Source organism: Paraburkholderia ginsengisoli NBRC 100965, assembly GCF_000739735.1.
Taxonomy (GTDB): domain Bacteria; phylum Pseudomonadota; class Gammaproteobacteria; order Burkholderiales; family Burkholderiaceae; genus Paraburkholderia; species Paraburkholderia ginsengisoli.
The window spans coordinates 57,672-115,164 of sequence record NZ_BBJF01000022.1 but is presented as its reverse complement, the minus strand read 5'-3'; the positions used below and the strand labels follow the sequence as shown (position 1 = coordinate 115,164).

At 65.1% G+C, this 57,493-nt stretch carries 47 protein-coding genes (2 of these 47 only partly in view); 17 read left to right on the top strand and 30 right to left on the bottom strand.

Annotated elements, in window-relative coordinates; genetic code table 11:
* The 8 genes from treY to BGI01S_RS25435 form a co-directional block, all read right to left on the bottom strand.
* A protein-coding gene (treY, locus tag BGI01S_RS25470) for a malto-oligosyltrehalose synthase (protein WP_042328986.1) crosses the window boundary here: on the bottom strand, window positions 1-788 show its 5' end (the start). Its footprint begins 2,071 nt before the window's first position; the window shows 788 of its 2,859 coding nt (coding positions 1-788); it begins with the start codon at window positions 786-788; its stop codon lies off the left edge, out of view.
* The gene (gene malQ / locus BGI01S_RS25465) at window positions 785-3,007 is read right to left on the bottom strand and encodes a 4-alpha-glucanotransferase (RefSeq protein WP_042328984.1); all 2,223 of its coding nucleotides are present in this window, start codon (window positions 3,005-3,007) and stop codon (window positions 785-787) included. Before malQ ends, treY begins: the two co-directional genes overlap by 4 nt.
* Window positions 3,004-4,938 carry a malto-oligosyltrehalose trehalohydrolase gene (treZ, locus tag BGI01S_RS25460; protein WP_042328983.1) on the bottom strand — a complete coding sequence of 645 codons (1,935 nt, stop codon included), beginning with the start codon at window positions 4,936-4,938 and terminating at the stop codon, window positions 3,004-3,006. Before treZ ends, malQ begins: the two co-directional genes overlap by 4 nt.
* Window positions 4,939-5,094: 156 nt before the next feature.
* Window positions 5,095-7,314 (bottom strand): glycogen debranching protein GlgX, encoded by a 2,220-nt coding sequence (gene glgX / locus BGI01S_RS25455; protein ID WP_042328981.1) that lies wholly within the window; start codon window positions 7,312-7,314, stop codon window positions 5,095-5,097.
* Between the two features lie 107 nt (window positions 7,315-7,421).
* Window positions 7,422-9,632 (bottom strand): 1,4-alpha-glucan branching protein GlgB, encoded by a 2,211-nt coding sequence (gene glgB / locus BGI01S_RS25450; protein ID WP_042328979.1) that lies wholly within the window; start codon window positions 9,630-9,632, stop codon window positions 7,422-7,424.
* On the bottom strand, window positions 9,625-13,092 hold the full coding sequence (gene treS, locus BGI01S_RS25445; protein WP_042328977.1) for a maltose alpha-D-glucosyltransferase: 3,468 nt from the start codon (window positions 13,090-13,092) through the stop codon (window positions 9,625-9,627). Before treS ends, glgB begins: the two co-directional genes overlap by 8 nt.
* Window positions 13,089-16,541, bottom strand: coding sequence for a maltotransferase domain-containing protein (locus BGI01S_RS25440; protein ID WP_084585495.1), 3,453 nt, complete (start codon window positions 16,539-16,541; stop codon window positions 13,089-13,091). The genes treS and BGI01S_RS25440 overlap by 4 nt, the downstream gene beginning before the upstream one ends.
* Window positions 16,542-17,005: 464 nt before the next feature.
* Window positions 17,006-17,668 (bottom strand): DUF1345 domain-containing protein, encoded by a 663-nt coding sequence (locus tag BGI01S_RS25435; protein ID WP_042328975.1) that lies wholly within the window; start codon window positions 17,666-17,668, stop codon window positions 17,006-17,008.
* A gap of 180 nt (window positions 17,669-17,848) precedes the next feature.
* Between BGI01S_RS25435 and BGI01S_RS25430 the strand changes: the two genes are divergently transcribed.
* From BGI01S_RS25430 to BGI01S_RS25415, 4 genes are all read left to right on the top strand, one after another.
* Window positions 17,849-18,490, top strand: coding sequence for a sugar dehydrogenase complex small subunit (locus BGI01S_RS25430; RefSeq protein ID WP_042328973.1), 642 nt, complete (start codon window positions 17,849-17,851; stop codon window positions 18,488-18,490).
* 156 nt (window positions 18,491-18,646) lie between these two features.
* Window positions 18,647-20,248 (top strand): GMC family oxidoreductase, encoded by a 1,602-nt coding sequence (locus BGI01S_RS25425; protein ID WP_042328972.1) that lies wholly within the window; start codon window positions 18,647-18,649, stop codon window positions 20,246-20,248.
* A 19-nt stretch (window positions 20,249-20,267) separates the two neighbouring features.
* Window positions 20,268-21,701: a cytochrome c gene (locus tag BGI01S_RS25420; protein WP_042328971.1), complete on the top strand. Its 1,434-nt coding sequence runs from the start codon at window positions 20,268-20,270 to the stop codon at window positions 21,699-21,701.
* A gap of 180 nt (window positions 21,702-21,881) precedes the next feature.
* The gene (locus tag BGI01S_RS25415) at window positions 21,882-22,619 is read left to right on the top strand and encodes a metallophosphoesterase (RefSeq protein ID WP_232624430.1); all 738 of its coding nucleotides are present in this window, start codon (window positions 21,882-21,884) and stop codon (window positions 22,617-22,619) included.
* A gap of 68 nt (window positions 22,620-22,687) precedes the next feature.
* Here the strand turns inward: BGI01S_RS25415 and BGI01S_RS25410 are convergent, their stop codons facing one another.
* Window positions 22,688-23,389, bottom strand: a complete 702-nt coding sequence (locus tag BGI01S_RS25410) for an RES family NAD+ phosphorylase (RefSeq protein WP_042329035.1) — start codon at window positions 23,387-23,389, stop codon at window positions 22,688-22,690.
* On the bottom strand, window positions 23,386-23,748 hold the full coding sequence (locus BGI01S_RS25405) for an antitoxin Xre/MbcA/ParS toxin-binding domain-containing protein (protein WP_084585494.1): 363 nt from the start codon (window positions 23,746-23,748) through the stop codon (window positions 23,386-23,388). Before BGI01S_RS25405 ends, BGI01S_RS25410 begins: the two co-directional genes overlap by 4 nt.
* A 187-nt stretch (window positions 23,749-23,935) precedes the next feature.
* On the opposite strand from BGI01S_RS25405, the gene BGI01S_RS25400 reads away from it, so the two are divergent.
* Window positions 23,936-24,574, top strand: a complete 639-nt coding sequence (locus BGI01S_RS25400) for a hypothetical protein (protein ID WP_042328966.1) — start codon at window positions 23,936-23,938, stop codon at window positions 24,572-24,574.
* A 7-nt stretch (window positions 24,575-24,581) separates the two neighbouring features.
* Here BGI01S_RS25400 and BGI01S_RS25395 read toward each other — a convergent pair whose 3' ends face one another.
* Both BGI01S_RS25395 and BGI01S_RS25390 read right to left on the bottom strand, forming a co-directional pair.
* Complete coding sequence (locus BGI01S_RS25395; protein WP_232624431.1) at window positions 24,582-25,520, bottom strand: HTH-type transcriptional regulator ArgP; 939 nt, start codon at window positions 25,518-25,520, stop codon at window positions 24,582-24,584.
* Between the two features lie 70 nt (window positions 25,521-25,590).
* On the bottom strand, window positions 25,591-26,442 hold the full coding sequence (locus BGI01S_RS25390) for a LysR family transcriptional regulator (protein WP_042328961.1): 852 nt from the start codon (window positions 26,440-26,442) through the stop codon (window positions 25,591-25,593).
* Between the two features lie 98 nt (window positions 26,443-26,540).
* Here BGI01S_RS25390 and BGI01S_RS25385 point away from each other — a divergent pair, with 98 nt between their 5' ends.
* The gene (locus BGI01S_RS25385; protein WP_042328960.1) at window positions 26,541-26,924 is read left to right on the top strand and encodes a tautomerase family protein; all 384 of its coding nucleotides are present in this window, start codon (window positions 26,541-26,543) and stop codon (window positions 26,922-26,924) included.
* A gap of 99 nt (window positions 26,925-27,023) precedes the next feature.
* Here BGI01S_RS25385 and BGI01S_RS25380 read toward each other — a convergent pair whose 3' ends face one another.
* Both BGI01S_RS25380 and BGI01S_RS25375 read right to left on the bottom strand, forming a co-directional pair.
* Window positions 27,024-28,721 carry a methyl-accepting chemotaxis protein gene (locus BGI01S_RS25380; protein WP_042328958.1) on the bottom strand — a complete coding sequence of 566 codons (1,698 nt, stop codon included), beginning with the start codon at window positions 28,719-28,721 and terminating at the stop codon, window positions 27,024-27,026.
* Between the two features lie 198 nt (window positions 28,722-28,919).
* Entirely contained in the window at window positions 28,920-29,714 is a 795-nt protein-coding gene (locus BGI01S_RS25375; protein WP_042328956.1) for an SDR family NAD(P)-dependent oxidoreductase, read from the bottom strand.
* Between the two features lie 217 nt (window positions 29,715-29,931).
* On the opposite strand from BGI01S_RS25375, the gene BGI01S_RS25370 reads away from it, so the two are divergent.
* Window positions 29,932-30,768: a TOBE domain-containing protein gene (locus BGI01S_RS25370; RefSeq protein ID WP_042329033.1), complete on the top strand. Its 837-nt coding sequence runs from the start codon at window positions 29,932-29,934 to the stop codon at window positions 30,766-30,768.
* Window positions 30,769-30,855: 87 nt separating this feature from the next.
* On the opposite strand, the gene BGI01S_RS25365 is transcribed toward BGI01S_RS25370, so the two are convergent.
* The 4 genes from BGI01S_RS25365 to BGI01S_RS25350 all read right to left on the bottom strand — a co-directional run bounded on the left by BGI01S_RS25365 (window position 30,856) and on the right by BGI01S_RS25350 (window position 33,863).
* The gene (locus BGI01S_RS25365) at window positions 30,856-31,557 is read right to left on the bottom strand and encodes a sulfate/molybdate ABC transporter ATP-binding protein (protein ID WP_042328954.1); all 702 of its coding nucleotides are present in this window, start codon (window positions 31,555-31,557) and stop codon (window positions 30,856-30,858) included.
* Between the two features lies 1 nt (window position 31,558).
* Complete coding sequence (gene modB, locus BGI01S_RS25360; RefSeq protein ID WP_042328952.1) at window positions 31,559-32,233, bottom strand: molybdate ABC transporter permease subunit; 675 nt, start codon at window positions 32,231-32,233, stop codon at window positions 31,559-31,561.
* Between the two features lie 21 nt (window positions 32,234-32,254).
* The gene (gene modA / locus BGI01S_RS25355; protein WP_042328950.1) at window positions 32,255-33,028 is read right to left on the bottom strand and encodes a molybdate ABC transporter substrate-binding protein; all 774 of its coding nucleotides are present in this window, start codon (window positions 33,026-33,028) and stop codon (window positions 32,255-32,257) included.
* 133 nt (window positions 33,029-33,161) lie between these two features.
* Entirely contained in the window at window positions 33,162-33,863 is a 702-nt protein-coding gene (locus tag BGI01S_RS25350; RefSeq protein ID WP_042328948.1) for a phosphatase PAP2 family protein, read from the bottom strand.
* Window positions 33,864-34,229: 366 nt separating this feature from the next.
* Here BGI01S_RS25350 and BGI01S_RS25345 point away from each other — a divergent pair, with 366 nt between their 5' ends.
* Both BGI01S_RS25345 and BGI01S_RS29820 read left to right on the top strand, forming a co-directional pair.
* Window positions 34,230-35,426 carry an extracellular catalytic domain type 1 short-chain-length polyhydroxyalkanoate depolymerase gene (locus tag BGI01S_RS25345; RefSeq protein ID WP_042328947.1) on the top strand — a complete coding sequence of 399 codons (1,197 nt, stop codon included), beginning with the start codon at window positions 34,230-34,232 and terminating at the stop codon, window positions 35,424-35,426.
* 108 nt (window positions 35,427-35,534) lie between these two features.
* Entirely contained in the window at window positions 35,535-35,711 is a 177-nt protein-coding gene (locus BGI01S_RS29820) for a DUF3563 family protein (RefSeq protein ID WP_074766744.1), read from the top strand.
* Window positions 35,712-35,811: 100 nt separating this feature from the next.
* On the opposite strand, the gene BGI01S_RS25340 is transcribed toward BGI01S_RS29820, so the two are convergent.
* From BGI01S_RS25340 to BGI01S_RS25310, 7 genes are all read right to left on the bottom strand, one after another.
* The gene (locus tag BGI01S_RS25340) at window positions 35,812-36,270 is read right to left on the bottom strand and encodes a TspO/MBR family protein (RefSeq protein ID WP_042328945.1); all 459 of its coding nucleotides are present in this window, start codon (window positions 36,268-36,270) and stop codon (window positions 35,812-35,814) included.
* A 46-nt stretch (window positions 36,271-36,316) separates the two neighbouring features.
* Window positions 36,317-37,813 (bottom strand): cryptochrome/photolyase family protein, encoded by a 1,497-nt coding sequence (locus BGI01S_RS25335; RefSeq protein WP_042328944.1) that lies wholly within the window; start codon window positions 37,811-37,813, stop codon window positions 36,317-36,319.
* A 221-nt stretch (window positions 37,814-38,034) separates the two neighbouring features.
* Window positions 38,035-38,454 carry an organic hydroperoxide resistance protein gene (locus tag BGI01S_RS25330; protein WP_042328943.1) on the bottom strand — a complete coding sequence of 140 codons (420 nt, stop codon included), beginning with the start codon at window positions 38,452-38,454 and terminating at the stop codon, window positions 38,035-38,037.
* Window positions 38,455-38,632: 178 nt separating this feature from the next.
* On the bottom strand, window positions 38,633-39,085 hold the full coding sequence (locus tag BGI01S_RS25325) for a MarR family winged helix-turn-helix transcriptional regulator (RefSeq protein ID WP_042328941.1): 453 nt from the start codon (window positions 39,083-39,085) through the stop codon (window positions 38,633-38,635).
* Window positions 39,086-39,269: 184 nt separating this feature from the next.
* Complete coding sequence (locus BGI01S_RS25320; RefSeq protein ID WP_042328940.1) at window positions 39,270-40,076, bottom strand: BPSS1780 family membrane protein; 807 nt, start codon at window positions 40,074-40,076, stop codon at window positions 39,270-39,272.
* Window positions 40,067-41,062 carry a homoserine kinase gene (locus tag BGI01S_RS25315; RefSeq protein ID WP_042328939.1) on the bottom strand — a complete coding sequence of 332 codons (996 nt, stop codon included), beginning with the start codon at window positions 41,060-41,062 and terminating at the stop codon, window positions 40,067-40,069. The genes BGI01S_RS25320 and BGI01S_RS25315 overlap by 10 nt, the downstream gene beginning before the upstream one ends.
* Window positions 41,063-41,291: 229 nt before the next feature.
* Window positions 41,292-41,687 carry a hypothetical protein gene (locus tag BGI01S_RS25310; protein ID WP_042328938.1) on the bottom strand — a complete coding sequence of 132 codons (396 nt, stop codon included), beginning with the start codon at window positions 41,685-41,687 and terminating at the stop codon, window positions 41,292-41,294.
* 199 nt (window positions 41,688-41,886) lie between these two features.
* Here BGI01S_RS25310 and BGI01S_RS25305 point away from each other — a divergent pair, with 199 nt between their 5' ends.
* Window positions 41,887-43,413, top strand: coding sequence for an AMP nucleosidase (locus tag BGI01S_RS25305; RefSeq protein WP_042328936.1), 1,527 nt, complete (start codon window positions 41,887-41,889; stop codon window positions 43,411-43,413).
* 116 nt (window positions 43,414-43,529) lie between these two features.
* Here BGI01S_RS25305 and BGI01S_RS25300 read toward each other — a convergent pair whose 3' ends face one another.
* The 3 genes from BGI01S_RS25300 to BGI01S_RS25290 all read right to left on the bottom strand — a co-directional run bounded on the left by BGI01S_RS25300 (window position 43,530) and on the right by BGI01S_RS25290 (window position 45,642).
* Complete coding sequence (locus BGI01S_RS25300) at window positions 43,530-44,060, bottom strand: chromate transporter (RefSeq protein ID WP_042328934.1); 531 nt, start codon at window positions 44,058-44,060, stop codon at window positions 43,530-43,532.
* Window positions 44,057-44,638: a chromate transporter gene (locus BGI01S_RS25295; RefSeq protein ID WP_042328933.1), complete on the bottom strand. Its 582-nt coding sequence runs from the start codon at window positions 44,636-44,638 to the stop codon at window positions 44,057-44,059. The genes BGI01S_RS25300 and BGI01S_RS25295 overlap by 4 nt, the downstream gene beginning before the upstream one ends.
* Window positions 44,639-44,898: 260 nt before the next feature.
* Window positions 44,899-45,642: an LOG family protein gene (locus BGI01S_RS25290; RefSeq protein WP_042328930.1), complete on the bottom strand. Its 744-nt coding sequence runs from the start codon at window positions 45,640-45,642 to the stop codon at window positions 44,899-44,901.
* Window position 45,643: 1 nt separating this feature from the next.
* Between BGI01S_RS25290 and polA the strand changes: the two genes are divergently transcribed.
* The 3 genes from polA to BGI01S_RS25275 all read left to right on the top strand — a co-directional run bounded on the left by polA (window position 45,644) and on the right by BGI01S_RS25275 (window position 50,849).
* Window positions 45,644-48,385 carry a DNA polymerase I gene (gene polA, locus BGI01S_RS25285; RefSeq protein ID WP_042328928.1) on the top strand — a complete coding sequence of 914 codons (2,742 nt, stop codon included), beginning with the start codon at window positions 45,644-45,646 and terminating at the stop codon, window positions 48,383-48,385.
* 156 nt (window positions 48,386-48,541) lie between these two features.
* A complete protein-coding gene (locus tag BGI01S_RS25280; protein ID WP_042328927.1) occupies window positions 48,542-49,894 on the top strand; it encodes an NAD(P)/FAD-dependent oxidoreductase in 1,353 nt (450 codons plus the stop codon).
* 82 nt (window positions 49,895-49,976) lie between these two features.
* Window positions 49,977-50,849, top strand: a complete 873-nt coding sequence (locus BGI01S_RS25275; protein ID WP_042328926.1) for a dienelactone hydrolase family protein — start codon at window positions 49,977-49,979, stop codon at window positions 50,847-50,849.
* Window positions 50,850-50,952: 103 nt separating this feature from the next.
* On the opposite strand, the gene BGI01S_RS25270 is transcribed toward BGI01S_RS25275, so the two are convergent.
* Both BGI01S_RS25270 and BGI01S_RS25265 read right to left on the bottom strand, forming a co-directional pair.
* The gene (locus BGI01S_RS25270; protein ID WP_042328925.1) at window positions 50,953-51,822 is read right to left on the bottom strand and encodes a sulfurtransferase; all 870 of its coding nucleotides are present in this window, start codon (window positions 51,820-51,822) and stop codon (window positions 50,953-50,955) included.
* 191 nt (window positions 51,823-52,013) lie between these two features.
* A complete protein-coding gene (locus BGI01S_RS25265) occupies window positions 52,014-53,120 on the bottom strand; it encodes an aromatic ring-hydroxylating oxygenase subunit alpha (protein WP_042328924.1) in 1,107 nt (368 codons plus the stop codon).
* A gap of 287 nt (window positions 53,121-53,407) precedes the next feature.
* Here BGI01S_RS25265 and BGI01S_RS25260 point away from each other — a divergent pair, with 287 nt between their 5' ends.
* From BGI01S_RS25260 to folE2, 4 genes are all read left to right on the top strand, one after another.
* Window positions 53,408-53,716 (top strand): exodeoxyribonuclease VII small subunit, encoded by a 309-nt coding sequence (locus BGI01S_RS25260; protein WP_042328923.1) that lies wholly within the window; start codon window positions 53,408-53,410, stop codon window positions 53,714-53,716.
* Window positions 53,713-54,594, top strand: coding sequence for a polyprenyl synthetase family protein (locus BGI01S_RS25255; protein ID WP_042328922.1), 882 nt, complete (start codon window positions 53,713-53,715; stop codon window positions 54,592-54,594). Before BGI01S_RS25260 ends, BGI01S_RS25255 begins: the two co-directional genes overlap by 4 nt.
* An 87-nt stretch (window positions 54,595-54,681) precedes the next feature.
* Entirely contained in the window at window positions 54,682-56,589 is a 1,908-nt protein-coding gene (gene dxs, locus BGI01S_RS25250) for a 1-deoxy-D-xylulose-5-phosphate synthase (RefSeq protein ID WP_042328921.1), read from the top strand.
* A 254-nt stretch (window positions 56,590-56,843) separates the two neighbouring features.
* On the top strand, window positions 56,844-57,493 hold the 5' portion of the coding sequence (gene folE2, locus BGI01S_RS25240) for a GTP cyclohydrolase FolE2 (RefSeq protein ID WP_042328919.1). It continues 157 nt past the right edge of the window; the window shows 650 of its 807 coding nt (coding positions 1-650); its start codon is at window positions 56,844-56,846; the stop codon falls past the right edge of the window.

The following is a 57,493-nucleotide window of genomic DNA, read 5'->3' as shown; positions in this document are numbered from 1 at the left end:
CGCCACCACGCGAGGCGAAAGTGTTGCCGCTCGATCAGCCGATGCAAACGGTCGCGCGTCACCGGATCGTCAGGCGCGTACGCCTGCAGCACGATCTCGATGGCGGACTCGCCGTTCTGCGCGACGAACTCGCGCAGCTCGTCGCGTCCTTCGGCGGCGCGCGGCTGATCGGTGGGCTGCGTCGTCAGTCCGTGAAAGCGCTCGGCGAGCGCGCTGAGATCGGCGCGGTCCGCGCTTTGCAGGATCGACGCGTAGTCGATCGGGCATACCGGGAAAACGTGCGGGCCGTAGCCGATGTAAAAGCGCCCGCTGTCGGCCGCGAAATGCAGCGCGATGCGGCCCGCCGCGAGTTCGTCGCCGTAAGGCGCGCCGAGCGTGGGCAGCAGCACCTTGCCGCGCAAAGCCGGATCGGGCGAATGCCAGTCGACGTCGAAGTGTCTCGCATAGGCGCTATGGCGGCCCCATTCGAGAATGTCGAGCCACCAGGCGTTGCTCGATCCGCCGACGCCCATATGGTTCGGCACCATGTCGACGATCAGCCCCATGTCGTGTGCGCGCAGTTTGTCGACGAGGCGTTTCAGGGCCGCCTCGCCGCCGCATTCGGCGTTGACCTGGGTGTAGTCGACGGTATCGTAGCCGTGCGTCGAGCCCGGCTCGGCCGTCGTGATCGGCGACGCGTACAGGTGGCTGATACCGAGCGCGGCGAAGTAGTCGACGTGCTGCGCGGCGTCGTCGAACGTGAAGCCTCGATGGAACTGGAGGCGCAGCGTGGAGCGCGGGGCGGTCATGGCGTATCAGGGTCCGGGGAAGCGGTGGAGGGAGCAGAAGAAGGCGTAGCAGAAACGGACGCGGCGGCGCGGCGCGCGCGATCGACCGCCAGCAGGCGATCGTTGAGCGTGCCGTCGTCGAACATCTCGTCGATCGGCACACTCATGCGACGGCGCCAGTTCGGGTGTTCGTCGATCGAGCCGGGCAGGTTCGGCTGATCGACCAGCGCGAGCAGATCTTCGAGCGGGAACGTGACGAGCGGTCCGGGCGTCGCCGCGACGAAGGCCAGCGCTTCGTCGACCGGCGCGCTGTCGGGCGGCGGCGCGGCGACGTGCGGCGCGGCCACGCCGGCTTGCTGGAACGCGCGCCACAACGCGGCGCGGTCGTTCGCGCGTTCCTCCTGCGCGGCTTCCTCGGGGTCGCGGCCGTCGGCGCGCGCCATCGTCTGCCCGATCCGGTTGCGCCACGTGATGTCGCTGCCGCGCCACCAGCCGGCCACGGTCGGCAGATCGTGCGTGGTGGTCGTGCCCACCGCATTGCGGTCCCACTCGCGCGGTGGCTTGAAACCCTTGCCGTCGGTCGCGCCTTCGAACCACAGCACGCGAATCCCGGCGATGCCGTGCTCGTCGAGCCGCTCGCGAAAACCCGGTGGCACGGTGCCGAGATCCTCGCCGATCACGATCGCGCGATGCCGCCACGATTCGAGCGCGATCAGACGCAGCAGGTCTTCGAGCGGATAGCGCAGATACGCGCCGTTGCGCGCGCTCTCGCCTTCGGGCACGAGCCACAGACGCCGCAAGCCGAGAATGTGATCGATGCGGATGCCGCCCGCGTGCGCGAACGCGGCGCGCAGCATGTCGATAAACGCGGAGAAGCCCTGCGTGCGCATCGCGCGCGGCGAGAAAGTGGTCAAGCCCCACGCCTGGCCGGCCTGGTTGAACAGGTCCGGCGGCGCGCCGACCGACACGCCTTGCAGCATGTCGTCGCGATACGACCAGGCGTGACTGCCGGCGCTGTCGCAACCCACGGCCAGATCGGCAATGAGGCCGACGGCCATGCCCGCTTCGTTCGCCACATGTTGCGCGTGCGACAAGCCCTTCGCGGCGAGCCATTGCAGAAACAGATGGAAGTCGACTTCGTCGCGATGCGCTTCGGCGAAAGCCTCCACTTCCGGGCTGCGCGGATCGCGCAACGCATCGGGCCAGTTGCGCCAGTGCCCGTCGCCGCCCTGCGCGAGTTGCGCCGCTTGCAGCGCTTCGAAACGCGCGTGATCTTCGAGCGCGCGTCCGGCGCGCTCGCAGAAGCCGTGAAATTCCAGCGCGCGCGGCGTGTCGTGCGCCCGATCATGCGCGCGGAAATGCTCGTACAGTGCGCGCAACACCTTCAGCTTCAACGCGACGGCGTTCGGCCAGTCGATCAGCGACAGGTCTTCGAGCGCCGACCATGCGTCCGCGCCTTTTACCGATTCGAGTGCGGCGCGCGCGGCTTCCGCGCCGAACACCGCGGCGGGATCGATATGCGTGACGTTCAGCCACAAACGCGAGGACGGCGAATACGGGCTGAAGCGATGCGGCTCCGCGCTGAACATTGCGTGCGTCGGACTGACGGCGAGCGCATGTGCGCCACGCTGCGCGCTTTCTACGGCGATCCGCGCGAGCGCCGAGTAATCGCCAATGCCGCCGTCGCCGCTGCGCCGCAAGCCGTACAGTTGCGCGGCGACGCCCCACAGCGGGGGCGTTCGCGCGGCGGCGCTCGCGTCGTCGCGATGCAGCGTGCGCCACGCGTCGTCGACGGTGTAGCAGCGCGACGGCGCGACGGCCAGCGTCACGCGTTGCTCGTTGATGACGAGCGTGTGATAGCCGGGTTCGTCAATCGGCGCGAGCAACGCCTCCTCGCCTTTGGGCGACGTAAAGCGGCCGTCGATGATCGAGCCGCTTTCGAGTTCGATCCGGTAGTGGCTGCCCGATTTCACCGCGGCAAGCGGCAGCGCAATGCCGCGCCCGACTTCGGCGGTCATCAGCGGCAGCATTTTGCGGCCCGATGTTTCGGCGTCCAAAGCAGCGATGCTGTGGCGGATTTGCGTAGCGTTAGCGCACTGCAAGCCCATCCGTTCGAGCAGCACCGCGAGCGTCTTCTCGGGCACATGCTGGGTCGTATGGTGCGCGTCCTGCCACTCCACTTCGAAGCCGGCGCGGGTGGCGAGCGTGGCGATCGTGTCGCCGGGGCGTCGGGTAGTCACGCGTTGCGCTCCTGTTGGCCCGCGATGCGGGCATCGTGGCCGATCGCGTAGTCGCTGACATCGCCGCTTAGCCACGCGACGAACGTGTTCGCCGGCAACACGCCGGTGTCGATCTGCTCGCGCACGCGCGGCGGCGTTTCGAAAACGATCTTGCCGGCGGGCACATCGTCGAACGCGACGCTCTCCTTCGACAGATTCAGCGCGACCGACAACGTCTCGCCGTCGCCGAGTTTCCAGCGCGCGACCAGCGCGTTCGCATCGCCGCCGTTCGCCGCGCCCAGCACACTCGCGCCGAGCGCCTTGCTGTGCTTCAGACGCGGTGTGATCAGCTTGGCCCGTACCGCGAGCGCTGACTTGTAGAAGTGCATCCAGTCGAGACGGTCTTTCGCGTCCGCATCGTTTTGCGCAGCCGCCTCGGCGGCTTCCAACGCCGATGCCGATGGCGACGACGCGGCGAACGTTTTCACGTCGTTCGGATCGGGAATCTGCGCGCGCTTCTTCTCATCGGTGAACGACGAAAAGCGCGCGAATTCGCGACGCCGTCCTTCGCGCACGGCGTCGGCGAGTTCGCCGGTGTAGTCGGTGAAGAACAGGAATGGCTGCGTTGAGCCGTATTCCTCGTCCATGAACAGCAGCGGGATTTGCGGCGACAGCAACAGCAGACCGGTGGCGGCGCGCAACGCGTCGTCCGAGGTCAGCTTGCGCAGCCGCTCGCCGAATGCTCGGTTGCCGACCTGATCGTGGTTCTGCAAAAACATCACGAACGACGTGGGCGGCAAATGCCCGCTCGGTTCGCCACGCGGTTTGCCGTCGTGAATCGGCGACGGGTCGCCCTGATACGCGAAGCCTTCCGACAGCACGCGCGCGAGACGCCGGATCGGTTGCTCTTCGTACGCGTGGTAATAGCCTTCCGTTTCGCCGGTCAGCAGAACGTGCAGCGTGTTGTGCGCGTCGTCGTTCCATTGCGCGTCGAAATGCGATTCCAGCAGACTCGCGCTGTTGTGCTCGTTTTCCAGCACCAGATGCACATGCCGCCCATGCTGAACCTTCGCGCGAATATGCTCGGACAGGTCGCGCAGCCACGCGTGGTTGTCGATCGCATGCACCGCGTCGAAACGCAGCCCGTCGATCCGGTATTCGTTGATCCAGTACACCGCGTTGTCCGTGAAGAAGTCGCTCACTTCACTGCGGTCGAAATCGATCGCCGGGCCCCACGGCGTATGCGTGCCTTCGCGGAAAAACGAGCGTGCGTATGCATGCAGATAATTGCCGTCCGGACCGAAGTGGTTGTAGACCACGTCGAGAAACACCATCAGGCCGTGACCGTGCGCGGCGTCGATCAGCGCCTTCAGTTCTTCGGGACGGCCGTATGCGGAGTCGGGTGCGTACGGCAGCACGCCGTCATAGCCCCAGTTGTGTTTGCCGGGGAAATCGTTCAGCGGCATCAATTCGATTGCGGTGACGCCGAGCGCGGCGAGCGCCGGCAAGCGTTTTTGCACGCCTGCGTAGCCGCCCATTGCGCCCACGTGCAGTTCGTACAGCACGGTTTCTTCCCACGGCCGGCCGTGCCAGTTCGTATGTTCCCAACGGTACGCGCGGGGATCGATGACTTCGCTGGGTCCATGCACGTCCTGCGGCTGAAAACGTGACGCCGGATCGGGCACCGCCTGCTCGCCGTCGAGTCGGAAGCGGTACAGCGTGCCCGCGCCGCTGTCGACGGTGGCTTCGAACCAGCCGTTGCCGGCGGGCGTCATTTCGTGGACGCCCTGCGCCGGGCCGTTTTCGATCGCGACTTGCACACTCTTGCACGACGGCGCCCAGAAACGGAACCGCGTGCGCGGCTTCGCGCCCGCGGCGCCGAGCAATTGCGCGCTGAAGGGCAGGCAATGCGCGTGATGATGCGCATGGGGATCAATCGGGCATTCGGACATAATTCTTCATCCTTCGGATCTACTGTCGAGCTACGCCTTGCGTCTGGCGTGTTGCGCGCGGAGCGCGTTTGCAACGCGGTACGCGTAACGCCGTGCCGCATTGCCTGCTGTTCGTGTCGCGAGGCGCTTGCCATCGCGCTGCTTCAAGTGCCGCCATCAAGTGCTCGGCGACGTATCGTCGCTGGGCGGATGCGCACCGGGATCGGGCGGCAGCGCCGTCAGAAGTCGCGGCCCATGCTGCGGGCCGGCCTTCCAGCCCGCTTGCCAGTCCGCTTCGCCGACCGGTCGCGCGGCCAGCATCACGAGGCCGTGCGCGGCCACCTCGACTTCGCCGGCCGCCAACCGGTGCGGTGCGCTATCCGGCTTGGCAGTGTCTAACAGCACGTGCCATTCCAGGTGGGGGGCGGGCGGCAGAAATCGCAGCGTTTCCTCGTTGGCGTTAAGCATCATCAACAATACTTCGGTTTCGCCATTCAAACCTGGGCCCGCGCGTCGCAGCGTGAACGCGCGCCCTTCGGGGTCTTGCCATGCTTCGATCGTGAGCGGATCGCCGTGCTCGTCGAACCAGCCGACATCGAACAGACCCGGCAACACTTCGCGGTCGCCGAACAGAAAACGCGTTTCGCGTAGCAGGGGATGATGTTTGCGCAGCGCGATCACCCGCGCGACGAATTCGGTCATCTGGCGGCCGTCCGCCGACGCCGCGCGTTCCCAGTCAAGCCACGATATTTCGTTGTCCTGGCAGTACGCGTTGTTGTTGCCGTTCTGCGTGCGCAGCGATTCGTCGCCGGCCAGCATCATCGGCGTGCCGAGCGCCATCAGCAGCGTGGCGATCAGCGAGCGCGCCACGCGTTTGCGCGTGTCGAGAATCGCGGGATCGTCGGTCGGACCTTCGGCGCCCCAGTTGCGGCTGCAATTCTCGTTGTGGCCGTCGTTATTGTCTTCGCGATTCGCTTCGTTGTGCTTGTGTTCGTAGGCGGTGACGTCGGCCAAAGTGAAGCCGTCATGCGACGTGACGAAATTGATCGACGCCCACGGTTTTCTGAAGCGCCGGTTGAAGAGGTCGGCCGAACCGGTCAGGCGCGCGGCGAGATCGGGCCGCAAGCCGGCATCGCCGCGCCAGAAACGGCGCACGGTGTCGCGAAAACGATCGTTCCATTCGCCGAAACCCGGCGGATGATTGCCGAGCTGATAGCCGCCGGGGCCGATGTCCCACGGCTCGGAAATCAGCTTGCGTTGCGACAGGATCGGGTCCTGGCGCAACGCGTCGAAAAAGCCGGAGCCGGGATCGAAGCCGTGTTGCTCCCGTCCGAGCGTCACGCCGAGATCGAAACGGAAGCCGTCGATATTGAACGCCGTCGACCAGTAGCGCAGCGAATCCATCACCATCTGCAGCACGCGCGGATGCGTGATGTTCAGCGTGTTGCCGCAGCCGGTGTCGTTGATATGGTGCCGCTCGTCGCCGGGAATCAGGCGGTAGTAGCTGGCGTTGTCGAGGCCGCGCCACGACACGGTCGGGCCCATCTCGTTGCCTTCGCAGGTGTGGTTGTAGACCACGTCGAGAATCACCTCGATGCCCGCCGCGTGCAACTGACGCACGGCAATGCGCATTTCGTCGAGCCGGTGCGTGCTCAGATACGACGGCTCCGGCGCGAAGAACGCCGCGCTGTTGTAGCCCCAGTAGTTGCGCAGGCCGCGCTCCACCAGGAAGCGATCGTTGAGAAACGCGTGGACCGGCAGCAACTCGACCGCGGTCACACCGAGCTTCAACAGATGCTCGATGAACTCCGGCGACGCCAGCGCCGCGAACGTGCCGCGTTCGTGCTGCCGCAGGTCGGCGCGCAACATCGACGCGCCGCGTACATGCGTTTCGTAGACGATGGTCTCGCCCCACGGCACGTTCGGGCGCTTGTCGTGCGACCAGTCGAACGCCTCGTCGATCACCACGCACTTCGGCATGGCGGGCGCCGAATCGCGCCGATCGATCGACAGGTCCGCGCGATTCGAATGCACGCGATAACCGAACAGCGCATCCGACCAGCGAAACTGTCCGACCAGTTTGCGCGCGTAGGGATCGAGCAGCAGCTTGTGCGGATTGAAGCGATGCCCCTGCTGCGGCTGATACGGGCCATGCGCGCGAAAGCCGTAAGCGGTGCCCGGATGCGCGTTCGGCAGATAGCCGTGCCAGACTTCGTCGGTGCATTCGGGCAGCGTGTAGCGACGGATTTCCTTGCGGCCGGTGGGATCGAACAGGCAGAGCTCGATTTTTTGCGCATTGGCCGAGAACACTGCAAAGTTGACACCGAGGCCATCCCAACTCGCACCGAGCGGATACGGCGAGCCGGGCAGAAGCCGGTCGGGCATTGCATGCGACATGATTCCCCTTCTCTGTTCTGATTTATGAACGCCAGCTTGGGTCTTCATGCAACGAGCGCGCGGCGCAAAAAATCTGCACGCCGCGCGCCCGGGTTACGGCAAGTCGATCACTCCGCGCGCAAGACGATCGTCGCGAGCGGCGGCAACACCAGTGAAGCGGAATGCGGCCAGCCGTGGCTGGGGATGGCGTCGGTATGAATCAGCCCGCCGTTGCCCATGTTCGAGCCGCCATACACGCTGGCATCCGTGTTCAGCACTTCCGCCCAGCGTCCGTCGCGCGGCAGGCCGATCCGATAGCCGACGCGCGGCACCGGCGTCATGTTGCAGACCACCACCAGTTCCTGGCCGGCGCCGTCGGTGCGTCGATAGGCGAACACGCTGTTGCCGTTATCGTCGCCGATCAGCCAGCCGAAGCCGCCCGGCTCGCTGTCCAGCAGATGCAGCGCGGGCTCGTTGCGGTACAGATGGTTCAGATCGCGCACCAGCATTTGCACGCCGTGGTGGTTCGGATCGTCGAGCAGATGCCAATGCGGCGACGTGTCGTGATCGAACTCGGCGAGCTGGCCGAACTCGCCGCCCATGAACAGCAGCTTCTTGCCAGGATGTGTCCACATGAAGCCGAAGTACGCGCGCAGGTTGGCGAACTTCTGCCAGCGGTCGCCCGGCATCTTGCCGAGCAGCGACCCTTTGCCGTGCACCACTTCGTCGTGCGAGAGCGGCAGCACGAAGCGCTCCGAGTACGCGTACACCATCCCGAACGTCATGTTGTGATGATGGTATTGGCGATAGACCGGGTCTTCCTCCATGTAGTGCAGCGAGTCGTGCATCCAGCCCATGTTCCACTTGAACTGGAAGCCGAGGCCGCCGTCCGCGACGGGCGCGGTCACGCCAGGCCACGCGGTCGATTCCTCGGCGATCGTGATCGCGCCCGGCACGCCCGGCACATAGCCGACTTCGTGATTGAGGCGCTTCAGGAACGCAATCGATTCGAGGTTCTCGCGCCCGCCGTAGATATTCGGCACCCACTCGCCGGCCGCGCGCGAATAGTCGCGATACAGCATCGACGCGACCGCGTCGACGCGCAGCCCGTCGACGTGATAGCGCTTCAACCACGCGAGCCCGGACGCGACCAGGAACGCGCTCACCTCGTTGCGGCCGAGGTTGTAGATCATCGTGTTCCAGTCCTGGTGATAGCCTTCGCGCGGATCGGCGTGCTCGTAGAGCGGCGTGCCGTCGAAGTCGATGAGACCGTGCGCGTCGTTCGGAAAATGCGCGGGCACCCAGTCGAGTATCACGCCGAGTCCCATTTCGTGCGCGCGGTCGACGAAGCGCGCGAACTGCTCCGGCTTGCCGAAGCGCGCGGACGGCGCGAACTGGCCGAGCGGCTGATAGCCCCACGAACCGCCGAACGGATGCTCCGCGATCGGCATGAACTCCAGATGCGTGAAGCCCATGCTCTTCACGTACGGCAGCAGCCGCTCCGCGAGCTCGTCCCAGTCGAGGCCGCGTTGGCCTTCCTCGGCGACGCGCAGCCACGATTCCGCGTGCACTTCGTAGATCGTGATCGGCGCGCGCGCAGTCTGCCTGTCGGCGCGCGACTGAATCCACGCGTGATCGGTCCACGGAAACTGCTCGACCTCGTCGACGTGCGCCACCACCGACGCGGTGCCCGGCGGCTTCTCCGTCTGCATCGCGCACGGATCGGCTTTCAGCGGCAGCGGATGGCCGTCGCGCGACAGCAGCTCGTATTTGTAGCGCGTGCCGGCGCCGACGCGCGGCACGAACAGCTCCCACACGCCGGCCTGATGACGCAGCCGCATCGGATGACGGCGGCCGTCCCACGCGTTGAAGTCGCCGACCACCGACACGCGCCGCGCATTCGGCGCCCACACGGCGAAGCGCACGCCGGGCACGCCGTCCACTTCCATCGGCCGCGCGCCGAGACATTCGAGCACCGCGTACGGATCGCCGTGGGCGAGGCGGCCCAACGGCTCGTCGCCGAGCACGGGGCCGAACGAATAGGTGTCCTCGATTTCCTGCACCACGCCATGCCAGTCGATCCGCAAGCGATACGGCGCCGCCGACGTGACGCGACCCGCGAACAGCCCCGGACGCAATTGTTCGAGTTCGCCGAGCATTGCGCCGTCGGCGCGCGCAATCACGGTGACGTGCGCGGCATTCGGCAACAGCGCGCGCACGACGGGACCCGCATCCGTGTGATGCAGCCCGAGCTGCGAGAACGGGTCGGGGTGACGCGCTTCGACGAGCGCGTCGATGTCGACGGGTTGGAGGCCAGCGGCCGGATCATGCTCACTCATAGTCGCCCTCGGCCGGATTAGGCGGTGTGGCGGCGCCTGGCGCCTGGGTGGATGGATCGTGATGAACGGGTGTGCCGGTGTCGCCCAGCAAACGGCTGGTGAGCGCGGCGAGGCCGCGTACCGGCAGGCTCAGCCACGTCGGACGGTTGGCCGCCTCGTAGCGGATTTCATACGCCGCCTTTTCGATCAGGAACAGATCGAGCAACGCCTGTTCGGCCTCGGGCGCGACCAGCGGCGTCGCCGCGTCCGCGACCGCCGCGCGATATTCGGCGAGGAAGGTCGAGGTGGCATGCGCGCGGAAACGGTCGAACAATGCGCGCTTGCGATCGGCGGTCTGCTGCGGCGCGCTTTCCATCGTGGACTGCGCGGCCGCGCTCGCATACGACAACGAGCGCATCAAACCGGCCACGTCGCGCAACGGGCTCGACTTCTGCCGACGCTCTTCGAGCGAACGCGCGGGCTCGCCTTCGAAGTCGATCAGATACGCGTCGCCCTGCGCGACCAGCACCTGGCCCAGATGGAAGTCGCCGTGAATGCGGATGCGCAATGCGCCCGCATCGGCGGAGACCAGCTTGCCGACTGCTTCGACGAGCGCGGCGCGGCGGTCGATCAGGCTCTGCGCGAGCGCCTTGGTTTCCGGATCGCTCATCTGTTCGATGCGCGGCGCGAGCAGATCGAGCGCGCCGGCGAGCATCGACTGCGTGCCGTCGACCCAGGCCTTCACCTGCGCGGCGTCGGCCGGCTCCGGCGCGAACGCCGGGTCGTCGGTCGGCGACGCGAGCGCCACGTGCAACTCGCCCAGCCGCCTGCCGATGATGCCGGCCAGCTCGCTGTAGCCTTCCACCAGGATCGCTTCGTTGGCGCGGTCCGGCCCGGACGGCGCTTCCGTATCGACGGCAATCGCCAGTTCGTCGACCGAGCGGCGCAGATAGTCGAGCGACCAGTTCCACGCATCGCCCTGGTTGTCGATGAAGCCCTGCAGGATGCACAACGTATGCGGCACGCCTTCGGGATCGACACGCACCACTTCGCCATACAGCGGCGCGGTGTTCGCGTAGCCGAGCTGGGTCAGATAGCGGCTGATTTCCGCTTCCGGATGAATGCCGCTGACGAGCCGGCGCACCAGCTTCAACACGGCCGCATCCGCGATGATCAGCGAACTGTTGCTCTGCTCGGCCGCGAGCCAGCGAATCTCCGGCCGATCGCCGAGATTGTCCAGTTCGGCGAAACGTTCGGTGGGCAGGAACTTGATCTCGCTCTTCTGCACGGTCGGCACCACCGCGCGTTCGCGCAGCTTGCGCATCACGTTGTGCGCGAAGATCGGCAGCGAGAACGCGTCCGTCAGATGGCCGACGTTGCGGCCGCGCCGCACGCGCGCCAGCGCGAGCTGCATGAACAGCGGCGTGGTGGTTTCGCCGCCCCACGTGATCGCGATCGGCACCACGTAGCGTTCGGTGTGGTTGCCCACGTCCACTTCGATTTCGGTGAACGCGAAGCCACCGTTCGGGATCGTGGTCAACGCGGCGAGCCGCACCGCATGCATCTTCTGATCCTTCGACGCGAACCAGCGGCGCCGGGAGAGCCACGAAGGCAACACTTCCGATTCGAGCAGGCGCACGTTCTCCGGCGTCGGACCCGCTTGTCCTTCGCGGATCACGATCGTGACGAATTCCGGCAGCGGCTCCGAATGCGCCTGCGCCCACGTCGGACGCTGGCCGCCCGCACACAGCATGAACCACAGGAAGCCGTAGGGCGGGAATGTCAGCAGATAGGTCAGTTGGCCGATTGCGGGGAACACGGAATCGGCGGTCATTTCGATCGGCACCGCGCCGTTGAATTCGGACAGGTCGAGTTCGACGGCTTGCGGCGCGCGCGACAGATTCGCGACGCACAGGATCGGCGGCTCGCCGGGCATCTCGCGCAGATACGCGAGAATCTTGCGATTTTCCGGCTTCAGGAAGCGGATCGTGCCGCGCCCGAAGGTCTGCTTCGCGCGCCGCGTGGCGAGCATGCGGCGGGTCCAGTTCAGCAGCGAATGCGGATCGCGGCTTTGCGCTTCGACGTTGACCGCGTCGAAGCCGTACAGTGAACCCATCACCGGCGGCAGCACCAGTTGCTCGGGATCCGCGCGTGAGAAACCGCCGTTGCGGTCCGACGACCACTGCATCGGTGTGCGCACGCCATCACGGTCGCCCAGGTGGATGTTGTCGCCCATGCCGAGTTCGTCGCCGTAATAGATCACGGGCGTGCCGGGCATCGACAGCAGCAGCGAATTGATCAACTCGATGCGGCGGCGGTCGCGCTCCATCAACGGTGCGAGACGGCGGCGAATGCCGAGGTTCAAACGAGCGCGACGGTCGCTCGCATAGGTGTTCCACAGATAATCGCGCTCGGAGTCGGTGACCATTTCGAGCGTCAGTTCATCGTGATTGCGCAGGAAGATCGCCCACTGATTCGACTCGGCGAGGTCCGGCGTTTGCCGCATGATGTCGGTGATCGGGAAGCGGTCCTCGCTCGCAATCGACATGTAGATGCGCGGCATCAGCGGGAAGTGGAACGCCATGTGGCATTCGTCTTCGTCGCCAAAATACTCCTTCACGTCTTCCGGCCACTGGTTCGCTTCGGCGAGCAGCATCCGGTTCGGATACTCGGCGTCGATCGTTGCGCGGATCTTCTTGAGCACCGCGTGCGTTTCCGGCAGGTTCTCGTTGTTGGTGCCTTCGCGTTCGACCAGATACGGCACCGCGTCCAGCCGCAACCCGTCGATGCCCATGTCGAGCCAGAAGCGCATCACCTGCAATACCTCTTTCAACACCGCCGGATTGTCGAAGTTCAGATCGGGCTGGTGCGAATAGAAGCGGTGCCAGTAGTACGCGCCCGCAACAGGATCATGAGTCCAGTTGGAAGGCTCCGAGTCGATGAAGATGATCCGCGTTTCCTGGTACTTCTGATCGGTATCGGACCACACGTAGAAGTTGCGATGATTGGAGCCCGGCTTCGCGCGGCGCGCGCGCTGAAACCATGGGTGCTGATCCGACGTGTGGTTGATCACCAGTTCGGTAATCACGCGGATGCCGCGTGCGTGCGCTTCCTGAATGAAGCGCTTCACGTCCGAAAGCTGGCCGTAGTCCGGGTGCACGTTGCGGTAGTCGGCGATGTCGTAGCCATCGTCGCGCCGGGGCGACGGATAGAACGGCAGCAGCCAGATCGCGTTCACACCGAGTTCGGCGATGTAGTCGAGCTTCGCGATCAGGCCTGGGAAGTCGCCGACGCCGTCGTTGTTCGCATCGAAGAACGACTTGATGTGCACCTGATAGATGATCGCGTCCTTGTACCAGAGCGGATCGTTGCTCAGGGCCGCGGGTTTGCCGCGCCGATTCGAGCGCGGCCTCGCCGTGTTGCCCGAGGCTGTGCCGACGGGCGCCTGCACCGTGGATTGGGCTGAGTCGTCACGCTTCATATCGCACCTTCCGTTGGGGTTGGGTTGCCTGCGTCTGCGTGATAGGCGCTATCAGAGTCGCTGTCGGCTTCATCGGGGCGTTCGGCGGGCAGCCCGCCGAGCGGCGCGATGTGCCAGATCGAGAACGGCTGGCCCGAGCCGAGTTGCACGTGCTGCCAGCGGCCATGCCATTCGAAACGGGCGCCGGTCATCTGGTCGGTCACTTCGAGCGGGCCGTGATCGTGCAGATGCCAGCGTTGGAACGTGTCCCACGACAGTTCGATATCCGCGCCCTGTTCGTTGAACGGATCGAGATTGATCGCGACGACGATCACGTTGTCGCGCGCCTCGGTCGCTTTTTCGAACAGCAGGATGTGGTCATTGTGCGCGGTGAGGAACGTGAGGCCGAGATGCGTTTGCAGCGCCGGGTTCGCGCGGCGAATCCGGTTCAACGCAGTGATCTCGCCGGTGATGTTGCCCGGCCGGTTCCAGTCCCACGCGCGCAACTGGTACTTCTCGGAGTCGAGATACTCTTCGCTGTTGGGCAGCGCGGCGGCCTCGCACAACTCGAAGCCGCTGTACACGCCCCACAGACCCGAGAGCGTCGCCGCGAGCGCCGCGCGAATCAGAAAGCCCGAGCGTCCCTGCGATTGCAGATGGCGCGGGTTGATGTCCGGCGTATTGACGAAGAAGTTCGGCCGGTAGAAATCGCGCTGCGCGGTTTGCGTCAGCTCGGTCATGTACTCGATGAAATCGCGCTTCGACTCGCGCCACGTGAAGTACGTGTACGACTGCGAGAAGCCGATCTTGCCGAGCCGGCTCATCATGCGCGGCCGCGTGAACGCTTCGGCGAGGAAGATCGTGTCGGGATAGCGCGCGCGCACGTCGCCGATCATCCATTCCCAGAACGGCAGCGGCTTGGTGTGCGGATTGTCGACGCGGAAAATCTTCACGCCCGCTTCGATCCAGAACAGGATCACGTCGCGCAGCGCGAGCCACAACGCGGGCTTTGCATCGTGCGCATAGAAGTCGGGATTGACGATGTCCTGGTACTTTTTCGGCGGATTTTCCGCGTAGCGCAAGGTGCCGTCCGGACGCCATGCGAACCACGTCGGATGCTCCTTGAGCCACGGATGATCCGGCGAGCACTGAATCGCGAAGTCGAGCGCGATTTCGAGGCCGTGCGCATGCGCGGCGGCGAGCATCGCCTTGAAGTCGTCGAGCGTGCCGAGTTGCGGATGCACGGCGGTGTGGCCGCCTTCGGCCGCGCCGATCGCATATGGACTGCCGACGTCGCCGGGTTGCGCGGTCAGCGTGTTGTTGCGACCTTTGCGATTGGCGAGGCCGATCGGATGGATCGGCGGGAAATACAGCACGTCGAAACCCATGTCGCGGATGCGCGGCAGCTTCGTCGTCACGTCGGCGAAGGTGCCGTGGCGCGATTCGTCGTCGCTCATCGAACGCGGGAAGATCTCGTACCAGCTCGCGAAGCGCGCGGCGGTGCGGTCCGCGTCGATCTTGTAGATCACCGGATCGCGGCTCAGGAACGGCCGGTGGCGCGCGGCGGTCATCGCCTTCGCGGTGGTCGGCGAGAGAATCAGCGCGAGCTTCGTTTCCGCGTCGGCCTTCGTGAACAGCTTGACGATGTGTTCGAGCGGCTCCTTCAGCGCCCCTTCCGTCGTTTCCACTTCGGCGAGCACCAGCGCGAACAGATGCGCGGCTTCATCGAGTTCGAGCTCGACGGTTTGGCCCGCCTTCAGCTTCTTCTGGATGTGCTCGACGAGCGACGCGAAGTCGTCGCGCCATGCGATCACCGTGAACTCGTGTCGGCCCAGCCGTTCGAGCGGAATGCGCGCCTGCCAGATGTCGAGACCGGCGGGTTGCGCCGGGGACATCGGCACTTCGTGCCACGCGGTTTCGTCGGCGGCGCGCCAGATTACGGCGGCGGCGATCTTGTCGTGACCTTCGGCGAAAATCGCGGCGGTGATTTCGGCGCGCTCGCCCACCGTGCGCTTGGCCGGGAAGCGGCCGTGGTCCACCGACGGCGTCACGTCCTCGATCGCCACGCGCGGCGCGTTGAGCGCTTCGAGCACGGTCTTGCGACCGCTGCGCTTGCTGTTCGCTTTGTCGATGGGCGGCGCGAGGCGGATCGGCTTCTCGGTGACCGCGCGGAACAGGCGTACCGCGCCGGGGCCGAGCGTGAACGGCGTCAGGCCGGCGGGCTCGGCGCGGCGCGGTGTATCCAGCGGCACGAAGCGTGTGAAGTTGCCCGGCACGCCCGCGAGAAAGCGCGCCGGATCGACGCGCACCGGCGCGCCGAGTTCGGGATTGATGGCAATCAGGATCGCTTCCGCCGCGTCGCGCAGATCAGGCCGATCCGCGCGCAACAGTACCGCCGCGGGGGCGCCGGGCCCGCTCAGCGGGCGCAATTCCCCATTCGCGTGCAGCGTCTGGGTGTGGCGCGCGATCTCGTTCGCCTGCGTGACCGGTTCGCTGAGATCGAATTTCTTCGCCTGGACCGCGAGCGCAAATTGCGAAGCGTCGCCGCGCGTTTGCGACATCGGCTCGGCGATGCCGTATTCGAAACCCATCGGCATCAGCCAGCCGGCGCCGAGCGCGGCCGCCGTGTAAAGCGCGCGCCGGTAAGCGCGTTCGACGATCGCCGCGTCGTGGACGTCGCTCAGTTCGGCGGCGAGGCGCGTGCCGTACGGCGCTTCGGGAAACGCGATCGGCGCGCCGATGCGCGCGAGCGCCGCGTGCTCCTCGACCATCCAGCTCGAGCGGAAGTCCCACCAGCGCACCGACGAGAACACGCTGTCGAAGCCCGCGTCCGCGAGGCCGAGCAGATCGCTGCGTGCGAGACCGGGCGTGGCGGCGAGGAAGCGCACCTCGGGATGCCTGGCGCGCACTGCGTCGCCGAGTTGCCGCCACACGGCGGCCGGCACGCGGTGCGGCGAGTCGAACCGGAAGCCGCCGACGCCCGCGTCGGCCAGCGCCAGCAACTGCTGCGTCCACCAGTCGACGAGCGCGCTGCGGCTGGCCTCGTCGTCGAAATTCGCGTACGCGACGTTGTCCTCGCGATGCACGTGGCGCGGATCGAGCCGCGCCTCTTCGGACTCGAACGGGCGGAACCAGTCCGCATGCTCGGCGTACAGCGCGCCATCGGCGGCCATCCGGTCGATCACCAGATCGACCAGCAGCGTCAGGCCGTGCTGGCGCGCGGCGCTCGCGAGCGTGCGCAGCGCGTCGGGCGCCGCTTGCTCGGCCTCGAACACAGGATGCAGCCTGGCATGATTGCCGACCACTTGCCCGTGGCCCGCTTGTCCCGGCTCGAACAGGCCGCCGATCAGCGCGTGATCGAAGCCCAGCGCGGCCGCATTAGCGAACTGCGCGGGCCATGCGTCGAGCGGCCCAACCAGGAGTGAATGAAAAAAGTAAATCCGTGGCGCGTACCCGCTTGGAGATTCCATCGGTCGTTTCCAGATTCGTCCTGCTGCGGTGTGGATGCAATTGGCATGCGATCACAGCGCTCATTGGGCTTCCAGAGCCGAATACCGCGCGATGCAACGCGAGGGCGCGTACTGGTCAATGTAGTGCAAAGATCGTCACGCCGCTGGCCAGTCGAGGGTGCTTTGACGCCAGACGCCAGTCGCATGAGGCTGGTCAGAACTATTCGCAGGACGCAGCAAACGCTGTGCCAGTCGGCGCGGGAGCGAAGCGGGGGAAGGGAAGGCGGGCGCCATGAAGGAAGCCGCGCCGACGCGCGGGGCGACACGAACGCGGCGATGCGTGGCACACGTGTAAAACCGGCGGACGGCGGGCGGCTTTTTACACGCGGCCCATTAGAGGCCGCGCGCTGACCGCAAAAGGCGAACTTGTGACGGTCTTGTGCCTGTCAATCACGTGACTTTCACAGAAGGTCACGCGAATCGCGTCAGGAGCCAAGCAGGCCCGCGGCGATATTCACGCACAAGCCCAGCACGGCCACGTTGAAGTAGAACGACAGGATCGATTGCGCGAGCGCGGCGCGGCGAATCGTACGTGAGCGCAGCACGACGTCGGACGTTTGCGAAGCCACCGCGATCGTGAACGAGAAATACAGGAAGTCCCAGTAGTTCGGTTCGAGCTTGTGGTCAGGAAACAGCAGCGCGGTCTCTTTGGCGGTGGTGTCGTAATAGAGCCGCGCGTAATGCTGCGTGAAGATGGTCGGAATCAGCAGCCATGCGCCGATCAGCGTGAGGCCGGTCAGCAGGTAGTGCCAGGCGCTCGATCCATTGGCGGTTCCTTTCACCGACGCCAGCTCCATCACGATCGCGGCGATGCTCGCAACGGTCGCCATGCAGATCACGAACAGCACGACGCCCGCGTTTTCGTCATCGCGCACGGCGGTTTCGCGGACGCGGCGTTCGTCGGCGACGGCCATGTGCACCCAGATCATCAGCAGGTAACTCCAGATCGCGGCGTCCCAGCCGATGAGCGCGCGTGCCATCGCACTGGTGTGCACGGGCACCGCCAGCGCGACCGCGACGCCGATGACGAGGCCGATCATCGTTCTGGGTCGATTGCGAAGAACCTGCGGATAGTATTTGGTGAGCATGGAGTCAGAGCCGAGAGCCGTGGGTGTCGCGGATTCTACTCGCGCATCGGCACGCATTTGTCGAAACGCACGGTCACGGCTATAGTCTTTCGCAGCAGGCTTGCATGCCGCTTTCAGTTGAAAGGCGACTCGCAGGCAACGCCGCAGGTTGAAAAAAATGACTCACCATCTGGAGTCCCCATGACAGATGTTCCAGAGGACACCGATGCGCACCACGCGGTGACGCATCCGGCCGGGTTGTCGTCATCCGCTTGCGCTTCGTGTTCGCCGTCCTCTTCGGTCGTCGGTTCCTTTTCAAGCTCGCGCAGGGCATGGGTGCTCGGCGTTTGCGCCGCCGCCGCGACGCTCGCGTTTGGCGGCGCGGGCCGTTCGTTCCGTGCGCTCTCGTGGATCGCCCCGGCATTCGCCGACGCGCCCCCCGCCGGCGGCGGACTCGACGCCTTCCTCGCGCTCTCGCAACGTCTCACCGGCCGCACCGCCTTCGACGTCGTGCTCGGCCAACGCGTCTACGGCGCGCTCGTCAAAGCCGACAGCCAGTTCACGCAGAACGTCGCCGCGCTCAACACGTGGCTGCAAGGTCATGGCGGCGTGCCGTCCGACACCGTTACGCAGGCCCTGCAGGTCAAGCAGCCGGCGCTCGCGAAATCCGTGAGCGCGATCATGCGCGCGTGGTATCTCGGCCTCGTCGGTGAGCTGCCGCACGTGGAGGTGGTCGCGTATGAAAAAGCGCTGATGTTCGACCCCGTCAAGGACGTGCTGACCGTGCCGTCGTATTGCCGCGACGTGCCGTTCTATTGGACCCGCAAGCCGTTGAGCGCGTGAGCGCGGTTGCTCGCGCGCCGCATCGTTTGAACGAGCCGTTCGACGCAGCGCGGGCCCACGCCGCCGCAAGCAACGCCAAGCCGGCACGACCATCGTGGATGGGACCGGGGTCACGCGCAAAAGCGCGAACTCTCGTCGACACAGAAGAGGGCAGCCATGGCAAACACACATTCCGCCGATGTCGTCGTGGTCGGATCGGGCGTCGCGGGCGGACTGGTTGCGCATCAGTTAGCGCTGGCCGGCGCGTCGGTGATTCTGCTCGAAGCCGGGCCGCGCATTGCACGCTGGCAGATCGTCGAGAACTTCCGCAATTCGCCGGCCAAGTGGGACTTCGCGACCCCGTATCCGTCGACGCCGTACGCACCGCATCCCGAGTACGCGCCCGCCAACAACTATCTGATCCAGAAGGGCGATCATCCGTACAACTCACAATATGTGCGGCTGGTCGGCGGCACGACCTGGCACTGGGCGGCCGCCACGTGGCGACTGTTGCCGTCGGACTTCCAGTTGCACAAGCTGTACGGCGTGGGACGCGACTGGCCGTATCCGTATGAAACGCTGGAGCCGTGGTATGCGGCGGCCGAGGCGCAGCTCGGCGTGTCCGGCCCGGACAGCTCGATCGATCTCGGTTCGCCGCGCTCGACGCCGTACCTGATGAAGGCGCTACCGCTGTCCTACATGGATCAGCGTTTCAGCGACGTCCTCAACGCACAGGGCTTCAAGGTCGTGCCGGAGCCGGTCGCGCGCAACAGCCGTCCGTACGATGCGCGGCCGACCTGCTGCGGCAACAACAACTGCATGCCGATCTGCCCGATCGCCGCGATGTACAACGGCGTGATCCATGCGGAGAAGGCGGAGCAGGCCGGCGCGACGCTGATTCCCGAAGCGGTGGTGTATCGCGTCGAGGCGGACGACAAAGGGCTCATCACGGCGGTCCATTACAAGGACCCGAGCGGCAACAGCACGCGCGTGAGCGGGAAGCTGTTCGTGCTCGCCGCCAACGGCATCGAAACGCCGAAGCTGATGCTGATGTCGACCTCCGACAAATTCCCGCGCGGCGTCGGCAACAGCTCCGACCAGGTGGGCCGCAACCTGATGGACCATCCTGGCACCAACGTGATATTCCTCGCCAACGAGCCGCTATGGCCAGGCCGTGGCCCGATGGAGATGACGTCGATCGTCAACTTCCGCGACGGCGCGTTCCGCTCCGATTACGCGGCGAAGAAGCTGCATCTGTCGAACGGTGTACCGACCTTGGGCGTGACCGCCGATCTGCTAAAAAAAGGCCTCACCGGCGCGGAGCTGGACCGGCAGATTCGCGACCGCGCGTCGCGCACGCTGACCATCGGCAGCTTCCACGAACATTTGCCTGAGCCGCACAACCGCGTCGTGCCGTCGGCGGATCACAAGGACGCGCTCGGCATTCCGCAGCCGGAGATCTACTACTCGATCAACGACTACGTGAAGAAGAGCGCCGCCAACACGCACGAAGTGTATGCGCAGATCGCCGCGCTGTTCGGCGGCATCGAGGTCGCGTTCGACGACACCTTCTCGCCTAACAGCCATCTCATGGGCACCACGATCATGGGCAGCAACCCGGCGGATTCGGTCGTCGACGCGGACTGCCGCACGCACGATCACCAGAATCTGTTCATCGCCAGCAGCGGCGTGATGCCGAGCGCCGCCTCGGTGAATTGCACGCTGACGATCGCGGCCTTGTCGATGAAACTGGCCGACAAGCTCAAGCGCGAAATCTGAGCCCGATCGGAGAGCCGCCATGACGAAGAACACCTTTCGCGGGCCGCCGGACGTGACGCTCGTGCAACGGGCGCATCGTCGCCGTTTCAACGGCGCGTTGCTGGCGGGAGCGTTTTCGCTGTTCGCGCTGGGCGTCGCCTGGTACGAGGTGCACGGACCCAAAGCGCGGCCCGCCGACGAACTGCCGATCATGCAGGCCCGCGCCGACGACGCATCGCAACCGGCGCATGGTGCAATGATGCCGGCGGTCGCGGCGGCCGCCGGTGTCGGCGGCAACGAACTGGTCAGGCGTGGCGAGTACCTGACGCGCGTCGGCGATTGCGCCGCCTGCCACACGGCGGACAAGTCGCGTCCGTTCGCCGGCGGCCTGCCGATCGACACGCCGTTCGGCACCATCGTGACGCCGAACATCACGCCGGACGCCGACACCGGCATCGGCCAATGGAGCGACGCCGATTTTCTGCGCGCGATGCACGAGGGCATCGGCAAAGGCGGCGAGCGGCTGTACCCGGCGTTTCCCTACGCGGAGTACACGCGCGTCACCGAGCAGGACGTGCTGGCGATTCGCGCGTACCTGAACACGCTCGCGCCGATCCACTTCACGCCGCCGGCCAACAACCTGAAATTCCCGTTCAATCAGCGCTGGCTGATGACGTTCTGGAACATGTTCAATTTCACCGAAGGCCGCTTCGTGCCGGATCCGAAGCAAAGCGCCGAGTGGAATCGCGGCGCGTATCTGGTGCAAGGTCTCGCGCATTGCGAGGAGTGCCACACGCCGCGCAATGTCACGCAAGGGTTGAAGTCGAGCGCGCGTTTCTCGGGCGCGGTGCAGGCCGGCTGGCATGCGTTCAACATCACGCCGGACAAGATCAGCGGCGTGGGCGAATGGCGCGATGACGAACTGGTCGCGTATCTGTCGACCGGCGCGGCCGCGGGCCGCGCGAATGCCGCCGGGCCGATGGGTGAAGTGGTGGCCGACAGTACGCAGTATCTGACGCCCGTCGATCTGCGGTCGATCGTCGTCTATCTGCGCTCGGTGCCGCCGGTCAGCGGCGGCGAAGCGCGTCCGCGTCACCAGTGGGGCAATCCCGCCGACGACGTCACCGCGCTGCGCGGCGCGGCGATCAGCGGCGTGAACGGCGCGCAACTGTTCGTCGCCAATTGCGCGAGCTGCCATAGCTGGACCGGGCAGGGCGTGGGGGCGAGCGCGCCGGGAGCGTATCCGTCGCTGATTCACAACTCGACGGTCGGCGCGAGCAGTGCCGACAATCTGGCGCAGATCATCCTGCACGGCGTCAGGCGCACGACGACGCATGCGGACGTGCTGATGCCCGCCTTCGGCAAGCAACTGACCGACGCGCAGGTGGCCGCGATCGCCAACTACGTGACCCGGCAGTTCGGCAATCCGGAGTCGACGGTGACGGCCGAGCGGGTTGCCGGACTGCGGCCCTAACCTGGTCGGCAGCGGCGCTCACCTCGCGGTAAAAACATCGCGACGGCGGCGCGTTTCCGGTAAGGGCTCCCGGAAACGCGCCGTTTTCGCGTCGTTTTGCGTCAGTTTTGCCCGCCGAGGCGCCAGGATACGATAGGCACCGCGCATACGCACTCGCGGATGCAGCATTATCATGAGCACATGTCTTCCGTACTCGTTAACCCAGTTCAGCATCATGCAGCCAATGCGAGCGGCCGCGATTTCGTGGTCGGCGACGTGCACGGCTGCGTCGATGCGCTGCGCTATCTGCTGCGCATGATCGCGTTCGACCCGGCGTGTGACCGGCTCTTTTCGGTCGGCGATCTGGTCGATCGCGGCGAACATTCGGAGCAGGCGCTCACGCTGCTCGACAAGCCGTGGTTCTTCGCCGTGCTCGGCAATCACGAAGACACGCTGTGCGCCGTCGCCGAAGGACGTTTGCGGCGTCAGTGGTGGTATGGAATCGGCGGCGCGTGGGCCGCGACACTGCCCGAAGAGCGCTTGCAGCACTACGCGGAACGTCTGCGGACGCTGCCGCTCGTGCGCGTGGTCGGCAGCGGCAAGGAGCGCTTCAATGTTCTGCACGCCGAATTTTTTGGCACCGACGCCGATCTCGACGCCGGCAATTTCTCCCCCGACACCCGCCAGCAGTTGCTGTGGGGACGCGACCTCGCGGTGGGCAACGCCGATCCGCTGCGGCAACGCGGACTCTCGCTGACCTACTGCGGCCACACGCCGATGCGCGACATCACGCAGATCGGCTCGCAGGTGTTCATCGATACCGGCGCGTTCGGCCCCGGCGGCAAGCTGACGATCGTGCAGCCGCAGGCGCTGATGCGCTGGTCGATTTCGGTCGAAGAAGCGCGCGCCGAGGGGGCCGCGGCGCTCGCTCTGCCCTGAGCTGGTCCTGACTCGCCCGCGTCCGGCGCAGCACCGGGACGCGACGCGAGGGTAGGGCGATCCGTTCGTCAGCCGACCTGACTGAGCTCGAACACGATATCCACGCTCGTGCCGTTCCAGTTGTATTCCAGATACGCCGCGTGATGGCAGTCGCGCAGCAGCGTGGTGCGGAACGCCGCGAGGCATTCGCCGCCGTTGTCCCGCACCGACGGATACACGATGCCCGGCGCACCCGCCTCGCGCACCGCGCGGCCGAGCGACTGGCCGGCCAGATAATCGCCGGGCGACAGCACCGCGAGATCGAGCGACGCGTCGTTGCGCAGATCGACCACGCTGCCTTGCGCCGCCACCGTGTAGAGCCGCATCTGCTGGCGCATCGGCGGCTCGGCGGTCGCCTCCAGAAACTTTCCCGTGTGATAACGCGTTTCGGCGATCGCGGTGGCGCGCGAGCGCGCGCAGTAAAACACGCCGTAGGTGCCGTCGGAGAAGCGGCTGCCGAGTGGATTCAGATGCGTCAGCGCGGCCATAATCGGTCCGTAGCCGGGGCCGAAGCGGCGTTCTTCGCGCGGCACCAGATCGAGTTCGCCGACTTCGGTGCGCAGGCGATCGTTGGTCATCGCTTCGAGTGCGTAGAGCGCGTCGAAATCTTCGGGAGAGGCGACCCGGTCGAACAGGTTCACAGCCGGGAAACGTGTCGGGATCACCCGGTACGCGGGCGTCCAGTCGAGCGGCGCGGTAGGCCAGCGGTCCTGCCAATGCGGTTGTGTCACGCCCAACCGCCTCGCATCGCATCGAGATACTGGCGCACGGCCACGAGATCGCTGATGTTGCCCGCCAGCATGCGGTCCAGCGCGCGGCGGCCGCCGAACGGCGGCGCGCTGTTGGGGCGTTTGATCCAGGTGTCGGCGGCGCTGGGTTGCGGCAGCAGAATTTGCAGCGCCTTGTAGATGCCGAGCAGCAGCGACAAACGCTCTAACGTATCGCGCCCGAGTCGCGCCGTTTCAGGCGTCGCTTTCCATTTGAAGAAGGTCGAACGGCCCGGCGAGCCGAGCAAAACGATCTGCTCGTCGGCGTTCAGGTCCCAGTCGCGCGCGATGTTGAAGAACGCGCGCAGACCCGCCGCCGACATCTCCGTGAGCGTGGGCGCCGAAACGGGCCGACGAATCGGCTCTTCGGGCGGGTTGAGGCGGGCAGCGTGAGCCATGAGCGGGTAAGTCCCTATATGTACTTGGAATTGATATTAGTCTAAATATGGATTTTTGCAAGAGAATATAATCCCCGCTCGTCATGCAGTCAAAGATCAGGAGAAGCAGGAGATGTGGGTTCGAGCAGTAGTAGCGGCGCTCGCCGTGTGGTGTGTGTCGGAGGCGGCCCTGGCTGCGGGTTATACGGAAGTCTGGAATCCGCCCGAGGCGAGCGGGCATGCCGCGAAATCGGCGGCGAAGAAGGCCGCGGCGGGTAAGGGCAAAGGTGTTGTGAAGGCCGACTCGAAAGCGGGTTCGAAGCACGTGGCGGGTGCGGCCCGGCACACGGGGCCGCGTGTGGCGACAGCCGCAGGCGCCGGCACGGCACACGGCGGTAAGCTCGCGGCGCACGGCGGCGTGAAAAAGGTCGCGGCCAAAGGCGCGGCGAAAGATATGGCCAAGGGCATGCCGAAAAGCGGCGCGAGAATGCCGGCCGTGGGCAAGCCCAAAATGACAGCCGTCGTGACGGCGCAGGCCGGAAAGCCGCATGCTCCGCTCGCTCAGGCGAAGTTGGGGCAGGGCAAGATCGTGCATGCCAACCTGGTTCAAAGCCGCAACGCGCGTCCTCATGCGCTCAAAGTCTCGGCGAAACCAGCGACCTCTCAGATGAACGCGTCGGCCGCTTCCGCAAACGTTGGCGCGGCTCCGCTGGAAGCTGCCACCAATCCCGCGACCGCCAGCAGCGGTTCGCTGCCGCCGATCCTTCACTGATCCCGGCTCACGCGACGCGTTTGCGTCGTGGCTTGCCGCCCGGCGGCCCCAGCGCCGCGCGACCCAGCTCGACGATTCGCGCCGACAGCTTTTCGAGGCGCGGCGACTGGACCTTCCACGCGTGCCAGTACAGCTCGACGTCGGTGGGTTGCTTCGGCGCGAGGTCGATCAGCTCGCCACGCTCGAGCGCATCGCCGAATTCCAGCTCGGGCACCATGCCGTACGCGAGTCCGCGCTGGATCGCCATGTAGCGCGGCACGGGCGCGGGCACGTAGTGGCACGGATACGCTTCCGGTGGCAGCCCAAAGCGCGTTTCGAGAAACCGCGCCTGCAACGCGTCCTTGCGCGAGGACAGAATCACCGGCGCGCGCCGTGCGCTCTCGCGCGTCAACCCGTTCGGAAACCACCGCTCGACGAACGCAGCCGACGCCACCAGCCGGTAACGCATCGCGCCGAGCCGTTCGGCGAAACAGCCGCGCATCGGCGCCGGTTCTGTGGTGATGCAGCCGATCGCGAGGCCCGACGCGAGCAACGCGTGCGTGTGGTCCTGATCGTCGACGGTCAGGTCCAGCAGCACGTTTTCCTGCAGCAGTACATTGGACAGCGCGGGGAAAAACCACGTCGACAAGGTGTCCGCGTTGACGGCGGCGACGACGCTCAGCAACGCGTCGTTGGCGCCCGCCAGATCGCTCGCGAAATCGTCTTCGAGCAGCGCGGCGCGTCGCAGATATTGCAGCAGCCGCTGGCCCGTCTGGGTCGCGCGGCACGGCCGCGTGCGCACGATCAGCGGATTGCCGAGGCGCGTTTCGAGCGCCCGCACCCGCTGCGATACCGCCGACGACGTCAGGTTGAGCCGCAGCGCGGCCTGCTCGAAGCTGCCGGTTTCGATGACCGCACGGACGGCGGCGGTTTGTCGGGGGTCGAGGTCCACGGGTCTGCTTTGCACGAGTTGTTTTTCCAGCTTAAGCGAAAAGGCAGTGAGTTCTAGCCATGAGCGGGCGCGGCGCGGGGTGTCGTCATGACGCGGCCAAACCGTTCGCCACGAGGCGCAACGTTTCGACCGAGCGCGGGTCCCGCACCCGCGAATGCAGCGTGACGCGCGATTCTGGCAGCGACGGCAAGCCGAGCCGCTCACCGACATCGACCAATCCGCGCGGCGCCACCCGGCGCGCCAGCGGCGACACGGCCAGTCCCGCCGCCACCGCCGCGCCGACCGCCGCCACCCCGCCGCCGACGAACACTTCCTGCCACCCCATCCCCGCCTGCGTCAGCGCGCGCAGCGCCACATCGCGCACATTGCACGGCGCACTTAGCAACGCCAGCGCCAACGGCTCGCCGGCCCTCGGCAGCCACGCCGGCGTCGCGAGCCAGCCGAGCGGTTCGCTGAACAGCGCCTGGGCATCGTCGCGCGGCGGTTCGTCGGCGCCGTAGCGAACGATCACCGCGTCGAGCCGGCGTTCGTCGAATTGCGCGAGCAGCGCCGCCGACTGGCCCATATGCAATTCGACCACGAGGCCTGGGTCGTGTGCATTGAGCCGGGCGAGCAGCAGCGGCAGATCGGGCCCCGCGACGTGCTCGCTGAGCCCCAGTACGAGCCGTCGGCGCTCCACCGACAGCGAGCCCAGCGCGCGCTCGTGCGCATTCAGCAACTCGCGCGCGGCAGCGAGAAACGCGTGGCCGTCGGCGGACAGGCGCACCACGCGCGGCGTGCGCTCCAGCAACTGCTTGCCCAGATGCGCTTCCAATCGCTTGAGCTTCAGACTGACCGCCGATTGCGTCGTGTCGAGCGCGTCGGCCGCACGCGTGAAGCTGTGCAGATCGGCAACCAGGACGAACGCGCGCACCGCATCGAGATCGAGAACTTTCATTTCCAATGAATATAGATGAAATAGCCGATGATGTCTGTTTATTATGACTGGACGCGCCTAAGCTGTGTTCATCCAACACAGAAACAAGGAGTTCGATCATGCCGCTCACCCGAATCGCTTTGCGCGCCGGCAAGCCGGCCGAATACCGGAAGGCGCTGACCGACGGCATTCAGCGCTCGCTGGTCGACACGTTCAACGTGCCGAAGGACGACCAGTTCGTGCTGATCACCGAGCACGAGGCCAGCAATTTCGTCTACGACCGGCAGTATCTGAACATCGAGCGCAGCGACGATTTCGTTGTGATTCAGCTGACCGTGAGCAACACGCGTTCGATCGAGCAGAAGAAGGCGCTATATCGGCGGATTGTCGATGAACTGGCGGAATCGCCGGGGGTGCGACGAGAGGATGTGTTTATCAATCTCGTCGAGGTGGAGAAGGAGAATTGGTCGTTTGGGAACGGGATCGCGCAGTACGCGGTGTGACGCGAGGCTGTGTTGCGCGGCGGGGCGGGAAACATCGCCCCAACCGAAAGTCTGGACACCGCGAGCCGCACGCGGTGTGACAGACGCCAAAACCGAAGACTAGAACGTGTCCCAGTCGCTATCCGCAGTTGCGACCGCGCGCTTAGGCTCCGCGACCACAGCCTTCGGCGACACCGCGACAACAGCCTTCGGCAGCGCGGCCCGCATCGCGGGCTTCGCGATGGCGCCGGAACTTGCCATGTCACCGATGCGGAACACCGACACCGTCTGCTTCATCTTGTCTGCCTGCGCGTCGAGCGATTGTGCCGCCGCCGCAGCCTCTTCGACGAGAGCAGCATTTTGCTGCGTGGTCTCATCCATCTGCGTCACGGCCTGGCTAACCTGCTGGATGCTGCGGGTCTGTTCCTCGGAGGCCGTGGCGATCTCGCCGACGATATCCGACACGCGCCGAATCGCTTCCTTGATGTCGGCCATCGTCGTGCTGACTTCCGAAGCCTGCTGCGTGCCGCCCTGAATCGTTGCAACCGACGTCGAGATCATTTCCTTGATCTCCTTGGCCGCGCTCGCCGAGCGTTGCGCGAGGCTGCGCACTTCGCTCGCGACCACTGCAAACCCCCGGCCCTGCTCACCGGCGCGCGCGGCCTCGACCGCCGCGTTCAGCGCCAGGATGTTGGTCTGAAACGCGATGCCTTCGATCACGCCGGTGATCTCGGAGATTTTCGTCGAACTGCCGCTAATCTGCCCGATGGTCTGCACCATCCCTTCGACGGCGGTATTGCCCATGTCGACGACGCTGGCCGCTTTCAGCGCGAGGGTATTCGCATTGCGCGCGTTGTCGCTGTTCTGGCTGACGGTTTGCGTCAGTTCCAGCATGCTGGACGCGGTCTGTTCGAGCGACGCCGCCTGCTCTTCGGTCCGCGCGGACAGGTCGAGGTTGCCGCTGGCAATCTGTTTCGACGCCACGCTGACCGACTCGGCACTTTCGCGAATCGAGCCGATGGTCGTCGCGAGACGCTCCTGCATGCGCGCGACCGCGACCAGGATGCTGCGCCGGTCCGCGCCGCGAGCGTCGACGGGTTTGCTCAGATCGCCGCCGGCAATCTGTTCGACGACCTGCGCGACCGCCGCCGGTTCGCCGCCGATCTGCTGCACGACCGCACGTGTCACCACGAGCCCGAGGCCGATCGCAACCGCCACGCCGGCGAGCGCGCAGATCGCGATCCACCACGTCACCGATGCGACCAGCGTGGTGCCTTGCGCGACGCGCTGCTTCGCGAGTTCGTCACGCACGTCGGACAACTTGATCATCAGCGTGCGCAGCTTGACGTGCAGCGGGTCGGTGGTGGCTTTCAACTCGGCCAGCGCGCCGGTCTGGTCGCCCTGGTCGGCGAGCGCTTCGACCTTTTCGACCGACTTCATGTAGGCGGGCCACGTGGCGTCGAAATCGCCGAGCAGCTGTTTTTGCGCATCGGTGGTCGCGTGCGTGCGTTCGTAGTCGAACGCGGCGAGGATCGACGCTTCGCCGCCGTGGTTCAGTCTGACCGTGTCGGCCCGGCCGGCAGCATCGGCGTTCAGGATGTACGAATACAGTCGGCGGAAATGCGAAGCGGCTTGCCACGCGGCGGTGCCGTCCTGGCGCACCGGAACGAATTCGCGTTCGTACATTTCGGTCTGCATCGTCGCGACGGCGCGCACCTTGAGTACACCCACCGTGCCGACGACGGCGGTAACGAGCGCGCACAGCATCAACGAGCCCACAAGCTTGTGGCTAAGCTTGAGATTGGAAAGCCATTGCATCTTGGATTAAGTCTCTCGAACGGAACATGAAGACGCCGACCTCACGGGGTCGGACGTGAGTCCGGGATAACGGCAGTCAGGGGCCGCTTCTTAAGCCTGACGTGCCGATCCCGTGGCTGCCTCGGGTTCGCGTCGGATGCGTGCGCGCTCAGGCGATTGTTCGGGCCCTGCGCTTATGGCTATCCGCTGAGGCCGTCATCATGCAATCGTATCGATCACCCCGCCGTCCACGCGCAGCGCCGCGCCCGTCGTCGCCGACGCTTGCGGCGAGCAGACGTAGACGACCATGTTCGCCACTTCCTCGGTGGTGGCCGCGCGCTGGATGATCGAGCTGCTGCGATGCTCGCGCACGAACTCGGTGGCGACCTGTTCGACGCTTTTGCCTTGCTCCTTCGCGGTGTCTTCGACCATCGCGCGGAAGCCGTCCGACAGCGTCGGTCCCGGCAACACGGAATTCACGGTGACGCCGCTGCCGGCCGCCTGTTTGGCGATGCCGCGCGCAATGCTCAACTGCGCGGTCTTCGAGAAGCCGTACGCGAGCATGTCCGGCGGAATATTCAGCGCCGACTCCGACGAGATGAACACCACGCGGCCCCACTTGCGCGCCATCATCCCGTTCAGGTAGTGGCGCGTGAGCCGCACGCCCGACATCACGTTGACCTGGAAGTAGCGCTCCCAGTCGTCGTCGCCGGTGCTGAACAGGTCGCCGGGTCCGAAGATGCCGAGGCTGTTCACCAGGATGTCCGCTTGCGGCACGGCTTGCGCGAGCGCATCGCAGCCCTCGCGCGTGCCGAGGTCGGCGGCGAAGCCTTGGAGTTTCGCTTGCGGCGCTGTCTTACGAATGCTGTCGAGCGCGCGGTCCACCGCGTCCTGCTTGCGTCCGTTGACGATCGTCAGTGCGCCTGACGCGGCAATGCCGGTTGCGATAGCGAGGCCGATGCCCGCCGTGGATGCGCTGACAATCGCGGTCTTGCCCGATAGATCGATGTTCACTGAGTGGCTCCTTGTGGAAGTTGCGGCGAGCGGGCCGAGGTGTGCCGTGCCGAAAAACGTGAAGGGCGGCGTGGTCGAAACGTCGAGCGCAAAGTATCCCATCTATCCGTTTTCGCGGCCGGCCATGCGCGAGGCGTCAGCCGCGCAGGCGGTGGCGCACGTGTGCGTGGCTATAATGATTTGCCGCCTTTTCCCGGACCCTTCACCGCTTTCCGCCATGACATCCGACCGCACCGATCCTCGTCACGAATCTCTCGAACTCGGCGGCTCCGTCTGGTTTCAGGCCGGCGCGCAAACGCTCGGCGGCGCGTCGCGAATCGCGCTGCTCGCAGCGATCGGCGAAACCGGTTCGATCACCAGTGCGGCGAAAGCCGTCAGCATGAGCTACAAAGGCGCGTGGGATGCCGTCGACACGATGAACAACCTCGCCGGCGAGCCGCTCGTCGTGCGCCTGACCGGCGGCAAGGGCGGTGGCGGCACCACGCTCACGCCGCGTGCGGTGAAGCTGATCGAGACGTTTCGCGCGGTCGAACGCGAGCATCGGCGCTTTCTCGAACGCGCGGGCGCGGCGATCGACGGTTTCGCGACGGATTGGGATCTGATCGGCCGCATCGGCGTGAAGACGAGCGCGCGCAATCAGTTCTATGGCACGGTGTCGGCGATCACGCGCGGCACGGTCAACGACGAAGTGTCGCTGGCGCTGCCCGGCGCTCACACGATCGTCGCCGTGCTCACGCATGAGAGCACCGAGACGCTGGGTCTGGCCGAAGGCGTCGCGGCGTTCGCGTTGATCAAGGCGTCGTGGGTCGTGCTGCTCGTCGAAGATGAAAGCGGCGCGCCGCTCAAGCTGTCGGCGCGCAATCAGTTGCACGGCGTCGTGCAGAGCGTGAAGCGCGGCGCGGTGAATGCGGAGGTGTCGCTTGCGCTCGAAGGTGGCGCGGTCATTACGGCGGTCGTCACGAATGAAAGCGTCGACGCGCTCGGTTTCGCGGAAGGCTCGAATGCCGTTGCGGCGTTCAAGGCGTCGAGCGTGATACTTGGAGTGAAGGATTGAGAGCCGCAAAGCCGCGAGCGGCGTAAGCGACACAGACGGCGCGAGCCGCGCAAATGGACGCCGGCCGGCGCCGCGTCCCTGGCTGAATCAAGGCTCGCTACGCGCGTAACCCGCAAACGGATGATTCTCGCGCACGCAGCCGTCGCTGACTTGCACGACCTGATCGCCGAATGCGGCGACGTCGTCGGGGTCGTGCGTGATCAACACCATCGGAATATCGAGCCGCGTTTGCAGGTCCGACAGCTCGCGCCGCATGCGCTGGCGCAGCGCGCTGTCGAGCGCGGAAAAGGGCTCGTCCAGCAACAGCAGGCGCGGTTGCGCAACCAGCGCCCGCGCCAGCGCCACGCGCTGCTTCTGTCCACCCGACAACTGCACCGGATGATTGCCCGCGACGCTTTTCAGCTCCAGCGCGTCGAGCCAGTAGTCGACCTGCGGATGCGCATGCCGCGCGCGCGGATTGAGCCAGCCCTGCCGCAAGCCGAAGCCGATGTTCTGGCGCACGTTCAGATGCGGAAACAGCGCGTAGTCCTGAAACAGGTAGGCGATCTTGCGTGCTTGCGGTTTCAGATCGACGCCGCGCGCGCTGTCGAACAGCGCATCGCCATGCAGTGTGATCGCGCCTTCGTCGGGACGCAGCAGCCCCGCGATCGCCTGCAAGGTCAGGCTCTTGCCCGCGCCCGATGGTCCGAACAGCACCACGCGCTGGGTGGTCGCCCGGAACGACACGTCGAGCGTGAAGCGGCGCTCGGCGCTCTCGAAGGTCTTGCGGATGTCGACGGCGAGCGGCATGTCAGCGCGAACTCAGAAGCGTGTGCTGCGGCACCAGGCGGCCCGCGAGCAACAGGATCACGACGCACGTCACCGAGGTCACGAGCACGAGGAAATTCGCGGTGCCGTCGTCGCCGGCTTGCACGGCCGAATACACCGCCACCGACAGCGTCTGCGTGCGCCCCGGCAAGTTGCCCGCGATCATCAGCGTTGCGCCGAATTCGCCGAGCGCGCGCGCGAACGCCAGCAGGCCGCCGGCGAGAATGCCGCGCGCGGCGAGCGGCAGCGTCACGCGAAAAAACACCGCCGTTTCGCTGACGCCGAGCGTGCGCGCGGCGCGTTCGAGTTGCGGATCGACAGACTCGAACGCGGCGCGCGCCGACTTCAGCACGAGCGGAAACGCCACGACCGTCGACGCGATCACCGCCCCCTGCCACGTGAACACCAGCTGGATGTCGAAGCGGTCGAGCCACGCGCCGATCACGCCACGTCGTCCGAGCAGCACGAGCAGGTAATAGCCGAGCACGGTGGGCGGCAACACGAGCGGCAGCATCAGCAGCGAATCGATCACGTCGCGCACGCCCGAGCGCCAGCGCGATAAACCGAAGGCCGCGGCGACGCCGAACACCAGATTGAGCGCGGTGGCCCAGCCCGCCACTTTCAAAGACAGCAGGAGCGGAATCCAGACCTGTTGCATGAGCGCGCGTGTCCGGTGAGATTAATGGGCGGGCCTGAAGCCGTACTTCGCCAGCACGCTCTGACCGGCCGGCGACAGCACGAAGTCGATGAAGGCCTGGGCATCGGCCGCGTGGCGGCTGCCTTCGACTTGCGCGATCGGATAGGTGACCGGCGTTTGCGTCGGCACGCTCAGCGCGACCTTGACCTTGCCGGGCATGATCGCGGCGTCGGTGCCGAACACGAAGCCCGCGTCGACTTCGCCGCGCGCCACATAGTCGAGGCTTTGACGCACGTTCGACGCCAGCACGGCTTTCGCACTCACCGCATCCCACACGCCGGCGGCCTGCAACGCGCCCTGCGTATAGCGGCCGACCGGCACGGAGGCCGGATCGCCGAACGCGATCCGCTTCACGTTCGCGGCGGTCAGATCGTTCAGCGCGGCCGGCGCAAAGTGGCTGTCGGCCGGCACGATCAGTACCAGCGAGTTGGCCGCGAAGTCGCGGCGCGTGGCCGGCACGATCACTTTTTCCGCGGCGGCGTTGTCCATCGCTTTCTGATCCGCGGACGCGAACACGTCGGCGGGCGCGCCTTTGACGATCTGCTGCATCAGCACGTCGGAGGCGCCGAAGTTCAGCAACACCTTCGTGCCCGGATGCTGCTGCTCGAAGACTTCGCTGACCGCCTTGAACGCGTTGGTCAGGCTGGCGGCGGCGGAGACCACCAGTTCGTCGGCGCGGGCGTTGGCGCTGATCGCGACGGAGACGGCGCTGGCAACGCACAGCGCGTGTTTCAGAAAGCGGCGGGCGAATGTCATGGAGACGTGGATGTCCGGCGCGGACCGGATCGGTGGATTAAAACGCTATCGTAATATGCGAAAGGATATAACGGTACTCGCGACAACGATTCGTCACGCGCTTAACGCATTTTGTGAAGCGGCAGGGGCGCGCTCAGACGCGGGGCTCACGCGGCGGCGCGAGCGTGTTGAGCGTTTGCGAGAGCGGCGCGGTGGCCGGGCGCGGATCGCGGATGGACCTCCACTTGGCGCGGATGAACGGCCGGTCGTGCCCGGACACCTTCAGCGCGATATGCGTGACCCAGCGCTGCGTCGGCACGTGCACGCCGTGCATCAGCACGGCCAGCGCCAGCATGCTGAGTGCGACCGGCAATGCCGACAGACGGCCCGGCTCGGCATTCCACGCGATGCGCACGAACACCAGCGCGGCCAGCGCGCCGACCATACAGCCGGTGACGGCCTCGGACGGCGAGTGAGCACTCAGCACGACCCGCGACAGACCCACCGCGATTCCGGCAGCCAGTCCCAGTACGACGCCGATCAGCCGGATCGCGGGGCGCGCGGGCAGCAGCATGAGGAACAGGACGACCGGATAGACGGCGGTGGAGAGCATCGCGTGGCCGCTGACGCCGGTGAAATTCAGTTCGCGCACGCCGACACCCCAGCCGAGGAACGCCAGCTTGGTCACGGTCACCACGCCGATCGCCGCGCCGAGCAGCAACAGCCAGCCCGCCGCCAGCCGCCACGTGTAGCCGAGCCCAAGCCAGAGCGCGATGGCGAACGCGAGCGGCAGCGTCATGCCGGCACCGCCCAGACTGGTGATCGAATACCACAGATGAAGAGGTAAATCGGGCATGGCAGGAGTGCGGCGGAGGCCGCGTAAAATCGGGTCAGTGGGACAAATCGACGCGCGAACGGCGCGAAACGCCGAGGCGGCGCCAGCCCGCAGATCAATTGATTTAGCCGCCAGTATAGACGGGTGCTGCATCGCGGTCTTGCCGCGCGTCGCGCATCTGACCGCCGAACGTTAGGCGCCCAACAGGCGTGGCAGCAATTCGACGCCGGCCCGCAGTCGAGGTTCGCCGCGAGGAAATTCGACCTTGGCGGGTGTCGCCGGACTCCAGCATCGCATGAGGATTGGTGTTATTGTGCATTGCACAACGAAATATCGTTCGAGGTTTTGTCGAGCGAATCCTGTCCCTTTTTGCGAGGTTTTCCGCCGATGGCAAAAAGTCTATCGAAAGTCTGGCTGCGCGGTTTGAAGCGGCTGCTCGCGATCCAGACCGAGCACGCCAAAAAAACCACCAAGCGCCTGACGGCATGGCCCGCGCGGCCCGCCACCGCCAAGCCGTCCAGCAAGGTTCGCCCGGCCAAGCCGGCGGCCGCGCTGCGCGTGCCGGCGAAGCGCGAGGTGTCGCGCGCCAATGCGCGCGAGTCGCGGGTGCGGCCGCGCGCGTCGGCATGGGCGAGCGGCGCATGGACGCGTTCGTTCCATTCCGCGCCTGCCGCGCCGGGACGGCTCGTCAATCACCTGCAGTACGGCTTGTATATCCCGTCGGGACATGCGCTCGAGGCAATGCCGCTGGTCGTGATGCTGCACGGCTGCACCCAGTCGATCGACGAATTCGCCGAAGGCACGCGGATGAACGTGCTGGCGGATCGCTTCGGTTTTGCCGTCGTGTATCCGGAGCAATCGAAACATGTGCATTCGCATCGCTGCTGGCACTGGTACGACGCGGGCGAAAGCGCCGGCGGGGCCGAGGCGCGTGCCGTGGTGTCGCTGGTCGATGCGCTCGTCGCGCAGCACGGTTTTGATGGCGAACGCGTGTATGTCGCCGGGATTTCCGCCGGCGCGGGCCTGACGGCGCTGCTCGCACTCAAATATCCGCAGCATTTTGCCGCCGTCGCGTTGCATTCCGGCCCCGCTTTCGGCGAGGCCCGCTCGGGCATTGCGGCGATGGACGTGATGCGGCGCGGCGCGCGTCGCGAGCCGGCCGCGCTCGCCGACGAAATGACCGATGTGGCCAATTACCCGGGCATGCCGGCGATTGTCATTCACGGCGACGCCGATCACGTCGTGGCGCCCGTCAATGGCGATCAATTGGCGGAGCAGTTCCTCCGCCTGAACCGGATCGTCGACGCCAACGGCGCCCGCAAAGTCGGCGAAGTCCGCGAAGAGCGCAAGGGCGGCGTAGTGACGCGCGATTATGTACGCGGTGGGCGGCGCGTCGTGCGGCTGTGCCGTGTGCAAGGGCTCGCCCACGCGTGGAGCGGCGGCGACGACGCCGTGCCGTTCCATTCGGCGAAAGGCCCAGACGCGAGCGCCATGGTGTGGGAATTCTTTAAGCATCAACGCCGGACCGGCGGCGGCCGTATCGCGGAAAGCGCCGCCACAGCCGCCTCGTCGGCCGGGCGGTGACCCGAAAGCAACGCTTCGAAAATGAGCAGTGGCGCGAACCTAGGGTTTTCCCTATAATACGGGTTATCCCTTAAGCCTTAACGCCAAAACCCATTGACGAGGTTGATCATGTACCTGCTTAGCCGACTGTTCCTGTTCCTGACCAAATCACCGGACCAACTCGCGAAAGAGCGCGCTGACGCGTTCCTCGCCGAAGCTACCGATCTGTACGATCTCGAATTCCGCATGCGCAAGCTCGACCGTGAGGCGAACGTTCGCCAACCGTCGTGGATGAGCCAGCACTAAGCTGAGCGAGTCGAAGCATCGGCGCGCAGTGAAACGCCGATGCCAGGGGCGAGGCGCTCGAGTCGCCATCCACCCGACGCTCCGCAGGCTGCCGCACGGTTCAAACAGCCGGATTCAACTGCCATAGCGCGTAGTTCAACAGCGTCGCGAACGCCACCCAGGCGACATACGGCAGCAGCAGCACTCCCGCCCAGCGGTCCCGTCGCCAGAAGACGAAGGTCAGCGCGACGATCAGGATCAACAGAATTGCGATATCGGCCAGCGCCAGATCCGGTCGATGCAGGCCAAAAAACAGCCACATCCACGCTGCGTTGAACAGCAACTGCACCACCCATAAGACGATCGCCGAGTTCGACCCGTCGCGCTTCCACACGCGCCACGCGGCAATCGCCATCAGCACATAGAGCGTCGTCCACGCTGGCGGGAACACCCAGTTCGGTGGATTGAACGCGGGTTTTTGCAGCGACGCGTACCACGCATCGGGCAGAAACTGGCTCGCTACCAGCCCGGCAGCCAGCGTCAAAATCAGAAATACGAGCAGCGACGGCAAACGGCGCATCCTTCACCTCCCCAGCAATTCTCGATCAAGCGACGTAAGCGGGTGCTCACTTGCCGAAACGTGCTAGCGTGCGCGCGCGCGCTTCGGCATGGTCGACGATGGGCGCCGGGTAGTCCTTGCCCAACTCCACGCCGAATTCCGCGAGCCGCTGCGCGCCGGCGAGCCACGGAGCATGAATCCATTTCGCGGGCAGCTTCGCCAGTTGCGGCAAATAGCGTTTGATGAAGCGCCCCTCGGCGTCGAATTTTTCCGACTGCGTGACCGGATTGAAGATCCGGAAGTACGGCTGCGCGTCGCAACCCGTTGACGCCGCCCACTGCCAGCCGCCATTGTTCGCCGAGAAATCGAAGTCGTTCAGTTGTTCGGCGAAATAGCGCTCGCCGAGCCGCCAGTCCACGCCCAGATCTTTGACCAGAAAACTCGCCGTCACCATTCGCAGGCGATTGTGCATGTAGCCGGTTCGGTTCAGTTGCAGCATCGCGGCGTCGACCAGTGGATAGCCGGTGCGGCCGTCGCACCACGCGGCGAAGGCTTCGTCGGCCGCCGGGCCGCGCTCCCAGCGCAGGCGATCGTACTCCACCTTGAACGACGCGCCGCTCGCAAGCCGCGGATGATGCGCGAGGATCATGAAGTAGAAGTCCCGCCAGGTCAATTCCGACAGCCACGTGGCCGAGCCTTGACCGTCGGGTTGCAACGACATCTCGTGGGCGAGGCGGGCGAGCGTGCGGATCGAGACCGTGCCGAAGCGCAGATGAACCGACAGATAGCTCGGCCCCTTGGCGGCCGGAAAATCGCGCCGGTCCGCATAGCTGTCGATGCGGCTCAGGAAGTCGTCGAGCAGGCGCTGCGCGCCGCTCATGCCCGTGGGCAGTTCCAGTTCCGCGAGGTTGCTCGGTGCGAAGCCGAGTTGGTCGAGCGTCGGCAATGAGCGGTCGAGCTTCGGCGGCGGCGCCAGATGCGCCGCGTAAGTTTCCACGGGATACGGCTTCAGATCGAACGCCGTCAGTTGCCTGAGCCACGCGTTCCTGTATGGCGTGAAGACGGTGAACGGCTTGCTCTGGCCGGTCAACACCTCGTCGCGCTCGAAAATCACCTGGTCCTTGAACGTCAACCACTGCCGCCCGGCTTCGGCCAGATGCTCGCGCACCGTCTCATCGCGTTCGAGCGCGACCGGCTCGTAATCGTGATTCGCGAACACCGCCTCGACGCCGAGTTCGGCGGCGAGCTTCGGCACGAGATCGGCCGGATCGCCGTACAGCACGATCAGGCCGCCGCCTTTCGCACGCAACGCATCGTCCAGTTCGCGCAGCGCGGCGAGGATGAACTCGATGCGGCGGTCCTGCACCCGCGTGTCCGGATGACGAGCCTGCCATGCGTCGACGAGCGGTTGCAGGATCGTCGTATCGAACACGAACGCGCACCAGACCCGCTCGCAATGCTTGAGCGCGTAGTAGAGGGCGGCGTTGTCGGTGTTGCGCAGGTCGCGGCGGAACCAGACCAGACCGGTGTCGAAGGAGTCGTTCAGTCGTCGGGCTCGGGTCATCGGATCGTCGATCTTTGCTCAGAGGGAAGGAGACGCCATGGCAAACAGCAAGCAGCAAGCGAGGGCCCCGGCCGGCGTCGCAGATTGCGTGCCGAGTCCACCAATGAACCAGCGCCCGCCCCTATTGTGCAGGGTGCGGGCGCTGTTGACCGCCGCGCGCGGGTGGCGTGCCGTCTCGTCGATTCGGTGGCGACTCAGCCGCCATTCATCGACGTCGCAGCTTACGCGACTTGCAGACGGACCGCGACGTTGTTGCGGGTGGCGTTCGAGTACGGGCAGACCTGATGCGCCGCGTCGACCAGTTCCTTCGCCGCATCCGCGGGCAGGCCCGGCAGCGAGATGCGCAGATCGATATCGAGCGCGAAGCCGCCTTTGTCGTTCGGACCGATGCCCACTTCGGCGGTCACTTGCGTGTCGGCTGGCAAAGTCTGCTTTTTCTGGCCCGCGACGAACTTCATCGCGCTCAGGAAACACGCCGAGTAGCCGGCTGCGAACAGTTGTTCCGGGTTCGTGCCTGCCGCGCCGTTGCCGCCCAGTTCACGCGGTGCGGCCAGCTTCACGTCCAGCGCATTGTCCGACGACACAGCACGGCCGTCGCGGCCACCGGTACTCGTTGCACTTGCCTTGTAGAGGATGTTCATGGTGTTGCTCCTTGTCTGGGTTGTCTTTCAGGGTCTGCATGGGTGCCGTTGTCTGCTGGGCCGCCGTTCTGGCGGAGCGCTAGCGAAGCGGCATGTGGTTAAGATAGTACACAAATTATTTGTGTGCAAACTAAATTTTGCATCGTCCCGATAGTGGGCGTTTTACGGGAGCGGACGGCTACTGATCCATGTAGTCGTGGAGCGTGGCGCGCAGGCGGGTCAGGTCGTCACGCAGACGCAGCAGGAATTCCGGCGCCTGCTGCGTCGCGCAGAGAATCTCCGCGGGCACTTCGCGCGCCTGGCGCTTGAGGGCCGCGCCGGCTTTGGTGAGCCGAATATACACGAGCCGTTCGTCGTCGACGCCGCGTGCGCGTTCCAGCAAGCCTTGCGCTTCGAGGCGTTTCAGCAGTGGCGTGACCGTCGCCGAATCGAGATTCAGACGCGCGGCCATGTCCTTGACGGTGACGTCGTCGTTCTCCCACAGCACCAGCATCGTCAGATACTGCGGATACGTGAGGCCTAGTTTCTCGAGCAAAGGCTTGTACGCTTTCGTCATCGCAAGCGAGGTCGAGTAGAGGGCGAAGCAGAGTTGCTCGTCGAGCGTGAAGGGCAATGCGGGGCGCTGGGTCATGATGCATCTCGTGTGAAGTAGCGTGCAAATCGATTGCCCACAAACCATTGTGCCGCAATTTCATGCAGCGTGACGAGTGCGGCGGGGATAGAACAGCGGGAATGAGAGCGGGCGCCGCGTGACAGCGGCAGGTGGGTGGGCGCCGGAATAGCGCCCGCGCCCGAAGGCAATAGAAGCCGGCGTCTTAAGCTGCCGGCGTGGTCGGCAGGTCCGGCGCTTCGGGCGTTTGCACGCCGAAGCAGCCGCGATAAGTCGCGTAGAACGAGCAGTACAGCATGGTCGTGACGATCATCGTGGCGGGCATCAGGATCGCGAACGCGAAGTCGGCTGCGCCCAGCGCCTGCATCAGCGCGGACAGTCCGAGCGACACCGTCATCGCGACGGCGAACCACAGCGCGCCGAACACGACGAACGCGCCGCGATTGCGCCAGCAACTGACAATGCTGAAGAACATCGCCTTCGCGGGCGGCACGTCATGCCAGGCGACGAGAATCGGCGAGAACCAGAAGATCATCGCCACCGGAATGTAGAACGCGAAGGCTGTGATCACCGCGAGCGGAATATTGCTGTTGGCGATGGCGTCCTGATCGAGCGCGCCGCCGCCGAGCATCACTTTCAGCAACATGCCGCCGTCGGCGAGTGCGGAGCCCGCCAGCACGAGGCCCATCGCGACGACATACAGCACGCCGAGCACCAGCAGGCGCCTCGCGACCACCGGGCCATACGAATGAAAGCCGTCCACCAGAATGGTCGGGAACACCGGCTTGCCGGCGATCGTATTGCGGCACGCGGCCATGAAGCCGACCGCGACGCCCGGAATGAACGCGAGCGGCAGCACGCCGCCGACCACCGGAATCTGCGAGACGAGCGTCATCACCAGCAGGTAGGTGAAGAACAGCGTCAGGAATGCGAGCGGGTTCTTGCGGAACAGCCAGATACCCTGCCGGAACCACACATAGCCGGTTTTCGCGGGGACTTCGATCAGTTGCATGGAGTATGGATGCCTGGATGTGCAACGCCGGACAGGCGTTCGCGCAGAATGCGCTCGAAATGGCCGGGGTCGTGCGGCTTGAGCAACTCGGCCGCGCGCGGCAGGTGAAAATCATACAGGCGCGAGACCCAGAAGCGGTACGCACCCGCCCGTAACATGTCGCCCCAATGACGATTTTCCTCGGCGGTGAATGGACGCACGGTCTGGTAGGCGCGCAGCATCGCTTCGGTGCGCGCGTCGTCCAGCTTGCCGGTGGCGAGGTCGACGCACCAGTCGTTGACCGTCACCGCGACGTCGAACAGCCACTTGTCGCAACCGGCGAAATAGAAATCGAAGAAGCCGCCGAGGCGCACTTCATGGCCGGTGTCCGGCGCTGCATGCGCGAACATCGCATTATCGCGGAACAGATCGGCGTGGCAGGGGCCTTCGGGCAGCGCGGCATAATCGGCCGACGCGAAGAACGCCTCCTGATGCGCGAGTTCGGACGACAGCAGCTCGCGTTGCTCGCCTTCCAGAAACGGCAGGATGGTCGGCACGGTTTCGCGCCACCACGGCAGGCTGCGCAGATTCGGCTGATAGCCGGTGTAGTCGCGCCCCGCGAGGTGCATGCGCGCGAGCATCTGCCCGACTTCGATGCAGTGCTCGACGCCCGGCGCCAGTTCCGGCGCGCCTTCGAGCTTGGTGACGATGGCCGCGGGCTTGCCGAGCAGCAGGCCGAACAGCGCGCCGTCCTCGCGAGGCATCGGGTCCGGTACGGGCACGCGGTGCGCGGCCAGGTGGCGCATGAGGTCGAGGTAGAAGGGCAGTTGTTCGGCCGTCAGCTTTTCGAAAATCGTCAGGACGTATTCGCCGCGCGTCGTCGTCAGAAAGAAATTACTGTTTTCAATACCGGACGAGATGCCGCGAAACTCGACGACATCGCCGAGATCGTAGTGACGCATCCATTCTGCTAGTTGGGGTTCGTTGACAGCGGTGAAGACAGCCATGCGGGAAACGTCGGATCAGGTTGGTCGGGCTGGCGCGGTGCGGCCAGTGCGATGTGTGGCAATTGCGGTGCTGAAAGGGTGAGCAGCGTGGGCCATCATCGGCCCCGTGTAGCGAACGCGGCACGCCAGCGCCCTATCGCGAGGATGAAGCGCGGCGACGAAGCCGAAGCTGCTCGCGCCGCGTCGCGAAGCGCGCGGCCACCGCAGCGCCGGGCCGCCGCCCGGCCCATTAATAACGCAGATTCACCGACGGCAGACGCGTGCTGGCGCGGCCGTTGTCGCGCACGGCGGGCGACGTGTCGAGCGGCGCGCTCATCTGATAGCGCGTGCCGAGGTTCGAATGCACGTTGATTTCGACCGGCTTGCCCTTGTCGCGGTATTCGGTGATTTCCGTGCCGTTGGCGCTGCGCTCGTGGAAGCTCGGCGTGCGCGGAACGTTGATTTCGACCTTCGAGCTGACCTCGGCGGCCGGACGATTGATCTTCTCCAGGTCGGGTAGACCGGCCCGTTCGTTGGCGGACTGAGGCGCGCCGACGGGCGGAGTGTCATCGACAGGCTGGGCAGCCATCGCGGCGTTGCCAAAGGCGAGGGCCAGTGCAACGGCGACGGGAAGGAGCGGCTTCATGGTGATTCTCCAATATGGTGCCCCGATTCTAGCAAATCCAGCCTGTCGATCGGCGCGATCGCCTTATTTTGCGCCGCTTTCGCGCGATGCGCGCGCAATCTTGCAGACAGCGTGGTGGCATGTGTTGCAGCCAACGCCAGGTGATTTGGCGAAGCGGTGTTCCGTGGTAATGTCGGCTCATCAATAGGGGCGAATGAAGATGAACAACGATACCAATCAACGTGCGGTGCAGACTCCCGTCAACAGCTTCCCAACCGAATCCTTCGACGACGCGACCGAGGCCGTCACCCGTCTCTCTGCGATCTACGAAGCGAACACCTCGTTCCTGCGCGACGCGTTCGCGCGCTATCGCCGCAACGAAAAGTTCGAGCGCCGCGTGCGCGCCTGCTATCCGTTCGTGCGCGTGTGCACCGAAGTCAACACGCACATCGACTCGCGCCGCTCGTATGGTTTCGTCGCGGGTCCGGGCGTGTTCGAAACGACCGTGACGCGGCCCGACCTGTTCGGCGACTACTATCGCGAGCAGTTGCGTTTGCTGGCGAAGAACCACCATGTGCAGATCGAAGTCGGCGTGTCGGACCAGCCGATTCCGATTCACTTCGCGTTCGCCGAGGGCATTCACCTCGAAGGCGATCTGGATCGCGAGCGCCTGTTCCTGATGCGTGACGTGTTCGATACGCCGGACCTCGCGCTACTCGACGACCGTATCGTCAACGGCACGTATGAGCCGCTGCCTGGCGAGCCGCATCCGCTCGCGCTGTTCACGGCGGCGCGGGTCGATTTCTCGCTGCATCGGCTGAAGCACTACACGGCTACGTCGCCCACGCATTGCCAGAACTATGTGCTGTACACCAATTACCAGTTCTATATCGACGAGTTCGTCAAGCTCGGCCGCACGATGATGGCTCACACCGACGACGAGGAGCTGCGCGCTTATCGCAGCGAATACACGTCGTTCGTCGAGCCCGGCGACGTGGTCACGTACAACGAGAATCTCGGCGAGCAGTCGCAGGAAGGCACCGCGCCGCCGCGTCTGCCGCAGATGCCCGCGTATCACCTGAAGCGCGCGGACGGCAGCGGCATCACGATGATCAACATTGGCGTCGGGCCGTCGAACGCGAAGACCATCACCGATCACATTGCCGTGCTGCGTCCGCATGCGTGGATCATGCTCGGCCACTGCGCGGGTCTGCGCAACACGCAGCGCCTCGGCGACTACGTGCTCGCGCACGGCTATGTGCGTGAGGATCACGTGCTCGACGCCGACCTGCCGCTGTGGGTGCCGATTCCGGCGCTCGCCGAAGTGCAGGTCGCGCTGGAACGCGCGGTCGCGCAGGTCACGCAACTGGACGGCGTCGAGTTGAAGCGGGTGATGCGCACGGGCACGGTGGCGAGCGTGGACAATCGTAACTGGGAGTTGCGCGACCATCGCGAACCGGTGCAGCGGCTGTCGCAAAGCCGCGCGATCGCGCTCGACATGGAGAGCGCGACCATCGCCGCGAACGGCTTCCGTTTCCGGGTGCCTTACGGCACCTTGCTGTGCGTATCGGACAAGCCTTTGCACGGCGAGCTGAAGCTGCCCGGCATGGCGGATCAGTTCTATCGCGCGCAAGTCGATCAGCATCTGCAGATCGGCGTGATGGCGATGGAGATCTTGCGCACGAACGGCCTGCATCGTTTGCATAGCCGCAAGTTGCGCAGCTTCGCGGAAGTGGCGTTTCAGTAAGCGCGGTTCTGAAGGCTGGCATGGACGAGCGGAAGTGCCGCGCGTTCGTGCCGGCGCTATAGGCGTGCGTGTTTTCAGCCACGTCCCTCGCGGCATTCAAGTGTGTCTCCCGGCAGTTAGAACTGCCCGAACCCCGTCAGCCCGATCAAACTACCCGCGGCCAGCAGCCATAGCGGATGTATCCGCGTCTTCAGCGCCATGACCGCGGTGAATGCGGTGATGGCCCATGCGATCGCGGTCGGGTTCGACGCCTCCGCGATCAAGGCCGCGCTCGCCGCGACGATGCCCGCTGTTACCGGCACCAGTCCGAGCTGCGCGTAGCGCCGCCACGGACGGTCCTTGAAGCGGTCCCACGCATGCAGCGCGAGGATCGTCACCAGCGACGACGGCCCGAACTTCGCCACCGACGTCACCAGCATGCCCGCCCAGCCGGCCACATGCCAACCGATCAGCGTGACGATCATCAGGTTCGGGCCCGGTGCGGCTTGCGCGAGCGCGAACAGCGCGCTGAATTCGCTGGCCGGCATCCAGTGATGCACGTCCACCACCTGCCGCTGCATCTCCGGAAGAATCGTATTGCCGCCGCCGAACGCGAGCAGCGAAAGCTGGCTGAAAATCACCGCGAGCGAAATGAGCGTGTCGTTCATCGTGCGCTCCTCGATGCGATGTAGATGCTGAGGGGCGTCAGCACGAGCATGGTCGGCAGAAGCGGCAGTCGCAGAATCGCAATGGCGACGAAACCGATTGCGGCGATCAACGCGGCGAGCGGTTTGCGGCGTAACGGCAGCACGATTTTGACGGCCATCGAGATCAGCAGACCGGCTGCGGCAGCGGCGAGTCCGGCGAACAGATGACGCACGTGCGGGTCGGTCTGCGTATGTTCGTACAGCACCCCGAGGCCGATCACCACCAGCGAGGGTCCCGCGATCAAGCCGAGCAGCCCGGCGAGCGCGCCGGGCACGCCGCGAAAGCGCATGCCCATCGCCACCGAAAGATTGATCACGTTGCCGCCCGGCAGAAATTGGCACAGGCCGAGCAGATCGGTGAATTCGTCGGCACTGAGCCAGCGGCGCTGTTCGACCAACGCGCGGCGCGCGAGCGGCAACGCGCCGCCGAACGAGATCAGACCCAGGCCGAGAAAGCCGCCGAAGATTTCGCGCAGCGTCGGCGTGGGCGCGAGTGCGGGTTGAGGTTGGGGTTCGGAGGAGGAGAGATTGTGGTTCATGTCGCTAACCGGCTTGCAGATCAAGCTCAGGAGATTAGCGCCGAACCGGCGGCGAGCAAAACCATTTTTGCGTGGGGTGTGCCGCACACGCGAGGCTATATGACCGCTCAAACGAACGGAGCGGCGAACGAAGTGGAAACAGCAAGCGAAACGAAAACGGGCAGCCCGAAAGCTGCCCGCAAGAACCAGCGTGCCGTGTGCATTGCCTTGCGGCCGTACGCGCTTCGCGTCAGCGTGCGAAACGGATACGCTGCATCACCTCACAGATAGAACATCCGGTCTTCATCCGACTTGGTCGGCTGCGGCTCGGCTCCTTCACGGTCTTCGTAGAACTTCAGCACCGCTTCGAGGACCTGATCCGGATCGTCGATCACCTGCATCAGATCGATGTCGTTTGGATTGATGAGGCCCATCGGAATGAGCGAGCTCTTGAACCACGCGAGCAGACCTTCCCAGAACTCGGCGCCCACCAGAATGATCGGCACGTGGCGCGACTTCTTGGTTTGAATCAGCGTGAGCACTTCGGCTAATTCATCCAGCGTGCCGAAGCCGCCCGGCATGACGATGACCGCGTCCGAATTCTTCACGAACGTGACCTTGCGCGTGAAGAAATGACGGAAGCGCAGCGAGATGTCCTGCCACTGGTTGCCCGATTGCTCGTGCGGCAGTTCGATGTTCAGACCGACCGACGGCGCCTTGCCCGCATGGGCGCCTTTGTTGGCCGCTTCCATGATGCCGGGGCCGCCGCCGGAGATCACCGCGAAGCCCGCGTCCGACAGCTTGCGCGCGATTTGCGTGGCGAGCTTGTAGTACGGCGAGTTCGGTTTCAGGCGCGCAGAACCATAGATGCTGACAGCCGGGCGAATCTCCGAGAGGTACTCGGTCGCCTCGATAAACTCTGCCATAATCGTGAACATCTGCCACGATGCGCGGGCCTTCTTGGCCGTTGCGCGCTCTTGATCTGCGAGCGATCGCAGACTCGGAATCACTTTTCTCTTAGTCATAATGCCTGAAGAACGAAGCCTTGAAGGTAAGACCCTGCTATTGGTCGACGGTTCGAGTTATCTGTACCGGGCCTACCATGCGATGCCTGATCTGCGCGGGCCCGAAGGTGGTCCGACGGGTGCGCTCTACGGGATGATCAACATGCTGCGGCGCATGCGCAAGGAAGTCACAGCAGAGTATAGCGCGTGCGTGTTCGACGCCAAGGGCAAAACATTTCGTGACGACTGGTATCCCGACTATAAGGCGAACCGCCCGTCGATGCCGGACGACCTGTCGCGCCAGATCGAGCCGATTCATGTGGCCGTGCGCGCGCTCGGCTGGCCGCTGCTGATGATCGAAGGCGTCGAGGCCGACGACGTGATCGGCACGCTCAGCACCGCGGCGGAGCAGCGCGGCATGAACGTGATCGTGTCGACTGGGGACAAGGATCTGGCGCAGCTTGTGTCGGATCATGTCACCCTCATCAATACGATGACCAACGAAAAGCTCGACCGCGCCGGCGTGATCGCCAAGTTCGGCGTGCCGCCGGAGCGCATCATCGACTACCTGTCGCTGATCGGCGATACCGTCGACAACGTGCCGGGCGTCGAGAAATGCGGGCCGAAAACCGCGCTCAAATGGCTCACGCAATTCGACTCGCTGGATGGCATCGTCGCACATGCGGACGAGATCAAAGGTGCGGTAGGAGACAATCTGCGACGTGCGCTCGATTTTCTGCCGATGGCGAAGAAACTCGTCACCGTCGAGCGGCATTGCGATCTGACCGACCATATCGTGTCAATTGAAGATAGCCTGCAAAGCCGGCCCGAATCGCGCGAGGAATTGCGCGACGTGTTCACGCGCCACGGTTTCAAGACGTGGCTGCGCGAAGTGGAAATCGCGGACGCGGTGGAAGGCCCGGAAACGGATGTGCCGCCGGCGCTGTCGGTGGATCACGAGCGGCACTACGACACGGTGCAGACTTGGGAGCAGTTCGATGCGTGGCTCGACAAGATCAACGCGGCCGAGCTGACCTCGTTCGATACCGAGACCACCGCGCTCGATCCGATGCTCGCGCAGATCGTGGGCCTGTCGTTCTCGGTGGAAGCCGGCCGCGCCGCGTATGTGCCGGTCGCGCATCGCGGCCCGGACGCACCCGTGCAATTGCCGCGCGATGAAGTCCTCGCGAAGCTCAAGCCGTGGCTCGAGAGCGCCGATCACAAGAAGGTCGGTCAGCATCTGAAATACGACGAGCAGGTGCTGGCGAACTACGGCATCGAAATGCGCGGCATCGAACACGACACGCTGCTCGAATCGTACGTGCTCGAATCGCATCGTCCGCACGACATGGACAACCTCGCGCTGCGCCATCTGGGCATCAAGACGATCAAGTACGAGGAGGTCGCGGGCAAGGGTGCATCGCAGATCGGCTTCGACGAAGTCGCGCTGGAGCAGGCTGCCGAATACGCAGCCGAAGACGCCGACGTCACGCTGCGTTTGCATCAGGCCATGTACCCTCAGGTGGCCGTGGAGAAAACGCTCGATCACGTCTACCGCACGATCGAAGTGCCGACGTCGCGCGTATTGCGCAAGATGGAGCGCACCGGCGTGCTGATCGACGCAGAAAAGCTGCGCCAGCAAAGCAGTGAAATCGCCACGCGTCTGATCCAGTTGGAAGGCGAGGCGTACGTGCTGGCCGGCGGCGAATTCAATCTGGGTTCGCCCAAGCAGATCGGCCAGATCTTCTTCGAAAAGCTGGAGCTGCCGGTGGTCAAGAAGACCCCGAGCGGCGCGCCGTCCACCGACGAAGAAGTGCTGCAGAAACTCGCCGAAGACTATCCGCTGCCGAAGATCCTGCTCGAACACCGTGGCTTGTCGAAGCTGAAGTCCACCTACACCGACAAGCTGCCGCGCATGGTCAACGCGCAAACGGGCCGCGTGCACACGAACTACGCGCAGGCTGTCGCGGTCACGGGCCGTCTCGCGTCGAACGATCCGAACCTGCAGAACATCCCCGTGCGTACCGGCGAGGGCCGTCGCATTCGCGAGGCGTTCATCGCGCCGCCGGGGCACAAGCTCGTGTCAGCGGATTACTCGCAGATCGAGTTGCGCATCATGGCGCACATTTCCGGCGACGAATCGTTGCTGCGCGCATTCTCGCAGGGCGAGGACATTCACCGCGCCACCGCGGCGGAAATTTTCAGCGTGACGCCGCTCGAAGTGTCGAGCGATCAGCGGCGCGTGGCCAAGGTCATCAACTTCGGCCTGATCTACGGGATGAGTTCGTTCGGCCTTGCCTCGAACCTCGGCATCACGCGGGACGCCGCCAAGATGTATATCGACCGTTATTTCGCGCGTTATCCGGGCGTGGCTCGCTACATGGAAGAGACGCGTCTGAGCGCGAAGGCGAAGGGTTACGTCGAAACGGTGTTCGGCCGCCGCCTGTGGTTGCCCGAGATCAACGGCGGCAATGGTCCGCGTCGTCAGGGCGCCGAGCGCGCCGCGATCAACGCGCCGATGCAAGGCACGGCCGCCGACCTGATCAAGCTGTCGATGATCGCGGTGCAGCAGTGGATCGAAGACTCGAAGATCGGCACGCGCATGATCATGCAGGTGCACGATGAACTGATTCTCGAAGTGCCGGACGCGGAATTGTCGGACGTGCGCAAGCGACTGCCCGAGTTGATGTGCGGTGTCGCCGAGCTGAAAGTCCCGCTGGTCGCCGAAGTGGGCGCCGGTCTGAACTGGGAAGAAGCGCATTGATGCATGGGTGGCGGCGCGCGATATCGTCGTGCGCATGTCACACATGCAAATTGATGGCTTGTGACAACCCGTGCTGCTCGCGGACAATCGCTGAAAGACGGTGCGTGGCTACGCGCCGTCGCGACGCATAATTCATCGGCAAACACGGAGAGTGCAATGCATCGATTTATCGTCGTTGGCGGGGGCGCGGGAGGGTTGGAACTGGCGACGCGTCTGGGCGATCGCTATGGCGCGCAGAAGAAAGGTGGCGCGCGCGCGCAGGTCACGCTCGTCGACCGTTACCCCACGCATATCTGGAAGCCGCTGCTGCACGAAGTGGCGGCGGGCAGCATGGACCCGTTCACGCAGGAACTCGAATACGCGGCGCAAGCGCGCTGGCACGACTTCGAGTTTCAGCAGGGCGAACTGACCGGTCTCGACCGCGCCAATAAACGCATCACGCTAGGCACCGTGGTCGACGACGACGGCGCTGAACTGCTGCCCGCACGCGAGCTCGAATACGACACGCTGGTCGTCGCGATCGGCAGCACGACCGCGTTCTTCGGCGTGAAGGGCGCGGCGGAATTCTCCCTCGCGCTCGACACGGTCGGCCAGGCCGAGCGCTTCCGCAAACGCCTGATCGCCGCCTGCATGCGCGCCGAGCATCAGGTGCATGAGCCGGTCGAATCGAGGCCGGGGCCGGGCACGTCGCCGACCAGCGAGCCGCGCATTCAGGTGGCGATCGTCGGCGGCGGCGCGACGGGGGTCGAACTGTCGGCGGAATTGCGCAACACCGCGCAGGTGCTGTCCGCGTATGGGCTGCATAAGCTCGATCCGCGGCATGACGTCGGCATCGTGTTGATCGAGGCCGGCCCGCGCATTTTGCCGGCCTTGCAGGAGCGCGTTTCGACGGCCACCGCCGAGCTGCTCACCAAGCTCGGCGTGAAGCTGCTGATCGGCGAGACGGTGGCGGAAGTCGCGCCCGGCATTATCCGCACGGCGAGCGGGCATACCGTGCGCGCGGACCTGACGGTGTGGGCGGCGGGCATCAGGGCGCCGGCGATCCTCGGCCAGCTCGACGGCCTGACGGTGAACCGGCTGGGCCAGCTCAACGTGCGCCGTACGCTGCAAACCGAAATCGACGACAACATCTTCGCGCTCGGCGACTGCGCGGCATGTCCGTGGCCGGGCAACGAGCGCAACGTGCCGCCGCGCGCGCAGGCCGCGCATCAGCAGGCGAGCTTTCTGCTGAAGGCGCTGGCGGCGCGGCTCGACAGCAAGCCGCTGCCGGAATTCACTTATCGCGACTTCGGCTCGCTGGTGTCGCTCGGGCACTTCAGCGCGGTCGGCAATCTGATGGGCGGGGTGATCGGCGGCAACATGCTGATCGAGGGGCTGTTCGCGCGCTTCATGTACATGTCGCTGTACCGGCTGCATATCGCGGCGCTGCACGGCTACGCGCGGATGGTGCTCGATACGTTCGCGCACTGGCTGCGCCGCTCCACGCTGCCGCGCGTCAAGCTGCACTGACGTCGCGAGCAGCGGTTGAACCTGCAACAGGATGCGCGCAAGGCGTATCCTGTTGCCTCTAACAATCAACCGAGGAGCGCGCATGCTGAAACCCGAAATCGATAGTCTGGTCCCCCACGTTCCCTTCAATCGACGCACGTTCATCAAAGCCGCGCTCGGCACCGGTTTCGCGGCGGCGGTGCTGCCGGTCTCGGCACAAACCATCCATACCGATAGCGACGGGCTCGAAGCCGGCGAAGTGGCCGTGCGCTCGAACGGCACGCTGGTGCCGGCGTATCGCGCGCAACCCAAAGGCAAGACGCACTTGCCGGTGATCATCGTCGTGCATGAGATTTTCGGCGTGCACGAGCATATCGCCGACGTATGCCGCCGCTTCGCCAAGCAGGGTTATCTGGCGATCGCGCCCGATCTGTATCAACGGCAGGGCGACCCGACCGTATTTCCGAGCATGCAGCAGCTCAACGAGCAACTGGTCAGCAAGGTGCCGGACGAACAGGTGATGGGCGACCTCGACGCGACCGTCGCGTGGGCCGGCGAGCATGGCGGCGATCTGAACCGGGTCGGCGTGAACGGCTTTTGCTGGGGTGGGCGAATTGCGTGGCTGTATGCCGAGCACAATCCGCGGCTCAAGGCGGGAGTGGCCTGGTATGGCCGCGTGACGGGCGCCAAAACCGCGACCACTCCGGCCAATCCGCTCGATCAGGTCGCCCAGCTGCATGCGCCGGTGTTGGGGCTTTACGGCTTGCAGGACCAGAGTATTCCGCAAGACACGCTGGAACAGATGAAGCAGGCCATCGCGCAGGGCCCCGAAGCGGGCCGCGGCTCGCAGTTCGTCGTGTATGACGATGCGGGCCACGCGTTTTTCGCCGACTACCGGCCGAGCTACAAGAAGGCCGATGCCGAAGATGGCTGGCGTCGCGCGCTGCTGTGGTTCAAGCAGCATGGGGTGGCTTGACGCTGTCGCCGGGCCGTTTGGTTCGTGCGATTAGAAAGGCCGTTGCCGCCGGTGGGCGGCAACGGCCTTTGTACTTCTGCTTGTTGCCGACGACGGCGCTTGCTCAGGGGTTCTCGCCGGTTGCAACCGGCCGCTTAGGATCGGCACTCCATTCGCTCCACGAGCCCGCATACAACGCCGCGCCATGCAGGCCGGCGATCTCCATCGCCAAAGCGTTCACGCAGGCGGTCACGCCCGAGCCGCATTGCAGTACCACGTGCTCCGGCGACGTGTCGCCCAGCAGCGTGTGGAACTCCTCGCGCAACGTGTGGGCCGATTTGAAGCGGTTGTCGGTGGTGAGGTTGTCCTTGAAGAAGCGGTTCAGCGCGCCGGGGATGTGGCCGCCGACCCGGTCCAGCGTTTCGTTTTCGCCGCGATAACGATCCGCGGCGCGTGCGTCGACCACCACCCGCTCCTTCGAGCCGAGATTGCGCTCGACCGTCTGCGCGTCCACCGTCACGGAGAGCGGCGCGCCGGCCTTGAAGTCGCCGGTGTTCTGTGCCGGGGCGTCCTGCGTCAACGGCTGACCGGCGGCTTCCCAAGCCGGCAGACCGCCGTCGAGCAGCGCCACCGCGTCGTGGCCGAGCCATCGCAGCAACCACCAGACGCGAGCGGCGTACATGCCGCCTTGCGCGTCATACGCGACGACCTGCTGCCCTTGCTTGAGCCCACGCGACTCCAGCGTCTCGACCAGCCGTGCGCGATCCGGCAACGGATGCCGGCCGTTCGCACCGTTCTTCGGCCCGGACAGATCGCGATCGAGATGCAGATAATGCGCGCCCGGCAGATGGCCAGCCAGATAGGCTTTCTCGCCCGCTTCCGTATCGGTCAGGTCGAACCGGCAATCGATGACGAACACGCTGCCCGGCGCCGCGGCAAGCCGTTCCGCGAGATTGGTCGCGGAGATCAGAGTGGTGTAGTGAGTGTGGGGCATGACGTCTCCTCGATACAGGCGATGGCGGCTTCGGGCCGGACGCTTTGGCGGCGCGGGTGAATGGCCGAGCTATCTTGTAAGTCTAAACAAAAAAAGACGGGCCGAAGCCCGTCTTTCCATGTGTCGATGCGGCTGGCGCAAGCGTCGGTTCGAACGCAACCGGATAAGGATCAGGCGCGAACCGAGCGCGCTCAGATCGGGCCGAGCTCGCGCCGCAAAAACTCGTGGAAGTGCTGCATGCCGTCTTCCATCGGGCTCTGATACGGGCCGACCTGCGATTCGCCGCGTTCCATCAGCGCGCGGCGGCCGGCGTCCATGCGTTCGGCGATCTCGTCGTCTTCGCGGGCCGTTTCCATATAGGCGGCGCGCTCGGCTTCGACGAAGTCACGCTCGAACAGCGCAATTTCCTCAGGATAATAAAACTCGACCACGTTCGTGGTTTTTTGCGGACCGCGCGGAATCAGCCACGACACCACCAGCACATGCGGATACCACTCGATCATGATGCCGGGGTAGTACACCATCCAGATCGCGCCGAAGTCGGGCGGATTGCCGCCGCGAAAACGCAGCACTTCGTCGTGCCATTTGCGATACGTCGGACTGCCCGGCTGCTCCAGATCTTTGTGCACGCCCACCGTCTGCACGCTGTACCACTCGCCGAACTCCCACGTCAGGTCGTCGCAATTGACGAAGCTGCCGAGGCCCGGATGGAACGGCGCAACGTGATAGTCCTCCAGATAGACCTCGATGAAGGTCTTCCAGTTGTAGTTGCACTCGTGCACTTCGACGTGATCGAACATGAAGCCCGAAAAATCGAAGTGTTCCTTGGTGCCAAGGCGCGCCAGATCGCGCGCGACATTGCGCCCCTGCGCTTCGAACAGCAGACCTTGCCAGTTCTGCAGCGGCGTGGCGCCGAGATTCAGGCAAGGGTTATCCGCGAAATGCGGCGCGCCGAGCAGCTGGCCGTTCAGATCGTAGGTCCAGCGATGCAGCGGGCAGACGATGTTCTCCGTCTGGCCGCGGCCGTTGAGCATGATGGCTTGCCGGTGGCGGCACACGTTCGACAGCAGTTCGACTTGCGACTGCTGGTTACGGACAAGCACACGCCCCTCGCTCTCGCTGGGCAAGGCAAAATAATTCCCCGCTTCGGGCACCATGAGATCGTGGCCGATGTAACGAGGACCTTTCTTGAAAAGGGTGTCGATTTCGCGCGTTAGAAGCGCTTCGTCAAAGTAAGCCGTGACTGGCAGCTGGCTGTGGACAGACCGCAACTGCAATGCATTGCTCAGATTGGACATTCCCACTCCCGTGAAGACGTGAAAGCAGTGAACAACCCAACCATCGATAGATTCGATTTAGGGAGCCCGCGATTATACCCGTTTCCCCTTCTTGGGGGCGCTTAAGTGCCTGATTTGGGTCAAAAATGCCAGGAAAGTTCGGGATTTTCGCCGCAGACCAATCGATTTTTTTCTGCGAGACTTCAGGGGCGGCGCCGAATGCGCACGCGTGACGCAGGCCGGCGAGCGGATCGGAATTGTCGCTTTTGCCGTAGAATGTCCGACTTGTTTTAATTTTGCGACTATTCATGGCGAAGACTGCGTCGAAAGAGAGTGCTGCCGGGTCAGCCGAAGGCGTCGATAGCACGCCGCTGCCGGAGAACTACGAAGCCGCTCAGGCAGAACTGGAAGAGCTGGTTGCGCGCATGGAAGGCGGCAGCCTGAGTCTCGAGGAATCGTTGAGCGCATATCGGCGCGGCGCGGCCCTCGTGGCGTTTTGCCAGCAGCAGCTCGAAAAGGTCGAGCAGCAGGTGCGTGTGCTCGACGGCGAAACGCTCAAACCGCTGCCCATGAATACCGCAGGCACAGCCGCTACTGAAAGCGGGGACGACCTATGACATTCGAACAATGGACGCGCTCGGTACTCGAACGCGTCGAAACGGCGCTGGAACACTATCTGCCGGGCGAGGCCACGGAGCCCGCCAAGCTGCATGAAGCGATGCGTTATGCGGTGCTGGGCGGCGGCAAGCGGGTTCGTCCGCTGCTGTGCCACGCGGCCGGCGAATTGACCGGCGCGCGTGCCGAATGCCTCGATGCGGCGGCGGCGGCGCTGGAAATGATCCACGTGTACTCGCTCGTGCACGACGACATGCCCTGCATGGACGACGATGCGCTGCGTCGCGGCAAGCCCACGGTGCACGTTCAATATGACGAAGCCACGGCGCTGCTGGTCGGCGACGCGCTGCAATCGCAGGCGTTCGTCGCGCTGACCTCGGACGTACTGGCCGCGCCGCAGCAGGCGTCGCTCGTGCGTGAACTGGCGCTGGCGAGCGGCTCGATCGGCATGTGCGGCGGCCAGGCGATCGACCTCGCGAGCGTCGGCCACACGCTGACACGCACGCAGCTCGAAACCATGCACCGGATGAAAACCGGCGCGTTGCTGCGCGCCGCGGTGCGCATGGGCGCGCTGGCAGGCGAGACGCCGGATGCGAACGCGATGCGTTCGCTCGACGCTTATGCGGCCGCCGTGGGCCTCGCGTTTCAGGTCGTCGACGATATTCTCGATGTCACGACCGATTCCGCGACGCTTGGCAAGACCGCTGGCAAAGATGCGAAGGACGGCAAGCCGACCTACGTGTCGATTATCGGGCTCGACGCGTCGCGTTCGCTCGCAGCGCAGTTGCGCAGCGACGCGCATGCCGCGCTGGCGCCGTTCGGCGCGCGCGCGCAGCGTCTTGCCGAATTGGCCGACCTGGTGGTGAACCGGGTTAGCTGAACGCGAAAGCCCGCCGCCGCGCACCTTTTATCCCCGGGGTGCATGTATGAAGTGCGGGCGCGTAAGTTTTCCTACAATGGAACGACGATGTACGACTTGCTGAAAACCATCGACGACCCGGCAGCCCTGCGCCGCCTCGATCGCCGCCAATTGCAACCGCTTGCCGACGAGTTGCGTGCCTTCGTGCTCGACAGCGTATCGCAGACGGGCGGCCATCTTTCGTCCAACCTCGGCACGGTCGAGTTGACCATTGCTCTGCACTATGTGTTCGACACGCCGCGCGACCGGATCGTGTGGGACGTCGGCCATCAAACCTATCCACACAAGATCCTGACGGGCCGCCGCGACGAGATGCACACGCTGCGTCAGCTCGGCGGCATCTCGGGCTTCCCGAAACGGGACGAATCCGAATACGACACCTTCGGCACGGCTCACTCCAGCACCTCGATCTCGGCCGCGCTCGGTATGGCGGTTGCGAGCAAGCTGCAGGGCGATAACCGCATGGGCATCGCCGTGATCGGCGACGGCGCGATGACGGCCGGCATGGCCTTCGAGGCGATGAACAACGCCGGCGTCGAAGACGACGTGCCGCTGCTGGTCATCCTGAACGACAACGACATGTCGATCTCGCCGCCGGTCGGCGCGCTCAATCGCCATCTCGCGCGCCTGATGTCGGGCCGTTTCTATGCCGCCGCGCGCGCCGGTGTCGAACGCGTGCTGCGCGTCGCGCCGCCGATGCTCGACCTCGCGCGCAAACTCGAAGAGCACGCGAAGGGCATGATCGTGCCGGCCACGCTGTTCGAAGAGTTCGGCTTCAACTACATCGGGCCGATCGACGGTCACGACCTCGATTCGCTGATCCCGACGCTGCAGAACATCAAGGAACTGCGCGGTCCGCAATTCCTGCACGTCGTGACGAAGAAAGGCCAGGGCTACAAGCTGGCCGAAGCCGATCCGGTGCTGTATCACGGCCCCGGCAAGTTCAATCCGGCCGAAGGCATCAAGCCGGCCACCACGCCGTCGAAGAAGACCTACACGCAGGTGTTCGGCGAATGGCTGTGCGACGCGGCCGAGCTGGACGCGCGCGTGGTCGGCATCACGCCGGCGATGCGCGAAGGCTCGGGCATGGTCGAGTTCGAGAAGCGCTTCCCGGACCGTTACTTCGATGTCGGCATTGCCGAGCAGCACGCGGTGACGTTCGCGGGCGGTCTCGCCGCGGACGGCATGAAGCCGGTGGTCGCAATCTACTCGACGTTCCTGCAACGCGCGTACGACCAGTTGATCCACGATGTCGCGCTGCAAAACCTGCCGGTGGTGTTCGCGATCGACCGCGCGGGTCTGGTCGGCGCGGACGGTGCAACGCACGCGGGCGCATACGATCTCGCGTTCATGCGCTGCGTCCCGAACATGACCGTGATGGCGCCGTCGGACGAGAACGAATGCCGGCAGATGCTGTACACCGCGCTGCAACAGCCGAACCCGACGGCGGTGCGTTATCCGCGCGGTGCCGGCACGGGTGTCGCGACCGTCAAGCAGATGGCGGCGTTGCCGATCGGCAAGGGCGAGGTGCGTCGCGAAACTTCGCAACCTGCGGGCAAGCGCATCGCTATTCTCGCGTTCGGCACGATGGTCGCGCCGTCGCTGGCGGCGGCCGAGCAACTGGACGCCACGGTGGCGAACATGCGCTTCGTGAAGCCGCTCGACGCCGAGCTGGTCCGTCAACTCGCTGAGACGCACGACGCCATCGTCACCGTCGAAGAAGGCTGCGTGATGGGCGGCGCGGGCTCGGCCTGCGTCGAGGCCCTGCTCGAAAGCGGCGTGATGCGGCCAGTGCTGCAGTTGGGTCTGCCCGACCGCTTCATCGATCATGGCGATCCCGCCAAGCTGCTCGCCGCTTGCGGTCTCGACGCCGCGGGTATCGCGAAGTCGATCCGCGAGCGCTATCTGTCGAACGGCGCGCTCGGCGTTCAATCGTCGGTGAAGCGCGTCGCGTAAGGCATTGCCGCCAAGCGTGTCTTCACGCGATGGCAGCTAACGTCATCGCCGACACAATCTCCAACTTGAATCGATGGACCTTCGGGTCCATCTTCCAACGCCGGCCGAGGCCGGCGTTCGCCGTTGCGGGCCGCTGAGCGCCGCTGAATCTGTCGCCCGCGACGGCCTCCGCAGGCGCAATCTCCAGTCTTATGGAGATTTCCTGCGGAGCGTAAAGCTCGGGACGGCCCGGCGCCTCTTGAAAGGACAACAAAATGAACCAGATGAATCCCGCCTTTGTAATGCCCGACGTGCAAAGCACGCCCGATACGCGTCAAATCCCGATCCAGCGAGTCGGCGTCAAGGGCGTGCGCCATCCGATGACGGTGCGCACACAAAGTGGCGACGTGCAGCCGACGGTCGGCACATGGAATCTCGACGTGCATCTGCCGGCCGAGCAGAAAGGCACGCACATGTCGCGTTTCGTCGCGTTGCTCGAAGAGAACAAGGCGCCGCTCGAACCGGCCACGTTCCGCACGATGCTCGCCGCGATGCTCGAAAAGCTCGAAGCCGAGGCGGGTCGTATCGAGGTGTCCTTTCCGTACTTCGTGAACAAGACTGCGCCGGTTTCAGGCGTGCAGAGCCTGCTCGACTACGAAGTCACGTTGATGGGCGACACCCGCAATGGCACGACGCGTCTGTTTTTGAAGGTCTTGGTGCCGGTCACGAGTCTGTGCCCGTGCTCGAAAAAGATCTCGCAGTACGGCGCGCATAACCAGCGCTCGCACGTCACGATCAATGCCGAACTGGCCGGCGACGTCGCGGTGGAAGAACTGGTCCGCATCGCCGAGGAAGAAGCGTCGTGCGAACTGTGGGGCTTACTCAAGCGCCCCGATGAAAAGTTCGTCACCGAGCGTGCGTATGA

Bases quoted from the DNA above. Each gene is read 5' to 3' on its own strand.
- treZ (WP_042328983.1), bottom strand. From the start codon at position 4,938: ATGTCCGAATGCCCGATTGATCCCCATGCGCATCATCACGCGCATTGC.
- glgX (WP_042328981.1), bottom strand. From the start codon at position 7,314: ATGTCGCATGCAATGCCCGACCGGCTTCTGCCCGGCTCGCCGTATCCG.
- glgB (WP_042328979.1), bottom strand. From the start codon at position 9,632: ATGAGTGAGCATGATCCGGCCGCTGGCCTCCAACCCGTCGACATCGAC.
- treS (WP_042328977.1), bottom strand. From the start codon at position 13,092: ATGAAGCGTGACGACTCAGCCCAATCCACGGTGCAGGCGCCCGTCGGC.
- BGI01S_RS25440 (WP_084585495.1), bottom strand. From the start codon at position 16,541: ATGGAATCTCCAAGCGGGTACGCGCCACGGATTTACTTTTTTCATTCA.
- BGI01S_RS25435 (WP_042328975.1), bottom strand. From the start codon at position 17,668: ATGCTCACCAAATACTATCCGCAGGTTCTTCGCAATCGACCCAGAACG.
- BGI01S_RS25430 (WP_042328973.1), top strand. From the start codon at position 17,849: ATGACAGATGTTCCAGAGGACACCGATGCGCACCACGCGGTGACGCAT.
- BGI01S_RS25425 (WP_042328972.1), top strand. From the start codon at position 18,647: ATGGCAAACACACATTCCGCCGATGTCGTCGTGGTCGGATCGGGCGTC.
- BGI01S_RS25420 (WP_042328971.1), top strand. From the start codon at position 20,268: ATGACGAAGAACACCTTTCGCGGGCCGCCGGACGTGACGCTCGTGCAA.
- BGI01S_RS25415 (WP_232624430.1), top strand. From the start codon at position 21,882: ATGTCTTCCGTACTCGTTAACCCAGTTCAGCATCATGCAGCCAATGCG.
- BGI01S_RS25405 (WP_084585494.1), bottom strand. From the start codon at position 23,748: ATGTCGGCGGCGGGTCTGCGCGCGTTCTTCAACATCGCGCGCGACTGG.
- BGI01S_RS25400 (WP_042328966.1), top strand. From the start codon at position 23,936: ATGTGGGTTCGAGCAGTAGTAGCGGCGCTCGCCGTGTGGTGTGTGTCG.
- BGI01S_RS25390 (WP_042328961.1), bottom strand. From the start codon at position 26,442: ATGAAAGTTCTCGATCTCGATGCGGTGCGCGCGTTCGTCCTGGTTGCC.
- BGI01S_RS25385 (WP_042328960.1), top strand. From the start codon at position 26,541: ATGCCGCTCACCCGAATCGCTTTGCGCGCCGGCAAGCCGGCCGAATAC.
- BGI01S_RS25380 (WP_042328958.1), bottom strand. From the start codon at position 28,721: ATGCAATGGCTTTCCAATCTCAAGCTTAGCCACAAGCTTGTGGGCTCG.
- BGI01S_RS25370 (WP_042329033.1), top strand. From the start codon at position 29,932: ATGACATCCGACCGCACCGATCCTCGTCACGAATCTCTCGAACTCGGC.
- BGI01S_RS25365 (WP_042328954.1), bottom strand. From the start codon at position 31,557: ATGCCGCTCGCCGTCGACATCCGCAAGACCTTCGAGAGCGCCGAGCGC.
- modB (WP_042328952.1), bottom strand. From the start codon at position 32,233: ATGCAACAGGTCTGGATTCCGCTCCTGCTGTCTTTGAAAGTGGCGGGC.
- modA (WP_042328950.1), bottom strand. From the start codon at position 33,028: ATGACATTCGCCCGCCGCTTTCTGAAACACGCGCTGTGCGTTGCCAGC.
- BGI01S_RS25350 (WP_042328948.1), bottom strand. From the start codon at position 33,863: ATGCCCGATTTACCTCTTCATCTGTGGTATTCGATCACCAGTCTGGGC.
- BGI01S_RS25345 (WP_042328947.1), top strand. From the start codon at position 34,230: ATGGCAAAAAGTCTATCGAAAGTCTGGCTGCGCGGTTTGAAGCGGCTG.
- BGI01S_RS29820 (WP_074766744.1), top strand. From the start codon at position 35,535: ATGTACCTGCTTAGCCGACTGTTCCTGTTCCTGACCAAATCACCGGAC.
- BGI01S_RS25340 (WP_042328945.1), bottom strand. From the start codon at position 36,270: ATGCGCCGTTTGCCGTCGCTGCTCGTATTTCTGATTTTGACGCTGGCT.
- BGI01S_RS25335 (WP_042328944.1), bottom strand. From the start codon at position 37,813: ATGACCCGAGCCCGACGACTGAACGACTCCTTCGACACCGGTCTGGTC.
- BGI01S_RS25330 (WP_042328943.1), bottom strand. From the start codon at position 38,454: ATGAACATCCTCTACAAGGCAAGTGCAACGAGTACCGGTGGCCGCGAC.
- BGI01S_RS25325 (WP_042328941.1), bottom strand. From the start codon at position 39,085: ATGACCCAGCGCCCCGCATTGCCCTTCACGCTCGACGAGCAACTCTGC.
- BGI01S_RS25320 (WP_042328940.1), bottom strand. From the start codon at position 40,076: ATGCAACTGATCGAAGTCCCCGCGAAAACCGGCTATGTGTGGTTCCGG.
- BGI01S_RS25315 (WP_042328939.1), bottom strand. From the start codon at position 41,062: ATGGCTGTCTTCACCGCTGTCAACGAACCCCAACTAGCAGAATGGATG.
- BGI01S_RS25310 (WP_042328938.1), bottom strand. From the start codon at position 41,687: ATGAAGCCGCTCCTTCCCGTCGCCGTTGCACTGGCCCTCGCCTTTGGC.
- BGI01S_RS25305 (WP_042328936.1), top strand. From the start codon at position 41,887: ATGAACAACGATACCAATCAACGTGCGGTGCAGACTCCCGTCAACAGC.
- BGI01S_RS25300 (WP_042328934.1), bottom strand. From the start codon at position 44,060: ATGAACGACACGCTCATTTCGCTCGCGGTGATTTTCAGCCAGCTTTCG.
- BGI01S_RS25295 (WP_042328933.1), bottom strand. From the start codon at position 44,638: ATGAACCACAATCTCTCCTCCTCCGAACCCCAACCTCAACCCGCACTC.
- BGI01S_RS25290 (WP_042328930.1), bottom strand. From the start codon at position 45,642: ATGACTAAGAGAAAAGTGATTCCGAGTCTGCGATCGCTCGCAGATCAA.
- polA (WP_042328928.1), top strand. From the start codon at position 45,644: ATGCCTGAAGAACGAAGCCTTGAAGGTAAGACCCTGCTATTGGTCGAC.
- BGI01S_RS25280 (WP_042328927.1), top strand. From the start codon at position 48,542: ATGCATCGATTTATCGTCGTTGGCGGGGGCGCGGGAGGGTTGGAACTG.
- BGI01S_RS25275 (WP_042328926.1), top strand. From the start codon at position 49,977: ATGCTGAAACCCGAAATCGATAGTCTGGTCCCCCACGTTCCCTTCAAT.
- BGI01S_RS25270 (WP_042328925.1), bottom strand. From the start codon at position 51,822: ATGCCCCACACTCACTACACCACTCTGATCTCCGCGACCAATCTCGCG.
- BGI01S_RS25265 (WP_042328924.1), bottom strand. From the start codon at position 53,120: ATGTCCAATCTGAGCAATGCATTGCAGTTGCGGTCTGTCCACAGCCAG.
- BGI01S_RS25260 (WP_042328923.1), top strand. From the start codon at position 53,408: ATGGCGAAGACTGCGTCGAAAGAGAGTGCTGCCGGGTCAGCCGAAGGC.
- BGI01S_RS25255 (WP_042328922.1), top strand. From the start codon at position 53,713: ATGACATTCGAACAATGGACGCGCTCGGTACTCGAACGCGTCGAAACG.
- dxs (WP_042328921.1), top strand. From the start codon at position 54,682: ATGTACGACTTGCTGAAAACCATCGACGACCCGGCAGCCCTGCGCCGC.